Below are 56599 nucleotides of genomic sequence, written 5' to 3'. Positions count from 1 at the left end.
TGCCCGGAGGCGTGTGGCGGGTCAAAATGTTCAAAGCCTACGGCGGCAACCCCTCCCCCATGCCGCTGGCCGAGGTTTACTCGGCGCTGCAGTCCGGCGTGATGGACGGCCAGGAAAATCCTTTTCCGCAGATCGCATCGGCCAAGTTTCACGAAGTACAGAAATTCCTTTCCCTGTCGGGGCACGTTTATACGCCTGCCTATCTGGTGGTCGGCGAAGACGTGTGGAAAAGGCTGCCGCCGGACGTTCAGGGGACGCTGTCGAAGATCGCCTGGGAAATGGGAGATTTCGCCCGTTCCGAGGGCGAGCGCCTCGACAAAGAACTGATGGGAAAGGTTGCGCCGCCGATGAAGGCCAACGAAGTCGATAAAGACGCCTTCATCAAGGCATCGGCGTCGGTGTATGAGGAGTTCGGCAAAGAAGTCTCGGGCGGAGCGGAGTTGGTGAAGCTCATACAATCGCTACGCTAATCGTGGAAAGATTTTTTCGTCGTTTCATCGCCTGGGTGGAGTGGTGGACCGTTCTGCTGCTGGCTCTCATGGTGGCGCTGGTTTGCTTCGGAGTCTTTTTCCGCTACGCGCTTAAATCATCCCTGGTCTGGTACGACGAGTTCGCTTCATACCTTCTAGTATGGCTCACCTTTTATGGCGCCGTAGTGGCGTCGTATCGCAGGCGCCACATAGGCTTCGAGGTCGTGATCGAGAAATTACGGCCGGAGACCCGAAGGATCGTCGACTTCATCGGCGAATTATTCGTCCTGGGCTTCCAGGTCGTGCTCTTTTATTACGGCTGGCAGCTCGTCGAAAAGATGGGGAACGACAGCGCCATCTCTCTTCCCTGGATCAAGATGGCCTGGATCTACAGCGTGCTGCCGATCACCGGCGGCCTCATGCTTGTTATCAGCGCGATTCGTCTCGTGGAGATCGCCTTCGTTAAAGAGCGCGAGAGAGGAGATGAAGCGGCGTGGAGTGGCTCATCCTCGGAATAGTGATCGCCCTCACGGTCATCAACGTTCCGATCGGCTTCGCCCTTTCTCTCTCCGCGATCGTTCTCGTCCTGCTGAAAGGGACGGCGCCTCTCGGCATCGTCCCGCTCAACCTTTTTTCCGGCGCCTCCAGTTTTCCCCTGCTCGCGATTCCTCTCTTCATACTGGCGGGCGGCCTGATGGAAACTTCGGGAATTTCTCTCCGCCTGGTCAACATGGCTAACAGCTTCGTCGGCTTCATCCGCGGCGGCCTGGCGATGGTCACGATCGTCGCGACCATGATTCAAAGCGAGATCTCCGGCTCCTCGGTGGCCGACGCGGCGGCGATCGGCAACGTCGTCATTCCCGCGATGGAGAAGCGCGGCTATCCGCGCGCGCTCAGCGCCGCGATCGTGTCCAACGCGGCCTCGGCGGCGATTTTGATTCCGCCGTCTATCCCGATGATCATTTACGCCTGGATGGCGGAAACTTCGGTGGCGAAGCTTTTCTTTGCCGGATTCCTGCCGGGTTTTATCGCCTGTGCCGCCATGATGGCTGTGAGTTACTATTATGCCCGCAAGTACAACCTGCCCGTGGAGTCGAGGTTCTCTCTGCACAAGGTCGGCAAATCGACTTTGGAAGCTTTCTGGGCGCTCATGATCCCGATCGTCATCTGGGGCGGCATCTTCCTCGGTATCGCGACCGCGACGGAGGTCGCGGCCCTAGCGGTGCTGGCGGCGTTCATCATCGGCGTCTTCATTTACCGAGAGCTCCCGACGAAAGAAACCGTTCGCGTCCTCAAGGACTCCGCCGGACAGACCGCCGTCGTCATGCTCATCGTGGCGTCGTCGGCGGTTCTCGGCTGGTATTTGACGAGCGAGCAGATTCCCCAAAAGTTCGCCCGCATGATTCTCGAGACCACCTCGAACAAGTATTTGATCCTCTTTTTCCTCAATATCTTCTTCTTCGTCGCCGGCATGTTCCTCCACTCCGCCGCCGCGATCATTCTCGTCGTCCCGATCGTGATGCCGCTCATCCGTCAAATCGGCGTCGATCCGATTCATTTCGGCATCATCGTCACGATCAACCTGGGCGTCGGCCAGCAAACTCCTCCCGTCGCGACCGTGCTTTTCACCACCGCCGCCATCGCGCGCATCCCCTTCTGGGAAGTCTTCAAAGCCGGCTGGCCCTTCACGCTGGTGCTCGCATTGGTCACGCTGTTAGTGACTTACGTGCCGTGGATCAGTCTGGGTTTAGTGAATATGATCCAGTGGTAGCGGACATTGACAACCCAGCCACGCCTAAGTAGCATCCTTCCAACAAAGGAGAATCTCCGATGAGTCTGCAAAAATTCGCAATCGTTTCTATTTGTCTCGCCGTTCTTGTTGCGGTTGCCGTTCCGGTTTCCGCACAACTGTCCCGAGTCCACGTCGGCTACAGCGCGATCAGCGGCGACCAACTGCCGCTTTGGGTCGGGAAGGAAAGCGGAATTTTCGAGAGGAACGGCCTCGACGTACAGACCATTTTCTTCACCGGCGGAAGCACGGCGATCCTGGCGCTGGTCTCGGGCGATGTTCCGATCACACAGGTTTCCGGTCCCGGCCTCGTCAGCAGCGGACTGGCCGGTTCGGACGCGGTCTTCGTCGCCGGAGGCATGACTTCGTTGAATTACGTGCTGATGGGAAAGCCGGGCGTCACTTCGGCGGAGCAGCTCAAAGGCGGGACTGTCGCAATCAGTCGTTTCGGCTCGGCGACGGACACGATCGCCAGATTCGCGCTTAAAAAAATTGGCTTGACGCCGGGAAAAGATGTGACGATCGTGCAAGTGGGCAGCGGACCGGACCGCCTGGGCGCAGCTTTGACCGGCCGGGTGACCGCTTCCGTGATCAATCCGCCTTCCAGCTTTCAGGCCGAAAAAAAGGGCATGGCCGTCATTGCCGACGTGGCGAAGCTGGGTCTCTCGTTCCAGCATACCGCGCCCGCAACGACGAGAAAGTATATCAAAGAACATCAAGATATCGTTCGCAGATACGTCAAAGGGCATGTGGAAGCGGTGCATCGGATGTGGACGGACAAGGAAACCACCATCAAAGTCCTGGGAAAGTACATGGGGGGCGGAATGGAGCGTGAGATATTGGAAAAAACCCGGGAGAACGTCCTGACCGAAGCCTTATTTCCCAAAAAACAATTCCCGACGATCGAAGGACTCAAATTCGTCCTGGAAGACATAGGCGAAAGAGACCCGAGAGCAAAGAGCGCCAAGCCAGAACAGTTCCTGGACATGACGTTTATCAAGGAGATCGATCAGAGCGGCTATATCGACGGATTGTACAAGAAAAAGTAACCGCCCTGCCGGAACGGCATGAGCTTCCGGGCTCTCACAAAGGAGAAATTCTGGACCAGGGAACCGCGCTCATTCTAGTCGAAACCATCCTTCGTGTCGCCCTCGGTCTTCGTTTTCTCTATAGCGGCATCAGCAATATACACAGATGGCCTAACGCGATGCGAAACGCCGAGATCGTTTTCCCCTGCGGCTTTAAAGTATTCGGCTTTATCGCAGTATTTCTGATGGTCGGCGGCGGATTGGGTCTGGCACTGGGAGTGGCAACGCGCCTGGCCGCGCTGATGATCGCTCTCTTCTTAATCCCGACTTTCGCAATTCAACGCCACTGGCTCAGCGTGCTGCCGTCGATGATCGAAGACGTGAATCGCGCGCTGGCCGACGCTTCACGGAAGAACACGTTCCAACGTTTGGCCCGGCAGGCGTTTCACTCCCATGAGACTGGTTGGCAAAACAATCTGCTGATGCTGCTCCTGGCGTTATATTTTGCCGTTCGCGGCTCGCCCGCGTTCGGAATCGACAATCTTCTCGGATAAGGCAAGCGAATCCGCCATTCACTGCGCTTACTTTTTAGCCCAGACGCGAATCTGAATCGCGACGGTGAGCTCCTGCTTCGCGGCGGCTGATTTTTCTTCACGGCTCATAGTTCTCTGCGCAGCGGTCACTGGGCTTCTCGCTCCCTGCTCTTCCTTCACCTTGGTGGATTGTCGCTTCGCGCCAGCCGTCCCCGATAATCCCGCTCCGGGTTCTTTCTTCAATGCGCTGCGGAACTCCTCCTCCCGCGACTGGGGCACTTCCACCGCCAGCAACAAACCATCTTCGGAGGCCTGCTCGCTAACCACTCTTCCAGTGACATTCGCAAGCATATCTCTGATCCGGCGCTGAAAAAGCCCGACGTCCTCCGACTTCACCTCCACAATCTGCTCCGGCGCCTTGGCGATCCGATCTTTGCTCGCGGGCGCGGCGAAAAGCGGAGCCGGCGGCGGCGCTTCTCTCTCGGCGCCTGCGCCACGGAAGGCGGCGCCGGGGTTTCTTTCTCCGACAACGCCTCTGATAATGATTGCCGCGTTGCCTCGCGGTTTAGCTCTTTATATGCAAGAACCGAGCGGGGATTTTGATTCGGACGGCTCGGATCCAACTCGGCCATGCGCCGCTTTTCTTCTTCGGACGTCTTGGGACTTTTTTTAAAGAGGATCGCGCTCTCTTGAGATAGTTCAGACGAACGATAAACATAAAATGCCAAAGTTGTGACGATCAACAGCGCCGCAGCCTCTACTGGAAGCTTGATCTTGGCGGGCACAAAGGCCCACCGCCAGAGATGACCCAGCTTCCAACCGCTGTCGATCTTTCTGTTTACCTGAATTAGAAAATCCGGCGCCGTCTTTATCTCACCCAGGGAACAGATCAACGTGACCGTGCTGCGGAGAGCCTCCAATTCCTGGCGGCATGCCGAGCAGAAGCCAAGGTGTTCCTTCAGCAGGGAGGCGTGCGACGGCGCCAATCGGGCGTCCAAATAATCCGAAAATAATTCCTGGACCTCCGGGCAATTCATGAGGCCATGCTCCTTTTCTCATCCGGCAATGAATAGGCTTTGATCTTGGATTGAACGTATAAACGAGCCCGGTGCAGCCTGGACCGGACGGTCCCGAGCTCCAGGGCCAAACATTCGGCGATCTCCTCATAGGAAAGACCTTCCATATCGCGCAATATGAGAATCATCCTTTGCTCTTCAGGCAAAGCGCCGATGGCCTTTTCCAACAAAGCCTTGAGCTGCTTGCGTTCGAGAAGACTGTGCGGATTCGAGGAGGGATCGCAACGAAGCGGCTCCAGGTCATCGACAACTTCCGTGAGCCGGCGCTCGCGCGCTTGTTTCTTTTTATGGTTCAGGCAACTGTTGGCCGTAATGCGATAAAGCCAGGTGGAAAAAAGCGCCTCACCGTGGAAATTCCCGAGCGCGTGTTAAACCTTGACGAAAACGTCTTGGGCCAGATCTTCGGCTTCGGCCCGATCGCCGAGCATCCGGGCGGCGATCCCCAGCACCCGGCACCGGTACTTCAGAACCAATTGATTGAATGAGGATCTATGTCCATCCTGACCTTTCGGACCAACTCCCCGTCCGGGTCCTCGACCGACGCCATCGCCACGCCTTTACCTCCCAAACGTTTAGACAGCGCAGGAACAAAAAAGTTCCCGTGTCGGATCAAAAATTGTCGCGTCTGCATTGTAAATTAAGAGACTCGATGAAGAAAGAGGAGGTTTCGGGATTGGATTAATAAGTTCGATCATTCCAGCCGAGGCACGCTCAGATGTCCGCTTTGTGCTCGGGCGGATATATCGGCATAAAAAAAGAGCGCGCCCCAAATGGGACGCTCCCTTTTGAAACGCTTCGAGATGCGAAGCTTGCCCGCCGCTACAGAACCGAAAGAGTCGAGGGCGGTGAAGGCGGAGGTACGCTGAACGTCGCCGTGACCGATTTCGCTGAGTCCATCGCGACGACGCAACTACCCGTGCCCGTGCATGCGCCGCTCCAGCCCGCGAAAGTAGAGCCGGATGCCGCAGTTGCCGTAAGCGTCACCGACGTCCCTCTGTTGTAGTTCGCCGAGCATGTAGAGCCGCAGTTGATCCCCGAAGGAGAGCTGGTGACCGTACCGCTGCCTGCGCCTGACTTGGTCGCCGTGAGGGCGAATGTCTGTATATTGAAGGTGGCCGTGACCGACTTTGCCGAGCTCATACTAACAACGCAGCTGCCGGTCCCGGTACAGGCGCCGCTCCAGCCCGCGAAAGTAGAGCCGGATGCCGCCGTGGCCGTCAGGGTCACGGAGGTCCCGCTGTTGTAATTCGCCGAGCATATAGAACCGCAGTTGATCCCTGAAGGAGAGCTGGTGACGGTGCCGCTGCCTGCGCCCGCCTTCACCAGTGTCAGCGCGAAACTCTGCGCTGTAAACGTCGCCGTAACCGATTTCGCTGAGTCCATCGCAACGACGCAACTGCCCGTCCCCGTGCAAGCCCCGCTCCAGCCGGTAAAAGAATAATTCGCGCCCGCCGTGGCCGTCAGCGTGACGGAAGTTCCGCTGGCGTAGCTGCCCGAGCAAGTCGAGCCGCAGTTGATCCCGGCGGGAGAACTTGTCACCGTGCCGGTGCCGGTCTTGCTGACCGTGAGTGTAGCCGAGCTGGTGCCGCATGCTACGTTGGTATACGAGGAATCGCCGCCCGAATTGTAGGCCCGGACGCGATAACAAAAATTAGTAGCGTCCGCCAGGCCCGCGTCCGTGTACGAACTGATATTCATACCTGTCATGCCGATCTGTGCAAACGGTCCCGACGTGGAAGTTCCCCGCTCGATTTTAAATCCATCCTCGTCTGTGGAGTTATCCGTCCAACTCAAAGTGAGTTGACCGGCGTGCAATTCTGTATGCGCAAGGATCGCCGCCATGAACAAAAAACAGAGGGCGAAAGTTCGTTTGCGCAGCGTGTTTAACCAAATCATCTTTGTCTCCTCCGACGGCACCCAACTTGACCAGGATTGAAGCGGTGTCCTATAAGGAAAGAAAGAACACCCTTTTCGTTGGCCGCTTCTTTCCAAGACCCGGGATGCCGTCAATTCAGGGCCTCAATGAGTAGGAACGCTTGATTGATTGATAACTGGTCTTTGAGCAACCGCTATGCCATTTTGTACAAACGAGATTGCGCGCCAATTTCGAGTAAAAACTTGTCCCTGCCTTGCTTTCGACTGACAAAAATTGGTTGACGGGAGTATTAAACATCCCTTTTGCCTTTTCTCGGAAGTATTTGAGTCATTGGAGGAACGACTTTTTGAGGTTATCGTGTCGGTGTTTTACCGACGGGTGATTGGAATAGGAATATAACTGAATTCTTTGAGTTGCATGACATGATATGATCACGGACAAGCAAGCCGAAGCGGCTGTAGAAGATCTCGAAAAATGGGCCAATCGGGTGGTCCGTTCGACAGATCCAGGGGCCGGGGCATCCATATATTATGATGGCGATTCCAGCACGTACGTGATCCGCTTGGCCAGAGGCAGCCGTGTGCTGCTGTTCCGCCTATCCGGGGCACAGGTGCAAACGCCGGGACGGGAAAAGGAATGCGAAGACACGTTGAAAAGAAAAGTGGGCGATTTGTGAAGTCAGCGTCGTTCTCGGGCTAGGCGGGCGCGTTTTGGCCGCGGCATGACCTCCGCCGAACTTTCATGGTAAATGACGAGTGGAAACGGCTCGCCGTCGCGGCTGCCGTTTGCGCGTGGTTCAGCTTCTGGAGCATCGGCTCGGTCAGCTTCATCGATCCCGACGAGGGCATGTATGGAAGCATCGCGCGCGAGATGGCCGAAAGCGGCGACTGGGTTACCGCCCGATTCAACGGCGTCCGCTACCTGAATAAGCCCCCGCTTCTGTTCTGGCTGTCGGCGCTGACTTTCAAGATTTTCGGCCCCGCGGAATGGGGGGTCCGTCTGTGGAGCGCCCTTCCCGCTTTCGCCACTGCTCTGCTCGTCTGGGTCCTGGGGAGATGGCTCTACGGCCGAGCCGGCGGATTATTTTCCGCGCTGGTCTTTACCTCGAGTTTAGGCATTTTTCTCTACGCTCACGTGACCCTGACCGACCCCCTCCTTATATTCTCGACCTGTCTCGCCATAACAGCAGCGGTATGCGCGGAACGAGGCGGAGCTTCGGAATCGGGTTCTGCTAAGCTCGCTGGCTCGTGTGAAATCAGGGGACCACTCCTATTCTATCTGGCTCTATCTCTTGGCGTCTTGACCAAAGGCTTGATCGCTCTTCTGCTGCCGGTCATGGTTCTCGGAGCTTTTTCCATCTTGAAGCGCAAAACCGGCAAAGCTATCTTCGACCGCTTGCTCGCCACTCGGTACGCGCTCGCCGGCGCTCTGCTCTTTTTCCTCTTGGTAACGCCGTGGCATTTCCTCGCGGCACGGAATAATCCCGGCTTCGTTCAATACTATCTTCTGGACAACCAGCTCCTGCGTTATCTCAAAGGCGGGACGCTGATTGAAGACGACGTATCCGTGACGACGCCAATGTTTCTCGTTCTGGTCCTCGTCTGGTTTCTGCCCTGGAGCGCGCTTCTCCCGGCTGTTCTTCGACAGACCATAGTTAAAACAAGGCATTCGCTCTCTTCGAACGGCGACCTAAAGGTCCTGCCGGTTATCTGGGCCACTGTCATCCTGCTATTCTTCTCGCTTTCTTCATCGAAGCTCGAGCACTACTCTCTTCCCGCGCTCCCCGCGTTGAGCCTTATGACCGGCGGCTGGTGGGGTGAGCGGCTGCGATCGCCTGGACCTATGAGTCCCGTGGCGCGATACTTGGCGCTTGCAATTCTGCCTGGCGCTCTTTTCGGAATGACGTTGCTCTATTGGCAAGGTTTGCCAATCATGCCCGGATTCTCTCACGCGCTGTTGGAGTTCATGGGCTACTATCGTGCAATTCAGACCCAGGGTCTCGACTTTCCCATCGCCATCCAACCTTTCGCCACGCTGATCATAGCCGTAGGGTTGATGCTCCTTTTCGGAATATCGGCCGCCGTGCTGCTCCTCGCCTGCAATAAAGTTTGGGTGGGGTTGTTTTCCTTTCTACTGACCTCCGCGGGAATTTTTCTCCTGCTGTTTCGCGTCGTGTTGCTTTTGGAGCCTTACCATTCCACCAAGCCGATCGCCGACGCGATCCTAGCCCAAGCCCGACCGCAGGACCTGATCCTTCACGAGGATCCGCTCGAATACAGCGGCGGCCTGGTTTTTTATACAGGCAAACGAATCTATATCGTCAACGGAAAGCGGGGCAGCCTGGAGTTCGGCTCGCGCTATCCCGAGGCGCGGGAGATTTTTCTGGATAGCGAAGCGTTTGTGAGACTATGGCGAGGCGAGCAAAAGTTATTTCTAGTGACCCGCTTTCCGCAGGAGCGCAGCGTCGTCCATTCATTGCCGCAAGAAAATATCCGACTCTTGGGCCGTTTCGGCGCGCGCTGGCTCTACACCAATCGTGATTAAAAGCGTATGCGGTCGATCATTTCCCGTGAAACTCCCGGGCAACATCCTTGGCAAAATAGGTAAGAATCATGTCGGCGCCGGCGCGCTTGATCGAGAGCAGGAGCTCCAGCACGATCCTACGCTCGTCGATCCAGCCGTTTTTCGCCGCGGCTTTGATCATGGAATATTCGCCGCTGACATTGTAGGCGGCCACGGGATAACCGAACTTCTGCTTCACCCGATAGACGATGTCGAGATAAGTCATGGCCGGCTTGACCATGACGATGTCGGCGCCTTCGCGAATGTCCAGCTCGACTTCCCGCAGCGCTTCGTCGGCGTTTCCCGGGTCCATCTGATAAGAGCGGCGATCGCCGAACTGAGGCGTGGATTCGGCGGCGTCGCGAAACGGCGCGTAGAATCCGGACGCGTATTTCGCCGCGTAGGCCATGATGGCGATCTGCTCGAAGCCACCCTGGTCCAAGGCCTTGCGGATCGCCCCCACTCGTCCGTCCATCATGTCGGACGGGGCCACGATATCCGCGCCGGCCTTGGCGTGAGAGAGCGCTTCCTTGACGAGCAACTCGAGTGTGGCGTCGTTATCCACGTCGCCGTCCTTGATCACGCCGCAGTGGCCGTGGTCGGTATACTCGCACAGGCAAACATCGGTGATTACCAGTAGTTCCGGGATTCTGTCTTTGATGGCGCGAACGGCCTTCTGCACCACACCGCCGTCGAAGTAGGCCTCGGATCCCACGCTGTCCTTGCGCTCGGGAATTCCGAAGAGAATCACGGCCGGAATCCCGAGAGAATTCACCTCTTCGCACTCTTTCACCGCGTGAGCGACCGAGAGCTGAGCCACCCCCGGCATGGAAGGCACCGGCTGCGCGCCGTCCTTGCCGGGTCCGATGAATAAAGGATAAATGAGATGATCGGCGCTGAGCGCGGTTTCACGGACGAGCGCGCGCAGGCGCTCGTTCTTTCTCAGCCGCCTCGGGCGATAGCTTGGAAACTCCATGGAACCTCCTGGAATTATTAGACTTTATCCCTCCCGCCCTTGCCCTTTGCATTGGCGAAGTATTCTACAATCGCCCGCGTAAGTCCGGGAATCGTGTACTCCGCCGCAATAGCATCCACTCGAACTCCTAGCTCTTCGGCCGTAGCTTGCGTGATCGGGCCAATGCACGCAATTGCGGTAGCGCTTAAAAGCCCCTTGACGTCGTCCGCACCCAAGAGCGCAACGAAATTTTTCACCGTGCTGGAACTCGTGAACGTAACCATGTCGGCTTTCCCGCCGAGCAGCAGCGCGCGCATCCAGTTTGAAGCATTTTTCGGAACGATGGTGCGGTAGGCCTCCACCACATCGACTTGGGCGCCCCATTGTCGTAACGTTTGGATCAGCACATCGCGCGCCTCCGCCGCCCGCGGGATCAGCACCTTTCGTCCCCGCATCTCCTCAGGCCGGAGCATTTCAAGGATCGCCTCCGCGCGAAACTCCTCCGGCACAACGCGCGGCCTGACACCCAACGATTCTAGAGCTTTTGCAGTCTCCGGCCCGATGGCCGCGGCGCGAATTTTTCCGAGACCGCTCGCATGTATCTTGAGATGGGCAAGACGATCCGAAAAGCAGCTCACCCCGTTGACGCTGGTAAAAATAATCCAGTCGTACTGTTGGAGGTTTTGAATCGCCCGATCGAGAGCTTCATAACTTGCCGGCGGAACGATCTCGATCGTGGGGAACTCGATTGCTTCCGCGCCGAGGCGTTTCAGCGCTTCGACAAAGGAGCTCGCCTGCGAGCGGGCGCGGGTGACAACGATGCGCCGTCCGGAGAGCGGTCTACTCTCGTCAGGCAGACTCGTGCCCGCGTTAACCTGCGCCATGAACCGAATCTCTGCTCTCAACCGTCAGTATCTTGTCCGCGCCCATCGTCAATAACCGCTCGGCGAGAGTTCTTCCTAAATGCTCCGCCTGCTCCGCGGGACCTTCTGTCTCGTCTTTAAATAGCTTCCGGCCGTCGGGATCGGCTATGACTCCTTTCAGTCTCATCTTGTCATACTTGGCCCAAGCTCGCGCGCCGACCGGAAGCTGGCAGCCACCGCCTAATCGCATAAGAAACGCCCTTTCCGCAGCGACTTCCAACATCGTCGGCGCGTGGCGCAAAAACTCCAGGAAAGAGGTTGCACGACGGTCACCGCCACGTATCTCCAACCCCAGCGCGCCTTGAGCGACGGCGCCAAGGCAAATTCCTTCATCCAGATACTCCGTGACGCGCTTCTCCAAACCTAATCGTTTCAGCCCAGCAGCCGCCATCACCAGCCCATCGACCTCGCCCGCGTCCATCTTTCTCAGCCGCGTGTCCACGTTGCCGCGGATCGGCTCAACCGACAGGTCCGGCCGGCAGTGGAGAATTTGCGCGCGGCGTCTCAAGCTGCCCGTGCCCAGCTTCGCCCCGGCGGGCAGATCTTTCAGCGGCCGGCGCGCCGAACTGACCAAAACGTCACGCGCATCTTCCCGCTCCGGAATCGCCGCGATGGCGAGACCGGGCGTCATCTCCGTCGGCAGGTCCTTCATCGAGTGCACTGCCAGATCGATTGCCTTTTTTAGCAGCGCCTCCTCGATCTCCTTGACGAAAATTCCTTTGCCGGGAATCGCCACGATCGGCGCGGTTAGAAAACGATCGCCGCTAGTCTTGATCGTGACGACTTCAATTCCAAGCTCCGGATAACGTTCCTCAAGCTTCCGCTTCACCCACTCCGTCTGGGCCAACGCCAAAGCGCTGCCGCGAGTACCGATGCGAATAACGTTCATGAAAAAAGCCTTCAGCGGTTGTACGATGGCTACTTATCTTCAAGGCCGAACAATTTCTTCAACGCCTCGATGTAAAGAGCTTCATCTCCCTCGTCGGGATTCTTCAGCCGCGAGATCGGCGCGTGTAGGATCTTGCCGATCATCGCCGAAGTCATATCCTCTATCGCCCGCCGCTCCTTTTCCGAAAGACCCTTCAGGCTCGTGCGCAGAGATTTCTCCAATTCATTCTGCCGGATCTCCTCCAGCCGCTGGCGCAACGCGACGATCGTCGGCACCTGATCCAGGGAATCGAGCCAGCGCAAAAAACCCTCCACCTCTTCGTCCACGATCTCGTCCGCCTTCAGCACCTCTCCGGTCCGCCCGTTCAGATTCTCGCTCGCGACGCTTTGCAGGTCGTCGATGTCGTAGAGATAAACGTTGGCGACCTGGTTGATAAGCGGGTCGAAGTTGCGGCGATCGCCGAGATCGAGAAAGAACATCGCCTTTTGTTTTCTCTCTTTCAGCGTCGCTTCCACGGTCTGCGGTTGAAGCAAGTAGTCCGGCGCGCCGGCGCAGCCGATCACGAGATCGGCGAGCTTCAAATAGCGGGAGAACTCCTCGAAGCGGATCGGGTTGCCGCGAAACTCGGCGGCGACCTCGACGGCGCGCTCGAAGGTCCGGTTGGTCACCATCAAGCTACTGACGCCGTTTCGCTGGAGATGCCGGCAGACCGAATGGCCCATCTTGCCCGCCCCGACGAGCATGACTGTTTTATCTTCCAGGCGATCAAAAATCCTCTTCGCCAGCTCCACCGCCACCGAGCTGACCGAGACCACGCGGCTGGCGATGCCGGTCTCCGTGCGCACCCGCTTCGCCACCGAAAACGAGCGGTGAAAGAGCCGGTGCAACACCGGACCGACGCTCCCCGCCGCTCTGGCGGCAAGATAATAATCTTTGAGCTGGCCGAGAATCTGCGGCTCGCCCACGACCATGGAATCGAGGCTTGCGGCGACGCGAAACAGATGGCGCACGGCCTCGCCTCCGGCATAGGCGTAAAGACGAGCTTCCAGGTTGCTTTCGCCCGCCGCGGCTTCCCGCTCCAATAAAAATCTCTTCACCTCGGCAAATGCCTTGTCTCTGTCCGATGTGGCGGCAACCACTTCCACTCGGTTGCAGGTGGAGAGCACCGCGCCTTCGCCGACGGAGCCGAGCGCGCGAAGGCATTGGAGTGTCTCGCCCAGGAGCGCGCCGTCGAAAGCGACGCGCTCGCGCAGCTCCACCGGAGCGGTGCGGTGATTGAGTCCGACGATGACGATGTCTCTATTCACGCTTACTCGAAGCGGCCGGCGTGTCTGCTGGGGAAGAGCGCATCGCCCCAGAGAAAGTAGCCGAACCAGACGACAAATCCCAAAATGGTCAGGAACGCGGCCCTCCGTCCGCGCCAGCCCGCCGCGACCCGTCCTTGCAGCAGAGAGCCGTAGACGAGCCAGGTGATCGCGGAGGAAATCTGGCGCGGCTCCCACGACCAATAATCCCCCCAGTGCACGCCGGCCCAGAGACTTCCGGTGAGAATTCCCAGCGTCATGAGCGGGAATCCCCAAACCAGGAAGATGTAATTCAGCCGGTCGAGACGCTCCAGCGGCGGCAGCGGCTGGTTCAACGCCTTCGTCCTCTTGCTCTTCAGCCGCGACTCCTGGACGAGATACATCACGCTCACTGCAAAGGCCAAAGCGAACACGGCATTGCCCAGGAACGCGAGCGTCACGTGAACCGGGAGCCAATAGGTCTTGAGACCGGGCGGAAGCTCCCCGGCGCCAGCCCCGAACGCAATGCCGGCAAGCGACATGAGAAAGGCCAAAGGCGCCACAAAACAGCCGAGGATAGTGAGGCGATACTTGAGCTGAACTAAAAGATAAACGCCGACGATGACCCAACTATACACGGACAACGCTTCGTGCAGTTCCGTGACCGCGGGAAAACCGTTTTGGGAGATTTGCAGAGCCAGCGCCACGGTATGCAATAAGAAGCCCGCCAGCAGAATCAGCGGCGCGGCCCGAGATAAAAAATCCTTCAGCAGCAAGACATAAATGATGAACATCCCCGTTGCGATGAGATACAGCGAAGCCGTCCCTTTGAGCAGCGCGACGTCCATAAGAGTAAAACCGATCGGCCTCCTAGGGGAAAGGTATATACCCTAACGCCTAGTCGGCTCAAACGGTACCGATGATACTGGGAAAAAACCCAAAACACCCGGCAGCGGAATTGTTCTAGGATAGCTTTCACGGTCTTGAACATCTGTAATTGTTTGTAAACCTTGCGCTTCTCCGAAAAAGGCCTATTGCCGAGAGATAAAAATTTTAAAAGCCAATGAGGAAACCGCAGGAACGGACGAGGTGGCCGTATCGTTGTTCAGGTCTTCTTCGGAATCTTCGGTTGCCGTCCGATGGCGAGGCGGTGGGCGGTGCTCATGCCTTCGGCGTACCGCGATCGCGCTGACCCGTTATTGTTTCTTTGGCGATGACCGAAATCCGATGACATGATGCCACGTACCCAACGCCTCTTTTCCCGTGACATCTTCCGGCTTCTTCAGGCAGTGAGGGCAGATTTGTTCCTTGGCAAACTCGATGATTCTCTGGCCGCCTGTCAGTTCGACGTTGAAAGTCACGCCGCAGTTCTGACATTTCAGCGTCCACACCCCAGAATCCAAACCTCGTACTTCTCCATTCTAACAGTGTTAGGTGTCGCTACAGCGATCGCCCCTAGGCGAATCTATCGTGCGGTCGTAGCCAAGCGGCACGTCGAGCTTACGACCTCCGGGCGTCTATTTCTCGAAGAGGCGCGCTCGATCCTGGCGCACGTCGCGCTGTCCCGATGTTCAACTGCAGATGCACAATATGATCGTGAATGAGCAAGTAGCGGCCCTCGCGTCGGGCCGGATCGACGTTGGCTTTCTTGTCCGGCCTTGCGATGACAGCCTGACGGCGCCGCTTCCCGGAGTGACGACCGAGGCCATCGCTCGTCATCCCCTCATCGTCGCACTCCCTCGGCGTCATCGACTTGCTTCGAGGCAACGGCTCACTCTCGCCGAGCTGGCACGCGAGCCTTATATCCTATTCAAGCGCGCGACCGCTCCGCTGTTCTATGACTACGTCATCAGCCTCTACCAGAGGGAAGCACTCCCGCTCAACGTGCGCCATGAGGCGGACCATCCGTCAACCATACTGGGGCTTGTCGCTGCGGGCATCGGCCTCACGCTTCTGCCGCTCAGCGTCGATCACCGCTACTCCGGTGTCGTCTTCCGCACGCTTGCGGAAGCGGCGCGACTGGAGATCGCCCTCGCCTGGCGTGCACACAACGACTCGGCGCTGATTCAAAAATTCCGCCAGACAATCCGCGAGGCCATCAAGACCGGCCCGAGAAAAAACGGCAGATCCTGAGGCTATCCGCCGCGCCGGCGGCGATGGCGCGGTAGCCGCCGGAAACTTGGGCGGGATAGCTTGTTTAGAAGCTAGGCTTTTTTGGGAATCTTGAGCTGCTGGCCGATGGCCAGGCGGTGGGCGTTGCTCATACCGTTGGCTTCTTGGATCGCGCTGACCGTGACTTTGTAGTTACGGGCGATCTTGGAGAGCGTCTCGCCGGGCGCGACGTGGTGGAGAATCCAGTCGAGCGAAGTTTTCGAAGCCGCAACGATCTTGGCCGCGCCTTCTTTCGATGCTCCGGCGATCTTTCTATAGGCGGCGACGAGCGCTTCCAGCTTGTCGGGCGGCGCTTTGACGCGATATCCGCCGGGAATATCCCTGGTCTTGGAAGTCAACGCAGGATTCCACGCCAGAAATTGAGCGTGAGAGATATCCGTCGGCTTCAGTAAAGCCACAATCGAAACGTTGCGCTCGACCGGCAACTCTTCCAGCGGCATGGGCGGATGATATTCGAGATCGGGAAAAAATTCCGCGCTTCTCCGCGCCACGTCCACCGCGGCCAGAAACTCGGCGTAAAAGCTCTTGGAGGCGAAGCCGAAGGACGGCGCCTGGTAACGCTGGATGATCTCGACGAGATCGGTGGAGCCCACTTCGGCGACGGCGCGCGCCATGCCCTCCCTGCCGTGGTTATAGGCGGTAAGCGCCAGCGGCCAGTTGCCGAGAGCGTCATAATTTTGACTCAGGAAGCGCGCCGCGGCCCGCGTCGATTCGATCGGGTCGCGTCTCTCGTCCAGTACCGGACCGACGCGCATGAATTTCTTTCCCGTAGAAGGCATGAATTGCCACATGCCGAGCGCGCCGGCGCTGGAGCGGGCATTGAGGTTGAAAGAAGATTCCACGAGAGGAAGATAGGCAATTTCTTCCGGCAGGCCTTCCTCGCGCATGATTTTTTGCATCTGGTCGAGATAGCGCCGCGACAGCGCCAGTCCGGCAATAAATCGGTCCTTCACGCCCCTCTGCGCCCTCACTCTCTGTTCGGGCGCCTCAAAGCCTTCCGCCTGGCCGATCGCCGCGATCTCTTCTCTGATCAGCTTGCGCGCGTTGCTATTGTCATCGATGTTGACGACTTTGTAGATTTTCAGCGGGTCCTGCCGGTCGTGAAAAATCACCTCGGTGCCGCCGTATTGGGTAAAAACCAGACGCCAAAACTCGACCGCGTTCTCCAAACCGGGGAGAACCGGAAAGGGATTTTCCTCAGCCGGCAGCGAGGAAGGCCGGGCCAAGCAGACGGCGATCAGAAGCGCGGAAAACAGTCCTACGGGAAATCGCTGTGCGTTCATAATAAAATTGACGCATTGTACCAAAAGAGCTACTTTGTTGTCAAAAACTTGCCGGTGATTGTTAAAACCCTTCTCTTGGTTGCCCTCCTTTCCGCTTCAGCACTGCTATTCTCGTGCCAAAAAACGGGCCGGCGCCCAGATACTCCGCCAGACACTCTGGTCGTAGCGCTCGAAAGCAGCCCCACTTATCTGGATCCGCGCTACGCTACGGACGCCTATTCGGAGCGTATCAGCCGATTGATCTTCAATGGCCTTCTGCGTCCCGACGAAAACTCCCGCCTGGAGCCCGATCTAGCCGTAAAATGGCAACCTATCGATGACAGGACTTACGTTTTCCGTCTTCGACAAGGCGTCTTCTTTCATGACGGCAAGCCGCTGACCGCCACGGATGTGAAATTCACTTACGACTCCGTCCTCGACGCGAAAAACCGCTCGCCGAAGCGGGGAAAACTCGGTTTTCTCCAGGCAGTGGACCAACTAGGCTCGCACGAGGTGCGCTTCCGGCTTAAAGCGCCTTTCGCGCCGTTTCTAGAAGAGCTTACTTTAGGAATCGTCCCCGCCGGGACACCTGGCTACGGACAATCCGGCAGACAGAGACTCATCGGCTCGGGTCCATTCTCTCTGGCCGAGCTCAGTCCCGGAGAGCGGGTCGTTCTTACGGCGAATCCATCGTACTGGGACGGCCCGCCCGGCATTTCGACGGTTGTCTTCAAAGTCATCCCGGACGCGATCGTGCGCGTTCTCGAGTTTCGAAAAGGCACCGTCGATTTTATTCAGAACTACTTCGAGCCCGACATGCTTCCCTGGCTCGCGAAAAACACCGGCGCCGCGATCCAGAGCGAGCAGGGAACGATCTTTCAATACATCGGCATGAATCTTGAGCATCCTATTCTGGCGCGCCGCGAGGTGCGGCAGGCGCTCGGCCGCGCGATCGATCGCGAGGCGATCATCCGGCACATCCTCAAGGATCTCGCGACTCCCGCGACCGGACTTCTCTCGCCGCGGCATTGGGCGTACGAGCCGGCGGTGGCGCAGCTAAGCTATGATCCGGAAGCGGCCAAGCGGCTGCTGGACGCAGCGGGCTTTCCCGATCCGGACGGCGACGGCCCGCTGCCGCGCTTCAAGCTCTCCTACAAGACGACGAACCTGGATCTGAGAAAGAGAGTCGCCGAAACTTTGAAGGAACAACTCGCCCGCGTCGGCATCGAGCTGGAAGTGCGCGCCTACGAATGGGGAACTTTTTACGGCGACGTGAAAAGCGGCAACTTCCACCTCTACTCGCTCGAATGGGTCGGCGTGGTGGACCCCGATATTTATTATAATTTGTTCCATTCCGAGAGCGTGCCGCCGAACGGAAACAATCGTGGTCGATACCGCAATCCCGCGCTCGACCGCTTGCTGGAGCAAGGCAGAAGCGCCGCGTCGATCGAAGAGCGCCGGCGCGTATACAGCAGCGTGCAAAAAATTCTTGCCGACGATCTTCCCTACGTTCCGCTGTGGTGGTGGAAGAACGTCGTCGTCATGAAGCCGAACGTCCGGGGCTTCGTCCCCTATCCCGACGGCGATCTGATCTCGCTCAGGAAGGTTTCGCTGTCGGCGGCTACCGGCAATTAAAAGATCATGTTTTCAAACCTCTTCGGTCGATTGCACTTGCGCAACTCCCGTCCGGCGGTTTCTCGAAGGGGCCGACATGTCCTCGCTTTGCTTGGAATTTCAAATCGAAGATTTCAGATCTCAGATTTGAGATTTGCTATTGAGATCCCGAAGGGCATGCATCGGCCCGGAGAGAGACTCACGGGCGGGCGACGGATAATCATTTTTCAAGCGCCTGTTGAAACGTGAAACGTTTTTTGCTCCATCGCCTTCTGCTCCTTCTCCCCACGCTGTTCGGCGCAGTGACGGTCGTGTTTCTGCTCATTCGCGTCGTTCCCGGCGATCCGGTGGAAGCGATGCTGGGAGAGACCGCGAGCAGCATCGACAAAGCGTCGCTGCGCCGCGAGTTAGGGCTGGACCAGCCGCTGTGGAATCAATATCTACGCTTTCTCGCCGGCCTATCGGTGGGGGATCTCGGCCGCTCGCTCTACGAGCAGGCCACGGTCGCGGAGCTGATTCTGAAGCGTCTGCCCGCCACTCTGGAGCTAACGTTGGCGGCGATGGCTGTGGCATTTCTTCTCGCCTTTCCGCTGGGGATCGCGGCGGCCGCAAAGCGCGATACCTGGATCGATCGTCTCGCCCTTCTCTTCTCTCTATTCGGCCTGGCGATGCCCAATTTTTGGCTCGGCCCGCTGCTGATGATTTTTTTCTCGATCGAGCTCGGCTGGCTGCCGGTCTCGGGCCGCGGCGGCATCGACCATCTCATCCTCCCCTCTCTCACGCTCGGCATGGCGATGGCGGCGATCCTGACGCGCATGGTCCGCTCGGGTCTGCTCCAGACGATCCATGAAGATTATATCCGCACGGCGCGTGCCAAAGGCCTCAGCGAGCGGCGCGTCTGGCTCAAGCACGCGCTCCGCAACTCGCTCATCTCCGTCATCACCATCGTCGGCCTCCAGTTCGGCGCGCTGCTCGCGGGCTCGATCATCACCGAATCTATTTTTAGCTGGCCGGGCGTCGGCCGGCTCACGCTCCAGGCGATCCAGACGCGCGACTACCCTCTGGTCCAGGGCTGCGTCTTGACCATTGCGGTCTCTTACCTGGCCGTCAATCTGCTCACGGACATCTGCTACCGTTGGGCGGACCCGAAAATCGCCTATGATAAGTAGATCGATCGTTTTCATCGGTGCAGCGATTCTGATCGCACTCGTCTCTACGGCCGCGCTGGGGCCGGTGATTGCGCCGTACAGCCCGACGGCGCAGAACCTGGAGAACGATCTCGCCGCCTCGTCGCGAGAACACCCACTGGGCACCGACAAGCTCGGTCGCGACGTGCTGAGCCGTATCGTGTACGGCAGCCGCGTCTCGCTCATGGTCGGAACCACGACCGTGACGATTTCCGTCCTGATCGGTTTCTTGGTCGGCGCTCTTGCCGGCTACTTCCGCGGCTGGGTGGATCAGCTTCTCATGCGGCTCGTGGACGTGCTGATGGCATTTCCCGGAATCCTGCTCGCCATCGCCTTCACCGCCGTGCTCGGCCCCGGCCTGGACCACGTCGTATTGGCGCTGAGCCTGATCGGCTGGACCGCCTACGCCCGTCTCGTGCGCGGCGAAATCCTCGCGCTGAGAGAGAAAGAGTTCGTCCACGCGGCCGAGGCTCTGGGGGCCCCGCCGGCGCGCGTCATCCGGCTTCACATGCTGCCGAACCTTCTTCCTTCGCTCGCGATTCAAGCGATGTTCGGCATGGCGGCGGCGATCATCGCCGAGGGCAGTCTCAGCTTTTTGGGCTTGGGCGCCGAGCCGCCGACGCCGTCGTGGGGCTCGATGCTGAACGAAGGCAGACAGTTCATTCTGGTCGCGCCGCATCTCACCGCCTATCCCGGCCTCGCTATCATGGCGACGGTTCTGGCTTTGAATCTCGTCGGCGACGGTCTGCGCGATAAGCTGGAGAAACGGGGCAAATAATGATAGACGACTCTCATGAGAAAACTCTTTTCGTGCCACACCTGACCGTACGCCCATAGGACAAGGATTGTCCTGGCGGAGAAACGGATTTCTTACGACCTCGCTGAAGTGGATCTCAAGAACAAGCCCAAAGAGCTGCTCGAGCTCAATCCGTACGGCAAAGTGCCCGTGCTCGTCGACGATCAAGCCGTGATTTACGAATCCAACATCATCGACGAGTATCTCGAAGAAAAATATCCCGACGTGCGCCTCATGCCCGAAAATCCGGCCGCGAGGGCACAGGTTAGAATCTGGATGGATTATTGCAACACCCGGCTGCATGGAGCCGCCCATGAAATTTTGCACAGCGATAATCAAGAAAAAGCGCAAGAGAAACTCAAAGACTACTTGACCGCGCTCGAGCTGGAGATGGCCGGACGGGAATATTTCGCCGGCGACTACTCCCTGGCGGATATCACGCTCATTCCCTTTTTCATCCGCCGGCAGCGCTACCGCTTTGAAGTCGATCACCGGTTCCCTAATTTGAAGCGCTGGATGGACCGCGTGCTCGCGCGACCGGCGGTTGAGTCCACGCTTTGACGATTCTGGAAGAGGGATATGGCCGAATTGTCACGCACGGAGCGGCGCAAGACCGAGCGCCAGGCCAGGAAAGATGCCCAGCAAAAACAAAACCAAAAGAAAAAAATCGCCTCCAGGTTACAGACGGCGGTCCTTTGTCTGATCGGCGCGCTGCTCCTCGCGGGAGCCGGGTATTGGGCCTACGCCAAGTGGAACGCGGGTTCGCCGGCGCAGTTCGTCAAAAGTTTGGGGAACCGACACATCTCCGAATCGGAAGTCGGCCTTATAAACTACAACAGCGACCCGCCCACGTCCGGACCGCACCTGCCTATGATCGCGAACTGGGGCATTCATCAGCAGCCCGTCACCAAGGAGCTGCAAGTGCACAACCTCGAAGACGGCGGCGTGATCGTGCAATACAACTGTCCGCTAACCAATCCTGAATGTGTGCCGTTGATCGAAAAACTGGCCGGGATCGTCCGGCGCTACAGCCGCAACGTGATTCTCGCGCCGTACCCCGACATGAAAGAAAAAATCGCGCTCACCGCCTGGTCGCGCATCGACAAGTTCGACGACTTCGACGAAAACAGAATCGTGCGCTTCATCGAGGCATACATCCACATCGACCATCACCCGCCTGGTGGCGGATAATCAGGCCAGTCCTCGCTCCGCTCGGAATCTCCAAATCTCAAATTACAAATCTCATATTGCAATCTGAACTATGAGATCTGACGTCCCGAAAGGATCGCTTGAGCCCGAAAGTGCGAACTCGGAGAGCGAGGTCACAGGGACGTACGGCGACACGGCAGGCCCTGTCGGATGGAGTAAGCACCATTGGGGCGGCAGGCGAGGGTGGCCCTCGAGACACAGAAACTATTGACCTCGCCCGGAGTGGTTCGCGCTTGAGGGCTGAATTATCTTCTCTAAGTCTTCCGTCGCTCCGGCGGCTCCTGCGCCGCGGAGAAGAAGACCGCGATCAAGGCGAAACCGGCGAAAACCAACCACGAGCTCTGAAAAGCCGACAGGTACGCCTCGGGCGCGCGGGACCATTCCGTATAGGCCGTCGCGCTCGCCGATAAGACGCCATACCGATCGAGCCCGCGCACGAAGAGCATGCTCGCCAAAGCGATGCCGACGGCATTGGCGGAGTTCGCCGTGGTCACCGTGACGCCGCTGACGGCGCCGAGTCGGTCGTGAGACACCGAGCCGAACAGAGCGCTCAAATTCGGCGAGGCGAAGAGCGACCAGCCAAGCCCCATCCCCATGAGCGGGATGATAACCGCGAGCCGGGTCGAGTCGAGCCCCACGCGCGCCATCATCAACACGCTGACGAACGTGCAAGCGCATCCGGCTGTGCAGAGCAGGCGCGAGCCGAACCTGTCGGAGAGCGAGCCGCCGATCGGCGCCATGAATACGATGACCACCGAATAAAAGATCAAGGTGATTCCGACTGCGGTGGGAGTGAGCCCAAGCATGCCCTGAAGATAAAACGGCAGGAGAAAAAACGTGGCGGTCTGGGTCAACGAGATCAGCCAAAGGCTTACGATTCCCGCGGTGAAAAGCCGCCTCTGGAAAAGGCGCAAATCGAGGATCGGATCGGGCGAGCGGCGCTCGAAAAAAATAAACAGCGCGAGAAACAGGGCGAAGAGAAAAAACAGCCCGGCGCTCCACGGGTCGAAGCCGGAGCGCGCCGCCCGGTTAAGGCCCAGGATCAAAGAGACGACGAAACAAAGCAGGGTCGTCGTGCCGAAAAGGTCAACGCCGCCGTACGAGCCTTTGGCCGCGGTGCTTTCCCGGATGACTTTCCAGGCCATGACGGCGCCGGCCAGCGCGACGGGAAGATTGACGAAAAAAATCCAGCGCCAGCCCGCGTTGTCGATCAAAAAGCCGCCCAGCGACGGGCCGACGATGTAACCCAGATGGAACGCCATCGAAGTTATTCCCAGCGCCTTTCCCCTGCTGCCGCCGGCGAAAACCGCCGAGACGATGGCGCGGCCGTTCGCCAGGATCATCGCGCCGCCGATCGCTTCGACGACGCGAAACAGGACGAGCGAAACCATGCCGGTGGCGAAACCGCAGAGCGCCGAGCCGCTCATGAAAATCACAAAGCCGAGATTGTAGATCTTTTTTCGCCCGACCATGTCGCCGAGCCTGCCCAGGCTCAGGACCAGTCCGATCACCGTGAGCTGGTATGAGAGCGGCACCCACTGGACGACTTCCATCGTGGTGGCGAACTCGGTCGAGAGCGTCGGCAGCGCGACGTTGACCGAGCGGGCGTCCACCGCCGCGATGAACTGACCCAGGCAGGCGTTGATGAGAATCAGCCGGCGCGCGCGGGCCGAGATTTCATTTTCAGTTGTCGGCACGGATTGCTTAGTCGGACCGAACGAGACTGCGACGAAGCTAGTCTTTGGTGTAGCGCACCTCGAACGTCGTGCAGCCGTTGGGCGACTTCCACGGCCCGTGGGGCATGCCCGGCGGGCGGCAGGCGTACTGCCCCGCCGTGAACTCCCGGTTCAAGCTGAGATCGATGATGCTGCCCTCGACGATATAAACTTCCTCCCAGAAATTGTGCGTCAGCACGCCGTTGGGCGTCGTGTCGCAGCCGGGGTCGAACCTGAGGACCCGCGAATAGTTTCCCGTGTTTGGATCGCCGCTCAAGATGCGCTCGTGGAGACCCGCGCATCTGCTTCCCGGCACGTCGCGCCACGGCTTCTCAGTCACGTCGAAAAATTCCAGCTCTTCTTTCATCATCTTGCGACTCCTCGACGAGAAATTCATCAAGCTTCGAGCGAACGCGTGCGATAAGCGCACCGCAGCGAACGGCCTGCGACCGGATCGAAAAGCGCGGCTTCGAAATACGGCTTGGGAACAAAAGCGCCGCCGATCAATGGGATCGTGCCGGTGTAAACGGTCGCGCCGTCCACGAGCTTTCCCAGGCGACGGCGCAATAAGACGAGCACATCTTCCGGCCTCAGCAGCGCAGCCATCCTTCCCTCCTGGTAAAGCTGTTCCCTGCCGCTCTCTCCCACCCAGCTTCTCAAAATCAAATTGTCCCAGCGCTCGCGCACGTCGGCATAATTCCAAACTTCGCCGGAGACCGGCTTGGGACAGACCTGTTTCGATGCGGCAATATCGATTTTCTCCAGCTCGCGGTCCGTGTGGTCGCTGCCGACGGCGACCCAAACAACCTCACCCTTCACCAAAAGAACGACTTCAGCCTCTCCCGCGGTCCGACCGCCCACTACCTCGATTTCGTCTGCGACGGTGAGTCTATCGAGCGTCGTTCGAAAGATAGCCGGAATTTCCGCCGGCGCCGGAATCCCCTGCGCCGCCAGCTCGCGCACGTGCGCGCGCACCTCGTCTTGGTTGCGTCCCGTATAGCCCGCGATGATGACTCTCGCGGGCGCGAAATCGATTTCCTTACCGGTTGACTGTAACGTGAATCTCATCATTCCTGCGGGTGCTCGTGCTTGATCATTTTCGCGATCTCCCGGCCTATGCTTTCGGCGCCGGCAGGCGCCGCGTGTGCTTCGAAAAGCGGGAACAGCTCGCGCTCCTCGCGCCGGATATGACGCTCGAGCAGGTCCGCCGCTTCGAACAAAGTCTTGGCCAGATGCTTCTCGTCATCGAGGAGGCCGACCCAGCCGCGTAGCTGCTCGTGCTCGCCCAACAACTCCGAGATCAACGGCTCCGACTCCGGGATGGACGAGCGCATGAATGGAAAAAGCGCGACTTCCTCGGCAGCGAAGTGAGGCGTCAGGCTGGCGCGAAAAAATTCTTTCAGTTCTTGCGCCCGCTCCTTCAATCCCTGAATTCCCAGCGGCTTCAATCGCCCGAGGGCCTGTTTGCGGCAGCGCAGCGCCAACGCGAGACCGTGATGGTGGTCGTGAGAGAGCGGTATCAAACTCGGGTGCCGCGGCATCGTCCGTATATGTTTACATCGAACCGCACGCGTGCTACAAGCACTCTGGCCGAAAGGAGAACGTCATTAAGCATCCGGCGCTTATCTTTACATTGCTCGCTCTCGCGCTCGGACCGGTGCATGCTTCGGCCGCCGATCAGCCGGCGAAGCTCGCGTTCGCCCACGGCGCGATCAGCAGCAACGTCACGCCGCTGTGGATCGCCAAGGAGCACGGCTTCTTCCGCAAATACGGCTTCGACGTCGATCTCGTCTTCATTATCGCCGGGCGCGCGACCCAAGCGATGCTCGCCGGGCAGGTCGCGCTGGGTTTGATCGGCGCCACGCACGTGGCCAACGCCGTGACCGGCGGCGGCGATCTGACGATGATCCTCGGCCTGCAAAATAAACTGGATTATTTGTTTATCGCGCGATCGTCGATCAAGAGCGCCGAAGACCTCAAGGGCAAGAAGGTCGCGATCGGCACGCCGTCGGGCTCCGCGTCGCTCGCCACTTATGTCGCGCTCGATTATTTCGGCCTGGTGCCGCGCCGCGACAACATCACCTTGCTCGGCGCGGGCGGCGTTCCCGAGCGGCTCGCGGCGCTCCGCGCTGGATCGGTCGACGCCACGAGCCTCTCGCCCGAATTCGGCCAGGTCATTCAAGGCGAGGGCTATCGCGTGCTGCTGGATACCGGCAAAGAGAACGTTCCCTTCCAGTCTTCGGGACTGGTCATCTCGCGAAGCTTCATGAAAACCAATCCGCAGCTCGTCGAGAACATCGCCAAATCGATCGTCGAGGGCGTCGCCTACATTCACAATCCGGCGAACGCCAAGGCTGTGCAGCAGACCATCGGCAGGAACTTGCGCTTGAGCAAGCCCGAGCAGGTCGAGAAGGCCTATGTCGATCTGCGTAAGGAATTGCCGCGCAAGCCCTGCCCGACCCTGGAAGGAGTCGCGTCGGTGCTCAAGCTGATGGCGCAGCACGGTCTCAACGCCAAGGCGGCGCAACTCAAGCCCGAAGACGTGGCGGACATGGGCTTGTGCAGGAAACTCGATGAAACCGGGTTCTTCGATCAGGTCTACAAGCAGTTCTGAATTTTGAATGATGAATGTTGAATTGCGAATTCAAAATTCAAAACTCAAAATGCAACATTTTGCGGTTTCGTTAAATTACCCCCAGCTCGCGTAGTTTTGAAATAGCGTCCGCATTGTAACCGAGCTTTTCAAGAATCTCCTCTGTGTGCTCGCCGAGCGTCGGCGGCGGCAAGGTCACGGCCGGCGGCGTGCGGCTGAGATCGACCCCGCTGCCGACGAGCCGCATCTTCCCCATCTTCGGGTGCTCCACTTCGATGGGAAAGCCGTACGCGCGCACCTGCGGGTCCTTGAAGACTTCGTCCATGGTGTTGAGCGGCGCGGCCGGGACGTCGCGCTCTTGAAGCTTCCGGAGCCAGTCTTCGCGTTGTCCGCCGCGAAAAATCTCCTGGAGCATTTGCCCGAGCAGGTCGTGATTCTCCTGCCGGCCTTTGCGATTGCGGAAACGCGGATCGTCCGCCCACTCCGGCTTGCCGGCGACCTCCAACAGGCCGCGCCAGAATTTCTCCGGCGACGAGAGGTGAATAACGAACGGAAGCCCGTCGCGATCGAGGAACGCAAAGACGCCGGCGGTGCGCACGCGCGTGGCGCGCCGCGGCACATTGCCGGTCTCGAAGAAGCGGACGGCGTTTTCGCTGGTGAAAGAAACCGTGGCGCGGAGAAGAGAAGTCTCCACTCTCTGCCCTTCTCCGGTCAACAGCCGGTTCACGAGAGCGCCGAGAATCCCATAGCAGGCGTAGATTCCGGTCAGATGATCGGAGAACGAGATGCCCATGCCTTGCGGATTTTCCGGATCGGTCAGCAGGCTCAACAGGCCGCTCATCGCCTGGCCCACCGTGTCGTAGCCGGGACGATCGCGGTACGGACCGGTCTGGCCGAAGCCGGAGATCGAGCAGTAGACGATCTTTGGATTCAGCGCCCGCACCGTCTCGTATCCCATCCCTCTCTTGTCCAACGTTCCCGGACGGAAATTTTCGATGACGACGTCGGACGCGGCGGCGAGCTTTAAAAAAATCTCGCGCGCTTCGTCGCGCCGGATATCGAGCGTGAGGCTTTTTTTATTGCGGTTCAAGCTGCGGAAGTTGGAAGAGTAGAGATTTTCCCCCCAGCCACGGAACGGATCGCCCTGCCCCGGCTGCTCGATCTTGACCACCTCGGCGCCGAGGTCGGCCAGCAGCAGGCTCGCGAACGGACCGGTCACGTAGCTGGCGATTTCAAGAACCCGGATTCCCGCGAGCGCTCCTGCCACGACATTCGACCTCTCAAGACGGTGACTCCTTATTTCCCGTATGCGGCGGGAAAGTCAAGCGGATAGTATAGTGAGCAGTGAGGAGTGAGCAGTTAAGAGTGCGCAGAAATTCCGAGCGTTGAACCGCCGGCTTCCTCGCGCCTCACTGACTCACTTTCGTAGGGCAGGGTGAACGTGAACGTCGTGCCGCCGCCGGGCTCGCTTTCGACGCGGATGTCCCCGCGCAACAGCTCGAGATATTTTTTGACGATGCTGAGGCCGAGGCCGACGCCCGAATAGGTTCCCGTGTGCGCCTCGTCGAGCTGGTGGAATTCTTCGAAGATTCTTTCCAAATCCCCCGGTTTGATGCCGATCCCGGTATCGGCAACGGCAAACTCGATGCGGTCCCTTCCGTTGAGATCGCTCACTCGAATGTCGATGGCGCCGTGGGGCGTGAACTTGTAAGCGTTGCCGATCAGGTTCTGCAAAATCTCCTCGAGTTTCAGCGCGTCGGTGGTTATCGGACGCAAATCGGACGGCACTTCCCATGAGATTTTGATCCGGTTGTCGGGGTTCAACTGCTCCACGTAGTTTTGCACCTGCGTAACGACTTCGCCCACTTCGAACGTGGAGAGGTCCACCGACATCTTTCTCGCCTCGACCTTCGTGAGCGCCAGCACGTCGTTGATGAGCTTGAGCAGGATTCTGGAATAGCGAAGGATCTTCTCGAGCGATCCCCTTTGCCGCTCGCTCACTGCGCCGAAGAAGCCGTCCTTGCAGAGATCGGCGTTGCCGATGATGACGTTCAGCGGCGTGCGCAGCTCGTGCGACATCGCGGCGAGGAAGTCCGCCTTGGCGCGGCTGGCCTCCTGCATCTCCAGATTGGCCTTTTCCAGCTCGAGAGACTTCTGCTTGGTCTCGGAGAAAAGCCTCGCGTTCTCGACGGCAACGCCGATTTGGCCCGCCATCGAGGTGATCAGCTGAACCTCGCTCGCGGTAAGGCGCCGCGGGGTCCGGCCGTTACACAGAATCGCTCCCACGGAGCTGAGCTTGGCCGCGATGGGAAACACCGCCAGAAAGCAAAACCCGCCGCTCTGCGTGTTGCCGGTGCTGCTCAGCTCTTTGTATCGCCGATCGCCGCGGAGATCTTCGAAGATGATCGGCTGCCCGGCCTCCATCACCTTGCCGACGATCCCTTCGCCGGGGTGAAACACGCGAACGCGCGTCAAATCCTGCCGGTCGAGCGAGTAGGACGCCCGCACCCGGATCTCCTCCGTCTGCGGATCCGAGAGATAGATCCTCGTCGTATCGAAGTGGAACGTATCGGTGATCTTCTTGATGACTTCTTGCAGAACCGATTCCAGGTCCAGGGATTGGTTGACGGTCGTGGTCACGTCGTAGAGAGCCGAGATCTCTTTCGCCTTTTCCACGGTCTGCTCGAACAGATTGGCGTTTTCAAGCGCCACCCCGATCTGGTTCGCCATCGACACGAGCAGGACCTTATCCTTAGGTAACAGGCTACGGACGTTTCGGCTGAGAAAGTTGATGACGCCGACCGTCTTGGTCTTGCTCTTCAGCGGAAAGCTCATGTAGCTCCGGAAGCCTTCCTGCCGGGCGAAGCCGGCGGCGGCCCGCTCGCCATATAGAGAATCGGATCGGATATCCTGGAAAATAACCGGCTTTCCCGTTAACACGACGTTGCCGTTGACTCCCACTCCCACCGTGTCCGTTGCGGTCTTGGCCGCGAACTCTGCGCTGATGCCGTGGTGCATCCGCAACCGGATCTCCTTGGCCTCCGCGTCCACGAGATAGACTCGGGCCGCGTCGAAATGGGTGAGCGCCAAAACCTTGTGAACCACATCTTGCAAAACGACATCCGGATCGCGGGATTGGTTCACCGTCGCCGTGACGTCGTACAACGCCGACAGCTCGTTGGCCCTGGCGACCGTCTCGTCGAAAAGATTCACCTTTTCAACCGCCACGCCGATTTGGTCCGTCATCGAGGTCAACAACCGAACCTCCTCGACCTTCAGCCGCCGGGGCGCCCGGCCCACAAAGACGACCGCGCCGATGCATTCGAGTTTGCTCTGCACGGGGAAAACCGCCAAAAAGCAATGCCGCGTTTTTTCCGCCGCGTTAGTTTGGGTCAGCTTCGAATAGCGCGGGTCCTTTTGAATATGCTCGAATATGATCGCTTCCCTGCTCTCGACCGCCCTGCCGACGATTCCCTCGCCGCGCCGGAAAAATTTTGTTGGCGGGGCGAGTTCCGGGTCCACTTCATAGGAAGCCTTCAACTCCAACAAGTGCTCCGATTGACGGCTGGAGAGAAAAATCCGGGTCGCGTCGAAATGAAAAATCTCGCGGATTTTTTGCATGACCCCTTCCAACACCGATTCCAGCTCCAGCGAGCGATTGACCGTAGCCGTGACCTCCGAAAGAACCGCGATCTCCCGGGTCCGTTCTTCGACCCTCTGCTCCAACGTGGAATAGGAGCTTTTGAGCTCGGCGGCCATTTCATTGAATTCCCTCGCGAGCTGCTCCATTTCATCGCCGCTGTTGATCTCCACTCGGTGGTCGAGGTTGCCCCGGCGGATGATTTCCGCCCCGCGATGAAGCTCCCGGATCGGCTCGGTGATCTTTTTGCTGGCCCATACGATGACGATCGAGCCGATCATCAGCCCTAGGCCGAGCAGCAGGATCGCGTAGCGCTGCATCGTGACCAGATCTTTGAGCGCGATATCCACCGGCTCGGTCAGGATCACGGCCCAGTTCACTCCGCGCACCGGGGCGTACGTGCTGAGCACGGATTTGCCCGTGATGCCGGTCCCTTCCTCGGCGGGATCCGGGTCCTTTAGATCCTCGGGGCGGTCTAGAAACTTCCGGACTTTGTAGTGTTCTTTTAGATTCGTTCTCTTTAACACCAGCGACGGATCCTGGTGCGCGATCAGATTTCCATGGCTGTCCACCAGATAGGCCTTGCCGGCCTCGGAGAAACTGACATCGCCGACGATCTGCCAGAGAAAAGCCAGGTTGAGCTCGACGGCGACGACGCCTGTCGTTTGGCCCGGACGCGCCTGGATCGGGACCGCCATCGTCACATAAGGCTCGGCCTTGTCGGTGGTATAAACCGGGCTTACGTACGGTTCTCCGCCGAGCGCTCTTCTGAAGTAATCTTCTCGACTCTGGTCGGAAAGGTCGCTCGCAAGATAAACCCGCCGCTCCGAAACTTTCACGACTTCCATGCCCCGGTCGTTCAGAATCGCGATGGAAGTGGCGGGCCGGTCGTTCTTGAGCAGCAGCAAGGCGAGGAGTCTCTGCTCTTCGCTGCCGAAGTCATAGAGGCTCAACGAGACCGCCAGGTCGGACAGCCGTTCTATTTTACGCTCGACGATGTCCGTGATCTCGTTGGCGATTTTGGAAGCGACCTCCATTTGCAGTTGGGCCGTGGCTTTTTTGATTTGCGATCGCGTGTACAGAGTTCCGGCGATGGTGTTCGCCAGGAGCGCGACCCCCAAAAAGAGCAATCCCGTCCACAGAAGCCGATGGCGAATGCCTCCGCCGCGCCAGGTGAGAAAATCGACGGCACGTTTCCACGTCATATCCGACCCACGCTATTCGACCAATTCGTCGGCCTGCAGGAGAATCTCCTTGGGAAGTTTGATGCCGATGGCCTTGGCGCTCTTCAGGTTGATGACGAGCTGCAATTTGTGGGGCTGCTCGATCGGAAGATCCGCGGGTTTCGCGCCGCGAAGGATCTTATCGACCAGGAGCGCGCCCTGCTGCCCCAAGGAATAATAGTCCGAGCTGTAAGCTGCGAGCAAACCTCTTCTCACGGTCTGGACATTCGGGCCTATCGCAGGGAGTTTTTCCTTGACGGCCCACTGCGCGATCGACTCCGTTGCACCGACGAACGCGATGTCCGGCGGGACAAACAGCGCTTCGCCCGACTTGCGCGTTACGAGAGCGCTTTGCTTACTGACCTCATCGACGTTCGTCGCCTGGATCTCGACCTCGACGAGCGTAAAGCCCATCCTTTGCGCCGCCCCCCGCGTGGCGACCAGATACTCCTCGTAATTCGTCGCCTTTCGGTTGGTAAGAAAAATAACGCGCCTGATCGTAGACGACAGCCCCTTGAAAAGCTCAAGGCGTTTTTCGGTAAGCTCCAGAACGGAGCTCGATATGCCCGTCAGGTTATTGCCCGAGCTGCTGTAGCTTTTGACCAGCTTCAGCGGATTCCCGGCGCTGAGAAATACCACCGGGATATGCGTCCCCTCCGTCAGCTTCGCCACCGGCACCGTTGCCGTCGTCGAAGAGGTTACGATCAGGTCGGGAACATCGCGCACGATCTTTTCGGCCAGCTTCTTGAGCGCATCGACGTCCCCTTTGGCGTTGTGAAAGTCATACTTGATATTTTTTTTCTCGACATATCCGACGTCGGACATTTTCTTCTTGAAGCCTTCGACGGCGGTTAGAAATTGATCCTCCGCCACCAAGGCGCTGATGCGATAGACCTTCTGGGCCTCGGATGCGCGAGGAAAACAAAGCGTAAAAACGATCTGCAGGACAAAAATCCATCCACGTAACTTCATCGATCGGCCCTTTCGCCCTTCTATTCGATCACCTCGTCCGCCCGGAGCAGGATCTCCCGAGGAATTTTTAACCCGATGGCTTTTGCGGTCTTCATGTTGAGCACGAGCCTGAGCCTCAAGGGCTGCTCGATTGGCAGGTTTTCCGGCTTGGCGCCCTTGAGGATCTTATCGACGAGGACGGCGCCTTGCTGTCCCAGGGCGGAGAAATCCGGCCCATAGGCCGCCAGCGCTCCCTCCCGCGCTCTCGAAACGTTGAACGAAACCGATGGGAGTTTTTCCTTGATGATGTAAAGGGAGACCTCCTTGACCGCCTCGAGAATCACCCCGTCCGGCGGATAGAAGACCGCGTCGCCCAAATGGCGGCTGAGCTGGTTTTTCGCCCACAGGATCAGCTCCTCCTGGCTCGCGATATCGAACTCGACGAGCTTCAAGCCGAATTTATCGGCGGCCGCTCGAGTGGCGCTCAAGTTTTCCCGATAGTTCGTGGCTTGAGGATTATTGAGAGAGATGAGTTTTTTGATGCCCGGAACCAACTCCTTTAGGACTTCCATCCGCTTCGGGGCGAGATCGATCGCCGCGGTGCTGATCCCGGTCAGGTTGCTGCCGGAGCTGGCGTAACTCTTCACGAACGCGAGCGGATTTCCCGCGCTCAAAAAAACTACCGGCAGGCGGGTCCCGGAACTCGCCTTGGCCACCGGCTCGGTGGCGCTGGTCGAAGCGGTAACGATCAGATCCGGTTTTGCTTGAACCAGCCGGTGGGCGTTTCTCTTGATCTCCCTGGCGTCGGCGCGGGCGTTGTAGATCTCGTATTGGACGTTCTTCCCTTCGATATATCCCAGCTCCGCCATCTTTTGTTTGAAGCCTTCGATGGCGGGCATGGATTGATCGTTGGAGACGGACGCTCCGATGCGGTAAATCTTCTCGGCGCGCGCGACCTGCGGCGCGATAAAAAACGCGAGAGCCAGCGCCGTGACAAGCGCTGGGCGGTTCATTTCATGTCGCCGTTCGGCGCCGACAGCTCGCTCTCCAAAGACCCCAGACGGCCGTTGGAAATCATCTTCAGAATTTCTTCCTTGCTGAAGCGCCAGCCGCCGCCGAATTTTCTCCCGGGTATCAAGCCCCGGCGCGCCAGCTTATAGACGGTCCTGAGATGCACCTGCAGAAGCTCTGCGACCTGTGAAGCGGTTAATATTTGTTCCACTGTGATTGCCTCCTAATTGCTTGGATTTTCCCGATTGCACCAAAAGTGCAGGATATATGCCAAGCCTTTGACCGGGGAGGCAATCGAAAAAGCTAGTATTTACAGAGGGTTTTAGCGGAGAGCAATTCAGGCGTGTGGTTATTTGTGCCGAGTTTTTGACACCCATGCGGGAAGATACAAATTTTGTAAGGGCAAGGATCCGATTACTGGCTGTTTCGGGGTTCGCTGAACAGCGCACGGCCGGCCTCATGGAGCATTGCCACGCCACGCACCTCCTGGTCAAAGAGCGGGACGATGGCGCGAACGGAGCCGGCAAATTTTTCCCACACGGTCTTCATGTGCTCTTCCTGCATCTGAACTCGGTTGAGGACGAACTCAGGCGCGTCATCGCCAAGCGCCTGGCGGTCCAAAAGCATGTTGACGATGACGCCGCCCACCGGAATCCCGAAGTCGTGGAACCAGCCGATGAACCGGCTGATCACGGCGATCGGCAGCGCCTCGGGAAGCGTCACGAAGAAAAAGGCGGTCTTTTCCGCATCCGTCAACCGCTCGCGCGCCCGGCCCATGCGCTCGCGAAATTGCAGCAGATACGTGAGCAGCGGATCTTCTTCTTTTTTCTTGGTGAAGGAGAGCATCTCGCGCAAGGTCCGCGCCTCCTGGCGCGACTTGAGCATCTTGTCCACCCACAAGGAGTAAACCTTGGACATGCCGAGCAGACGCCGGGCGTTCGCGGTCGGCGCCGTGTCGAAGACATAGACGTCGTACTCGTCCTTCAGCATCAAGTCCACCATGTTCTCGAACATGGCCGACTCCTCAAACGCGGGGTTCATCGTGGCGGATTCCACGAAGTCGTCGGCCTTGGCGCCGATGTCGGCAAACTTCAAAAACCACTGAATCTTCTCGCGGATCTCTTTCTTGGACTTCTCGATCGTCTCCTTGGTGTCGATCTCGCACGCCCAGAGGCTGGGCGCGCCGCTGACCGGCGTCGCGGCGCCGAAGACCGATTGCGCCAGCAGGCCGGAGAGACTGTGGACCGGGTTGGTGGAGGCGAGCAGCGTCCGCTTTCCCTCAGCCGCCAGCCAGAGAGCCGTCGCTCCCGCCAGCGCCGTTTTTCCCACGCCGCCCTTGCCGCCGAAAAAAATATATTTGAGCTCAGGATGCCCGCTTAAATAGCCCCCCATCGAGGTTGCGATCTGCTCCATAGATAACTAAAAAAGTTTTTCCGCCAGGCGCTCGATCATTTTGAGCCCGGCGACGTCGCGCTCCATTTCCGGCACATAGGCGAGGACGTCCTTGCCGAGGCTGGCGCGGATCTGGGCCATATATTTCTGCTGCAGGTCGATGCGGTTTTTGAGATACGCGGGGATGTTGCCGCGGCCTAAATCCTCCGGCAGCACCCGGTTCACGACGTAACCCGAGATCGGCACGTCGAAGCGCGCGAACAGCTCGGCGGCTTTGCGCGTGTCGAGGATGATCATCTCCTCGGGAACCAGGACGAAGAAAAAGGCCGTCCGGCGCTTGTCGGTCAATATCTGCGAAGAGGCGTTGATCCGGCTCTTGATGTACTGAAGCTCCTTCAAGATATTGTCCTCTTCGTGCGTTTCCTGGCGCCGCATGGTGGCCGCCACCTGATCGTAACGGCCCATCTCTTCGCGGAGCTTCGTGATCTTGTTGATCCATTCGTCGTACACCTTCGCCATCGACAAGTAGTAGAGCGCGTGTCCCAAAGGGACAAGATCGTAGATATAGTAGTCGTAGTCGCCCTGGACGATGATATCGACGACCGCGTCGAAGATGGCGCTCTCCTCCATCGCCGGCTCGGCCGAGGCCGCGGAGATGTAATTGTCGATTTCCTCGGGCACGCGCTCGAAGCCGTACATGTCGAGAATTTTTTTTCGGATCTCGTCCTGGTACTCGCGAATCCTGCGGTCGGCGTCGACCTCCTGGGCCCAGAGGTTTTGCATGATCGACACCGGCCCTTGGCCGAAAATGTCGCGCTGGAAAATATCCGAAAGGCTCGCCTGCGGATCGACGGAAAACAGCAAAACCTTTTTTCCCTGGCTCGCAAGCCAAAAAGCGCAGGTCGCGGAGAGCGTCGTCTTGCCCAGGCCGCCCTTGCCGCCAAACATGATGTACCGGCGCTCCGGCTGGCTTTCGAACACTTCGCGTAGCGGCATACGGCGGGGGATCAACCCAGGGTGTCGGTGATGTCTTTTTCGCGCAGCATGCGCCGCTTCCACGAGCTGATTTGCGGCGTCACGTAGGGAAGGAGCCGAAGCGAATAATAAGGAGGAAGGATCGGCACGCCGAGCAGGTCTCCCATCGTGATGAGGATAAAGAGATGCTCCATGCTGGCGCGCGTGCGCACCGCGTGGCGGGTCATCTCGTGCGAGGACATGCCGTAAACGATGTCCTTGAAGACCTGAAAAATCCCGCCCTTCTTCGGTTTGTTTTTGTCAGTCATCTTGTTCTCCAAACGCACGGGCGCGATGAATCGCGCCCCCACCCATTTGCTCTAAACTCCGTGCAGATCGAACTCCTCGCGCTCCCAAAATTCTTTTCGTCGTGCCGTTTTGCGCTTCCATTTCTCGATTTCCGGCGCCACGTAGGGAAGTAGCCGCAGCGCATAAACCGGCGGCATCACCGGAAGGCCGATCAAATCGCCCAGAGTGACGATCATGAAAACGGATTCGAGCTCGCGCCGCGCCTCCAAAGCATGGCGGGCGAATTCGTGCCCCGTCATGCCGTAGACAAACTGTCTGATCGCCTGCATCATCATACTCGCTCGACGGAAATCCTCGCTAACCGCGAACCGCGGCGGTGTCGGGCGTGCGCGCCGTCCGCCGCGAATATTTGACCAAAGCGCGGCAGCCGTCTACGCCGATGAGAAGCGCCGCCGCGACCAGTAGCAGCGCGACCACGATCATCAGTCCCGAGCCGATGACCGGAACCATTCTTCCCGCGGCGAGATTGGAAACGTAGACGTTGAAGTAGAGATTGTACGCCGTGACTAAAATGGATGCGACGGTGGTGACGTACATGAAAACCGTCGGTAAGCCTGCATAGAGCCAGCTCTTGCCCTGCGCGACGAGCCAGATCGTCACCAGCAGCAGCGAGAGCGCGGCCATGAGTTGATTGGCGCCGCCGAAAAGCTGCCACAGATAGATCCACGTCCCGGTCATCACCAGCAAGATCGCCAGCAAGACCGAGAGGAACGACGCCACGTGCTGGTTCCGGAGCGGCGGCAGGACCTCGCCCAGCCACTCGGTGAGCGTGATGCGCATGACGCGAAAGATGAGCTGCGTCACGACGAGCACGATGACGATGAACGCGGCGAATGCGAGCGACACCGCGTATTCGATCGGCAATCCCCAGACGCTGATGAAACCGCCCAATCCATTGGCGAACGTCGCGACCGGAGATCCTTTGGCGCCGACGGTGACGGCAAGCAGCGCCAGCAACCCCAATAAAAATTCCGCGAACATCGCGCCCGCGCCCACCGGCAGCATGTCGGCTTCGCTTTCGATTTGCCGCGCCGTTCCCACCGAGCCGAACAGAGAATGCCAGCCCGAGATCGCGCCGCAAGCGATCGTCACGAACAGCATCGGCCAGAGCGGCATGATTCCGGCGGGCCCTAACTGTGCGTTCCATCCTTTGAACGCCGGAATCTGGAATTGCGCTACTTCGGGCTTGATGAATGTCCCCAGTGCCGCGCCGGCGAGGCCGAGGATCATCGATACGGCCGTGATCCAAAATCCCACGTAGACGACCGGCTGCGCCATGCGCCAGATCGGCAGCACCGAGCCGGCGTAGCAGAACGCACAGATGGCGATCGCCCAGAAAAGCAGGCTGGGCATGATCTTCGCCTCGGCACCCTTATATCCGCCGAGTTCCGGGTTAAAGTAGGTCACGATCGGCGCGCCGCCGGTGAGAGAGTTGAAGAATTCGTTGAGGCCTCTGAAGGTGGCTTCCGTGAAAGGACCGGCAAGGATGGCCGCAAAAACGATTCCCACCGTCAGCGCCGTCGCCGGCAACAATCCCACGCCCCAGCGGTAGAGCATCTGTCCCAACAACAGGCCCATGACGACGAGAAGGATCAATCCCAGGTGCGTCCTGGGCTGCGAGTCCATCACCTGCGCCATGATGCCGACGAACGCGCCGGCGATCAGCAGCAAATAAAAAAAGATGAACAGAAAAAGGATCGCCCGGGTGCGCGGCGAGATGAGACGATGCGCCACGGCGGAGAGGCTGTTGCCCTCGTTGCGCACCGACATGACGATGGCGCTGTAGTCGCTCACCCATCCCATGAAGGAAACGCCCAGCACGAGCCAGACGAAAGCCGGCAGCCAACCCCAGAGGCTCGCGGCGACGATCGCGCCGACGATCGGTCCGGCGGCGGCGATCGACTTGAAATGGTAGCCGAACAAAATATTCCGGTTGGTCGGCATGAAATCGACGCCGTCCATGTAGAGAACGGCGGGAGTGGCGCGTTTGGGATCGGACTGAATAACGTTACGGTCGATGCGGCGGGCGTAGCGCGTATAGGCCAAGTAGATCGTTGCCGCCCCGATGATCACGGCAATCAAGGCATTCATGGCTTATCTTCCTCCGACCCAAACGACCATTGACCGAATTCGGGCAGATCATATACTTTCGCTTTAGCTGCGGCAACCTTGCCGCGCCTCGAGAGAAACCAGCCGTGCAGGATGCGAAATGGTCGAAGTTGGACGATGATGCGCTGGAAAAACTGCTGCTCGAGCGCTGGCTGTTCCGCGGAGTCCTGATCGTCGTCATGCTGGCCGGAGCAGTCATGACAACCTACCTCGGCGGCGCGGGACTCCCTACGCTCGTCGATCGGCTGGCCGTCAGCGCCCTGGTCTGTATTACGCTCTCGGCCGGCGGCATCGCGCTGGCGATGCGCGGCACGGATCTCCGCATCCATCGGGAGTTGCGCCGCCGGCGCTCGGCCGCTTCGCGCGTGGAATGAATTCGAAGATCGGCGGAGCTATTTCTTCGCTTCCACGCGCCAGAGATAAAGCGTGTGATCCCAGCCCGAGGAGTCCTTGATGTGCTCCGTCTTGACCGGCTTCCAGTCACCCATGTCGAAGTCGTGGGAAACAACGCGCGACCCGGGCTTCATCTGATTCCATATGTTCGGCCTTAGCATCATATTCACTTCGGGGAGGAGATACATCGTCAGCACGGAAGCGCCGGATAGATCGACGGTCCGGATGTCCTGCTGTTTTATCTCCACCAGCTTTTCCACGCCGGCTTTCTTGATGTTCTCGTGCGACTCTCTGATGCGCTCCGGGTCGATCTCATAGCCGATCGCCTTGACGCCGTATTTCTTCGCCGCAGTCACCACGATTCTGCCGTCGCCGGAGCCCAGATCGTAGACCACGTCGCCTTTTTTGACCTGCGCGAGCTCGAGCATCCGGTCGACCACATCCTGCGGCGTCGGAACATACGGCACTATTTTCTTGGACTCGATGTCTTGAGCCTGCGACGTGTAAACGACGACGCCGCCGGCTGCCACAAAGACGAATAACGCAAGCCACAAAAGCTGTCGCTTCGTTCTCATGCTGTCATCCTCCTTGAATTTTTCCTCGTAAACGTTGGAAAAATTATCGGATCGACCTCGGGGTGTCAAGAGATGTACAATGAACAAGCGGGTAGCCGGCGGCGTAACCCGTTCACTCCGAGCCCTAGCGGCATTTAATCCCCCAAATCGAAGCGCGGCCGCCGCGCCATTTCCTCGATGAGGCCTTTGTAACGTTCCTTGATAACCTGCCGGCGCAACTTCAGCGTCGGCGTCAATTCCGCCCGCTCCATGGAGAAGTGGTGCGGTACAATACGAAAGTTGCGGACCGCCTCGAAGGCGGAGAGCTGCTTGTTTTTCTCCCTGATTCTTTCCTTGACGAGCGCCGTGACGCGCGGATGCGAGGCGATCTCTTCCGCGCTTTGAAACTCCACTCCTTCCCGCTTGGCCCAATCCAGAACCCGGTCGCGATCGAGCGTAACCAACGCGACGAGATGCGCTTCCCCATCGCCCAGCACGATCGCCTGAGCGATCAGCGGCTCCGTCTGAAGAAGATTTTCAATCATCTGGGGCGCGATGTTTTTTCCCCCGGAAGTCACGATGATATCCTTTTTCCGATCGGTGATGCGGAGAAAACCATCGCCGTCGATTTCTCCGATGTCTCCGGTGCCGAGCCAACCTTCCTCATCGAGCGCCGCGCGCGTGCCCTCCGGGTCGCGATAGTAACCTTTCAAAATATTCTGTCCGCGAAGCAAGATTTCGCCGTCTCTGCCGATGCGGCACTCCACGCCCGGAAGCGGCAAGCCCACCGTGCCGAACTTCGGCCGCTCGGGTCGATTCGCGTGCGACACGGTCGAGGATTCGGTCAGTCCGTAGCCTTCCAGGATCAGTATGCCGACCGAATGGAAGAACTTCGCGATCTCCGGCGCCAGAGGAGCGCCTCCCGAGACCGCCAGCCTGAGGTTGCCGCCGAATGCCGCGTGAATTTGAAAATATACCAGGCGGTGCGCGAGACCATGAGCCGCGCGCAAGAGCAGGCTGATCCTCTTCCCCTCGATGCTGTGGACACTCCAACGCGCGCCTACGGTCACCGCCCAGTGGAAAATGCTCCTGCGTAGCCGGCTCCCCGCTTCCGCCCTGGAGCGCACCCGCGCGTAGGCGTTTTCATAGATCCGCGGGACTGAAACCAGAATCGTGGGTCGAACCTCGAGAAGGTCCTTGCCGATCGTTTCCAGGGAGCGGACCAGGCCGCAGGTAAATCCCTCGGCAACCGCCAGGAAATGCTCCAAGCGGCCGAGCGAATGTGCCAGGGGCAAAAACAAGAGGTCGACGTCCCGGTCGCTCCATGGAATCGCCTTCGACACCGCCTCGAGCATGAAGAGATAATGGCGATGGGTCGTGAGCACGCCTTTGGGCTCTCCCGTGGTGCCGGAAGTATAAATGATGGTGAGATCGTCCTCCGGGCGGAGCGACGATGCGGTCCTCTCGAAGAGGTCCCCATGATTTTGACCGTATTCCCTGCCGATTCGCCGAAGCTCGGCCAGAGAAATACAAGAAATGGACGCAACGGCGGGCTCAGAGACGCCGGCGTCCTCGATGGAAACGATTTGCCGCACCGAGCCGAGCGAATCCGGTTTCTTCAGCCGGTCGGCGGAGTCGACGACCAGAACCGTAGCGCCGGAATGTTCGAGTATGTGAGCGAGCTGCGCCATCGTGCTGGAGGCGTAGACCGGCACGGTCAACGCGCCGATGCATATATTCGCCCAATCGATCAAACACCATTCGACCCGATTGCCCGAAAACATCGCGACCCGATCGCCTTTGCCGATGCCGAGAGAGATTAGGCCGAGGGCGATCTCGCCGACGCGCGACCGAGCGTCGCGCCACGTCATTTTCTCCCAGGCTCCCTCGCGCGCGAAACGATAAAGCGCCCGATCATCGTAACGGCGGGACTGAGAGAGAAACATTTCGGCCAAACTCTGATATTTCACGGCAATAAATTAACGTAGCTAGTCCAATGAATAAAGCCGTTTCTTGAAACCCCGGTTTGTTTCTGCCATTACTGAACCGTGAAACTCGTCGGTTTGACGGGCGGCATCGCCTCCGGAAAAAGCACCGTGGCCGGCATGCTGCGCGAGCTCGGCGCTAAAATCATCAACGCGGATGATCTCGCTCGCTCGATCGTCCAGCCGGGCAAGGAAGCCTGGAAGGAGATCGTGGCGGCTTTCGGCACGGAGATCCTGCGCCCCGATCGCTCGATCGACCGCGAAAAACTGAGGAGCGCCATCTTCGCGGACCCGCAGAAAAGGAAGCGGCTCGATGCGATCACGCATCCGCGTATTCGCGCTCTGGCCCAAGCGCGCGCGCAGGAGCTGGCGGCCAAAGGAGCGGCGATCGTCGTGTACGAAGCGCCGCTCCTGTTCGAAAACGAAGCGCACCTCTGGCTTCGTCCGGTGATCCTGGTCGGTTGCGAGGACGCTCTTCAAAGACGCCGGCTCAAGGCGAGAGATCACCTGGGCGAAGCGGAGATTGCCCAGCATATCCAAGCGCAGATGCCCTTGAACGAAAAAAGAACGCTCGCCGATTTTGTGATCGAAAACGACGGCGACCTGGACGATCTCAAAAAACAAGTTAAAGACGTCTGGGAAAAGATTCGACAGCAGTAAGCCCGCCCGCCCAAGTTACTCGACTATTTGGTTACTTGATGCGCTCCAGATAGGTTCCTTCCGACGGATCGACCCGCACTTTGTCCCCCACCTGAATGAACGGCGGGACCTGAACGGTCACTCCGGTCTCAAGCTTTGCCCGCTTATACGACGCGCTGGCGGTGGCGCCCTTGAAACTGGGCTCGGTCTCCACCACTGCGAGTTCCACGGTGGACGGCATATTGATTCCCACCGGCCTGCCGTCGTGGAATTGCATCTCGATGACCTGCTCGGGAAGCAGATACTGGAGCAGGTCGCCGATTTCCGCAGCCGGCAGCGAGATCTGCTCGTAGTTTTGGGTGTCCATGAAAGTATAAAGATTGCCTTCTGCGTAGAGATACTGCATCGCGCGGCTGTCCAGCATGGCTTGTTCCAGCCGGTCTTCGGAGCGGAATTTCTTCTCCGTACCGATGCCGGTCTTCAGATTCTTCATTTTAGTCTGCATGAAGCCGCGCTTGTTGCCCGGCGTCAAATGATGAATCGCCGTCACGCGGTATAAGTCGCCCTCATAAATGATGATCATGCCGGGTCTCAGTTGTGTCGATTGAATCATGGATGCGGGTTTCCTTTCGCTTTCTTTTTATCCACTTTTTTCACACCGACTGCAAGGCGTTTACCGGCGTCCGCTCGGCTGTTTCTTGGAGGGCCGATGCGTGAGACGTGGAGAATTAAGCGTAGGCAGGAAGGACTCGCAGCACTCTCGTCAAGCGCAACACCGTCGTATCGCATCGGACCGGAGAGAAATTGCCGGGCGGACGCCGAAGTTTAGGCATATAAGCCGCGCCAGAGCATAGCCTGCGCAACGCGGCTCACTCCGATCATCAGCGCCGCCAGGCGCATGCCGACGCTCTCCTTGCGGCTCATGTCGAGCACCTCGTAGAAGGCGCGCGTCATGATCTCTCTGAGCCTCTTGTTGATTTCCTCCTCGGTCCAGAAAAAGTTTTGCAGGTCCTGCACCCACTCGAAGTAGGAAACGATCACGCCGCCGGCGTTGGCGAGGATGTCGGGAATGACGAAGATGTCCCTACCTTTAAGGATTTCGTCGGCGTCCAGTGTCGTCGGCCCGTTCGCGCCCTCGGCAAGAATTTTACACTTCAACCTGGCCGCGTTATTGCCGGTGATCTGCATGCCCAACGCCGCCGGCACGAGGATATCGCACGGCAACTCCAACAGCTCGGCATTGCCGACCCGCGCGCCTCCCGTGAAATCCTCCAGCGTGGAATTTCTGGCCACGTGATCGATCGCGCGCTCGACCGGCAATCCCTTGGGATCGTAAACGCCGCCGGTCCGGTCGGAGACCGCGACGACCTTGACGCCGATGCCCGCCAGCTCTTTCGCCACGACCGAGCCGACGTTGCCGAAGCCCTGCACGGCGGCGGTGCAGCCGAGAAGATCCAGGTTCAGGTGTTTCGCCGCCTCGACGATCGTGTAGACGACGCCGCGTCCGGTCGCCTCTCTTCTTCCCTGCGTTCCGCCGATCGCGACCGGCTTGCCGGTGACCACGCCCGGCACCGCGTGGCCTTTGTGCTGGCTGTATGTATCCATGACCCAGGCCATCACCTGCTCGTCGGTGCCCATATCCGGCGCGGGGATATCCACCTCGGGGCCGATGAAATTGAGAATCTCCGCCGTGTAACGCCGCGTCATTCCCTGGAGTTCTTTGCGGGAAAGCCGGGGCGGGTCGCAAGAGATGCCCCCTTTCGCGCCGCCCAACGGCAGTCCGGCGAGCGCGCACTTCCACGTCATCCACATCGCCAGCGCCGAGACTTCGCCGAGATTGACTTCCGGATGGTAGCGGATGCCGCCTTTGAACGGGCCGAGCGTGTCGTTGTGCTGAACGCGATAGCCGGTGAACACGTGCACGCCGCCGTCGTCCATCCTGACCGGCACGCTGACGATCAATGCTCGGTCCGGCCGTTGCAATCTGGCCGCCACGTTCTTGTCGAGATTCAATCTTCCGGCGGCGATATCGAACTGCCTGACCGCCATCTCGTTCGCCGGGCTGCGCCACTCAACGGTTGCCATATACCTCCCTCCTTTTAACCCCGCCCCATTTTCGATTTTAGATTTTGGATTTTCGATTCAATCGAAAATCGGCTCAGCCAAAAAGAGAGGCTGATCAGCCTCGGGCGGAAATTAAAATCTAAAATTGTGTCATCCCGGCGGCCACGAGAAATTCCGCCCGCCGAGGAGATGAAAGTGAATATGAAAGACGGTCTGCCCCGCGGCGGCGCCGCAGTTGGCGACCACGCGAAAGCCGTCCTTGGAGATTCCCTGTTCCTTTGCCAGGCGGTTCGCCACGGAGTAGACCTCGCCGATCAGTTTTTGATCTTCCTCCCCGAGATCGAGCAGGGTCGATATGTGCTTGACGGAAACGATCAAGATATGGACCGGCGCCTTGGGGTTGATGTCCTTGAAGGCGAGGACGGATTTGTCGCGATAAACGATCTCTCCTTTGATTTTCCCCTCGACGATGCCGCAGAAAAGACATTCGCTCATGTTGCCCACTCCTTCCCGACGATCTTTTCGTCGCCGTCAATCTTCCAGACCCGATGGACAGAAAGCAAAGATTTTTCCCTGAGCGACCTCAAGCGGAACGCTCTGAAGAAAAGCTCCGAGACACGGTCCCCAGATGCACTCACCGCTCGTGGGATCGTAAGTCGCGCCGTGGTTGGCGCAGATGAGATAGCGGTTGTCCTCGGTAAAAAAGCGATTGTCCACCCAGTCGAGCGACAATGAAATATGTTTGCAGCGATTCAAATACGCGTAGTGAGCGCCTTCGTAGCTGACCAGAAACGCCTCCACGGTATTGCCCCTGCATTTCAGGAGGAATTTCTTTGTCCGGCCATGCTCAAGCTCTCCCACCCGCGCCACCAGTTTGCGCCTGCCGCGGCTCTTCTTTTCGGTCGACTCCATGCGCGCTCAGTCCGCCAGCTCGGAGAGATCGCCCGACGGGCAGCCGACGAGAATTTCGCCGCCCTCGACGAGCACCGGCAGCGGGTAAAGAGAGAGGCCCTTGCATGGGCCCTCGACGCACACGCCCGACATGGGATCGTAAAGCGCGCCGTGCGTCATGCAGATCAGGTGCCGGCCGTCCTCGGTCAAAAACTGATAGCGCACAAAATCGAGCGGCGTCGTCATGTGGCGGCAGCGATTCACGTAGGCGCGGAAATCTCCCCGGTAATTCACCAGAAAACCGTCGATCCGATACTTCCGGCAAATCAGCCAAAACTTTTTGACCGAGCCCGGCTGCATCTCCTCCACCCGCGCGATCACCCGGCCGTGGGCTTTGCTCTCTTCCAGCATCCGCGACTGGTCGCGAAGAAAAATATATCTGCGGACGCCGAGACCCACAAGATAGACGGCAAGAAACAGAATGGAGAGGTAAATCGTCAGTTCCATAAAAAACAGCACTCAGCGATCAGCAACACACAAAGATTCCAGCCTGCATTATTCTCCGTTGAACGTCACCTTTAGCGTGCTTTGCGCCTCTGCGCGAGATACCCTCACCCCTACCCTCTCCCGCTTGCGGGAGAGGGTAGGGGTGAGGGTCGCGTCAAGACACCAAAACCGCAAAGATGGTTCCATGATCGTTCCTTCAGCCTTCCTCTCCGTAGCTTACAGTCTGTGACGACTTTTCCTCGGACCATGATTAATCCCGACTGGCTGACGGCTGATACGCTGATAGCTGACTGCTGAAAGCTTTTTAAGCTACTTCGTCTCCTTTTCGAGCGACTTGCGGATCTGCTTGACGTTTTCCGCGCTCTGGCTTCCCTTCAGCCCCATGACCTTCATCAGCTCGCTGCTCATCTCCGCCGTGACCTGATCCTGGACGCTGCCCTTCCCGTCGGGGTCGGCTTTCAGAAAGACGAATATCTTTTCCTTCGACACGCCGGTCTTTTCCAACTCGTCCAAAAATTCACCGTAGCCGACCCGGCCTTTCAGCTCATCGACCCGCGCCAGGAGCTTGCGACAATCCTCGCAGAGCTTCGACCAAAAACGGCTCCGGTCGCCGCAGTAAACGCAACGGCTCATGACGGTCAGAAATTCTCGGCGAGCGACTTGGCCAGCATCCCGTGCAGCGACTTGGCCAAGGTCGGATTCGACGCGACCATGCCGCGGCACAGGCTGTCACGCCGGTTGAATACGATGTTGTTGCCTTGCCCGTCGATGACGACTCCGCCCGCGCCCTCGACGACGGCCACGCCACCGCAGACGTCCCACTCGTGGAGCGCGCGGAACGTGAGCATGCCGTCGCCTTGGCCTTCCGCTATGAGCGCGAGGCGAAACGCGATGCTGCCGACCGGCTGGACGCGGCAAAGCTCGGCGAAAGGTTGAAACCGTTTGCGCGGTTCGGAGCGGCTGACGATCAGCGAAGCGCCTTCGACTTTTTCCCGCGGCGTGACACGAATGGGACTATCGTTGAGCATCGCTCCCGCGCCCCTGGCCGCCTTGTAGAGTTTCGCTTGCGCCGGATTATAAACGACGCCGACCGCCGGCCGGCCGCCCACGGCCAGGCCGATGGACACCGTGAACTGGGGGATTTTTTCGATAAACTCCCTCGTTCCGTCGATCGGATCGATCACCCAGACGCGCGGCGCCGCCAGCCTCTTCAGGTCGTCCTTGCTCTCCTCCGAGAGCCAGCCGTCGTCGGGATAACGCCCCAGAAGAATTTCCTGAATCTTGCGGTTCGCCTCCAGGTCCGCCGTGGTCACGGGATTGTTCTTGCTTTTTTCCTCGATGACGTAATCCTTGCCGTAATAGCCCATGATGATCGCGCCGGCTTCCCGCGCCGCCCTCTCGGCCGTTTCCAATTCTTCGGAAAAATCTTTCTCGGTAGACACGTTAAATTCTTCTCCTCTTTTCCCCACTCACAGCGTTTGTTTCGAGAAATTGAATATTCGAGTCTAGCTTGCCCGCGCTTCGGCCGCGCGCGCATGCGGAACGACGCGGATGATCGAAGGAACCCAAGGAAGAGCCGCGCGCGTCGAACCGGCTACGATGCGCAAAGTCTTCTCGCGCCTGCCGTTCCAGGCGAGCCCGTATTCGCGGCGCAGCTTCGGCGGCAACAGCCCGGCGGTGACGAGGACAAAGAGCGGCGCCAATGGTTTCAGTAACCAAGGCCGGGGATGAAGAATCGCCTCGCTCAGCGCCCGCGCCGTCGCGCCGACGACGATCTCTTCCGATTCGATCATCGCGTCCATGTAAGCGCCGAACTTCGCCAACGTGCCGGGCAGCTTCGTTTCGGGCACTCCCAACAGGATTCCCAATCTTTTCGTCTCCTCGTAATAGCGGCGCTCCACGTCCTCGGAAAGCGGCTTGACGAATTGACGGTAAGTCACCAGAGCGGAATCGACCAACGTGGCGTGCACCCACAGGAGCAGATCCGCGTCCTGCGCGCGGTAGCGCGTTCTCGGCGGCAGCACGTCCGGTTGCCGGACGGTTCCCTTGACTTGACGGTGGACGCTTTCGAGCCGATCGAGGGAGGCTTGGGCGCGCGGACGCTCGTCGAAGACGATCGACCACATCGTTTCCATCGTCCGCACGAGGCGGCCCAGCGGGTCGCTGAGGAAGCCGCTGTGATCGGCGACTCCGGCGGCGACCTTGGGATGGGCGATCTGCATCAGCAGCGCCCTTCCGCCGCCGAGCAAAAGCGCCATCTCCCGGTCGACGCTCCAGATCGCGCTGTCGGGCGCGAAGAAGCGCTCGGCCACTTCAGGTTTTGGGAAGTTCTTCGACACCGCCGATTTTTTCCGCGCCGGCCCGCTCCATCTCGCCGAGCGCGCCCTCGCCGTCACCCGGCTGAAGATTCACGGCGCGCGCCGCGTCGGCGAGCACAACGACGCGGAAGCCTTGCTTCAGACCGTCGAGCACCGTGTGCTTCACGCAATAATCGGTCGCGAGGCCGCCGACAAAAATCCGCTTGACGCCGCGCTCGCGCAACAGCTCGCCGAGCACGGCGCCATGCTCGTCTTTGCCGTCGAACCCGGAATAGCTTTCTTCATCCGCGGCCATCCCCTTGGAGACGATCACGGCGCCCGGCCGAAGCCGCAAGTCCGCGCGAAATTCCGCGCCCTGAGTTCCCTGAACGCAGTGAGCCGGCCAGACACCGCCATAGGCCTTGAAGTGTTTGGTCTTCTCCGGATGCCAATCGCGCGTGGCGAAAACCGGTAGCCCCGCTCTTTCGAATCTCTCGATGTAGCGATTGAGCGCGGGGACGACCCGGTCGCCGTCCGCGACCGCGAGCGCGCCGCCGGGACAGAAATCATTCTGCACATCCACAATCAGCAGCGCATCGTTGCTTTGCATCGAATGTCATTATAATGGAAGATGACGGAGTTGCAACAAAGCTATTTGAGCATGCAGAATACAGAATTCAGGAGCCAGAATGCAGAAGCGAAGATTCTTCTGGACATTCTGGATTCTGGATTCTGACTTCTGGATCCTCTCTGTTCTATGATCAAGACCATCTTCTTCGACGCCGCCGGCACGCTCATGAGGCCCGTCAGGCCGATCGGACAGAGCTACGGCCTGCTCGCAGCGAGCTACGGCATGAACGTTCCGCCGGCTGAAATCTCGGCTCGCTTTCGCGCCGGATTTTCCTCGGCGCCGCCGCTCGCATTTCCCGGCGCGGCATCCGGAGAAATTAAAACCTTAGAATATGCCTGGTGGAAAAAACTGGTGCGGAAGGTCTTCGAGCCTTACGAGCCGTTTTCCCGCTTCGACGAATATTTCGCCGAGCTGTTCGCCTATTTCGGCAAGGCGGACTCCTGGGCTCTTTTTCCCGAGACGTTGGATACGTTGGCCGCTCTGAAAAAAAAGGGGTTGACGCTGGCGGTGATTTCGAACTTCGATTCGCGGCTGTTCGCCATTTTGCAGGGCCTCGGCGTTTCGTCGAGCTTCGATTCGATTGTGATATCGAGCCACGCCGGGCACGCCAAGCCCGATGCGCGTATATTTCATCACGCCCTCGCGCTGCACCGGGCCGACGCAAAGGAGGCCCTCCATATCGGCGACAGCCCGGACAGAGACGCCGCGGCCGCGAAGAACGCCGGATTGACCGGCGTGCTGTTGGACCGCAAGGCGCGGACCCGGTCCAACTCCTATCTCAGAGTGCAGGATCTCGCCGGGCTATTGCCCTTGATCGACGCCGGAAGGTAAAAATCTGTAGGGGCGACCCCCTGTGGTCGCCCAAAACCAGGGCAGGCACGGGGGCCTGCCCCTACAATAACGCGTTGTTCAAATCAAATTGAATGCCCCCACTACCCGAGCGTCTTTCTCAGCCACTTGCGCGTTTTTGCCACCGATTCGTCGGCGGCGATCCGGTTGGCTTCACTTTTTCCCTGCGGGTTGTTGAGAAAGGCGTGCCCCGCGCCCTCGTACATGTGGATCTCGTATTTCTTGCCGTAGCGGTCCAGAGCTTCGCGAAACATCTCGATCTCTCTCTGGGTCGTGTTGGCGTCCTCGGTGCCGCTGTGACAGATGAGGGGAGCCCGGATGCCGCGCAAATCCTCCGGATCGGGAAACAGGCTCTGGTAATAAATGACGCCGGCGGCAAAGGCCCGCGACTTCGCCAGGGCGTAGAGCGCCAGTCCTCCGCCCATGCAAAAGCCCATCACGGCGACTTTCTTCTTGCCGACCCAAGGCAGCCGTCTGAGGTAGGCGACGCTGTCGACTATTTTGTCCACGGCTGAGTGAACATCCAAAGACGTTTTCGCAAGCGCGCAGGATTCCGGAGTCGAGTAAATTTCTCCGTCGAACAAGTCCGGCGCGAGGGAGACGAATCCTCCCTTGGCGAAGCGCCGCGTGACGGCCCGCTGGCCGTCGTCCACGCCGCGGTAGCCGTGGATCAACACGATGGCGGGTCTCGGTTCACGGACGTTGGGCCGGGACAAAAACCCGTCTACGATCTCCTTCCCGCTTTTATAGGCGGCGTGCATGGAAACGATTCTCTCCGCCATTTCATTTCTCCTAGTTTTTCATGGACAAAAGCGATGCCTCACGGCGCGAGTCTTCGGCCGCGGGCGATAGGGCATTGCCATAATCCGCAACACTCTAGTCGGACGTCCGCGGCCTCTTCCTCGCGCCCCTCGGCATCTCAGTGAAAATTCGGCAGGACCTCGGCACCTGTGTGCACGATCTCACCAGACTCCCCTGAATAATCGCCACGGCGTCCGCTCCATGTATTTCCGGTAGTCGTCGCCGCGCGCGCGGATGAGCTGCGCCTCCTCGACCGGGATGAAGGCGACGAACGTCACCGACAGCAAAATCGCCCAGAACAATTGCCCCATGTACGGATGGATGAGCAACGACGCGGCCGCGGCTGAGATAAACGCGCGATACTGCGGATGGCGAACTTGCGCGTATCCGCCCTCGGTGAACAGCGGCGTCTCCGGGCCGTGCGAATAGGCGCTGACCGATCCGGGCACGCCGAGCAGACCGTCGAGCATGCTCGAGGTCGCCCCCTCGAAAAACATGAAGAACGCCCAGAGAAAGAGAACGCACCCCAGAAAGCGCATCCAGTGAGTCGGCTCGAACGCCACACCCGGAACGGGCTCGTGCAGCGTAAGAACCGCAAGCCACAGGATGACCGTGGTCGTGATATAGACGCGCCGCTCCGACGGAGTTCCGGCCGGATTGCCCCACAACGCCTGCTTGAACCACGCGCGGGTCATCACCAGATGCGGCGCTATGAAGACGCCGTACAGCAGCAGGTTATAACCGAAGTTGCCCGCCGGCGCGGCGTCATCGTAAGAAAATCCGTAGAGCAGCGAGCCGAAGATCGAGAACAAGCCGAAATAGGCGAAGACGCGATACGCTGAACTCATGGCGGAACTCCCGGTTACGATCGTCGTTTTTGCAGCAGCTTGACGTGATAGCGCCAGTCGGACTCGAAGCGCGCCGACGATCCGAACTTGATGACGCCGCGCTCGGCCCGCTGTTTGTATTCGAAGATGTCGGCCTCCGAAATCGGCCTGGGTTGACCGATCGCGTAGGCCATGCCGTGGATGCGCGCCAGCTCGTAGAGGTTGAGGCTCGTCACCGTCGCCTCCTCCACGCTCCCGCCGGCGACCGTCATGCCGTGCCCGACGAGAAGACAGGCTTTCTTCTCGCCCATCGTCCGCATGAAATCTTCTGCCAGCTCGCGGTTGATGATCGTCACGCTGCGTGGATAGACCGGTATCCCGTCGAGCACCAGCTTCATCCCCGGCGGGCTGTACGCCGCGTACATCGGTATCAGCGGCTTGTCGCACGCGGTCAGCGCGACGATCCAATCGGGATGCGTGTGGATGACGCTCATCACCTCCGGACGCTTGCGATAGATGATGAGATGCATCGCCGTCTCGTTGGGCGCGTCCAGACCTTTTTTTCGCGCCTCCAGGACGCGGCCTTCGAGGTCAATCGTGATAATGTCCTTTTCCGTCGCCAGCTCGACCGCCTCCTCGGCGGGCCCCTTGGCTTTGATCAAGACGCGGTCGGTTCCCGGAATCCGCGCGCTCACGTGCCCGAGCATGCCGCGCGTGAGTCCCTGCGTGCCGACGATGCGGCAGGAAAGCGCGACTTTTTTTCTGAGTTCGGAGACGATACGAGATCGAGCCATGAAACGCTCCCAGTGCCAGCAACTCCTATCAGAGTTGGCCCGATTCGATCAAGTTCCTTCGCGGCGGGTAATGGAGGAGGCTCTTATGCGGGACCCTTCGCGCCCTTCACGGGGCTGAATTCGTGTCGTTCGACATCCCGATCTGCTTACGGCTTTTTTCCAAAGCCGCTCGCATCTTCTTCGCCAGAACCTGAACATACGGCTCTTCGCTGAAATTCAGGTGATTGCCCTCGACGCCGTGCACCTCGACGCCGCCTTCGGCGAAGCGCCCCCAGCCATTGTCCGGATAGGCTCGAAGCAACGGCTGCGCTTTGGCGCGGAAGAGCATGATCCGACCGGGATAGCCGCGAGGTTTGTATCGGAGCAAGGCCTGGTAATGGGCCGTGATGACGCGGCGATATCGCTCCGGCAATTCCGCCGGCATGTCGACGTTTTCCGTTATGTCTGCTCTCAACGGGGCGACGCCGAGCGGGCGCAGCACCCCATTGATGCAGAGCTTGGAGACCTTCTTCAATTTATTGCCAACATCGCGGATGACTTCTTTCGGCTTCCGGCGCACGACGAAGTCGCCGATCCAGTGGGGCAGGTTGCGGAGGAAGCTGACGGCGCTGAAGCGGTGCGAGCCGGGCGCCACGGTGTCCAGGATAGCCAACATTCCCACGCGCTTTCCGGCGGCGTAAAGTTGGCGCGCGATCTCAAAAGCCACGATGCCGCCGAAGGAATATCCCGCGATGAAAAACGGGTCGTCCCCCTGGACGCACTGGATCGCGTCGATATAGTAACTCGCCATCTCCTCGATCGACGTGAAGGCGCTTTCGGAATCTCTGACGCCGCGGGCTTGCAGCCCGTAGAGCGGCTGGTCCAATCCGAGCCGCCGCGCGAGGTACGAGGCGCCGAGCACCAGCCCGCCGATTCCCGGCACGAGATAAAGAGGAGGGAGGCTCCCCTTCGGCTGAACCTTGACGACCGTACCGTCCCGCGGCTCGGCGTCCAATCGATGAATCGCCCGAGCGAGCTTTTCGATCGTGTTTTCCTCGATCACGAGCGACGGCGGAATGTGGCTGCCGCGGATCTCTTCGACCTTGGTCGCCATCAGCACCGCCTGCAAGGAATCGCCGCCCAGATCGAAGAAGTTGTCCGTTATTCCGATAGGCCGGACTCCCAGGATCTCTTCCCAAACCTCGGCGAGCTGCATTTCCAAAGAATCGGTCGCTGCTTTGAACGGGTTGTCCAGGCTTCGACTCCGCTGCTCGGGCGAAGGCAGCGCGTCGCGATCGACCTTGCCGTTGACGGTGAGCGGAAGCGCGGCGAGCACGACGAACGCCGACGGCACCATGTATCCGGGCAGCCGATCTTGTAAAAAGCTCCGCAGTCGATCGACCGACGGCGAGGTTTCATTCTTTCCGACGACGTAAGCCACCAGCCGTTTGCCTGTGCTGAGCGAAGTCGAAGCGCCTGCCGATCCATCCTCGCGCGCGACCACCGCGCAATCGCGGACATCGGGATGCCGCCCTAGGGCGACTTCGATTTCGCCCAGCTCGATGCGATAGCCTCTGATCTTTACCTGATGGTCCGTGCGGCCGAGGTATTCGAGGTTTCCGTCCGGCAGGCGGCGCGCCAAGTCGCCGGTCTTATAAAGGCGCGCACCCGCGTCACCATTCGAAGAACGACAAATAAATTTCTCCCGCGTGATTTCCGGCTGATTCAAATAGCCCCGCGCCAACGCGACTCCGCCGATATACAACTCGCCGATTTCTCCCGGCGGAACCGGCTGCAGATCGGAACCTAAAAGATGCATATCCATGTTGTCGATCGCGCGGCCGATCGGCACCGATCCCGATTGGACGTCGCCCGTCACTTCATAGATACAGCAGCCGACGACCGTTTCGGTCGGACCGTACTCGTTGACGATCCGGGTCGCGGGAGCGTAAGTACGCCAGGCGGCGATGTGCTCCCATTTGAGCATCTCGCCGCCGACGACGAGCACTCGCACGCGCCCGGCCAGTTCATCACCGGGAAGCATGTGGGCCAGCGCCTCTAAATGCGTCGGCGTGATCTTGACCAGAGTGTAATCCTTCCCGGCGCCGAGCGCGCGCGCCAGCTCTTCGATTCCCGGACCTTCGGGAAGAAGCACGACGCGCTGGCCTACCAGCAAAGGAGCTAACAGCGTGGTGATGGTAAGATCGAATCCGATGGGCGAATGGACCAGCGTCCCCGCTCCTTCCGACATGCGGTAGTAGCGGGCGGCCCATGACAAATAATTCGCCAGACCGCGGTGGTGGATCATCACGCCTTTGGGTTTTCCCGTGGAGCCTGAAGTATAGATGACGTAGGCGAGATGATCCGGCTCGGGACCGTTCTCCAGATTCTCGCCGCTCTCGCGCTCGATCTCCGGCCAATCCTCGTCGACGCAAATGACTTTTGCGGTGTGGCCGGAGACTTTGTCGGAAATCCGTCTCTGCGCGAGGACCACCGGCGTCCTGGCGTCTTCGAGCATGTACGCCAAGCGTTCGGCAGGATACGACGGATCGAGAGGCAAATATCCGGCGCCGGCTTTGAGGATGCCGATAAGTCCGACCATCATTTCCGGCGCGCGCTCCATGCAGATTCCGACGAGCATTTCCGGTCCTATGCCGACAATCCGCAAACGACGCGCCAGCTGATTGGCCCGCCGGTTCAACTCGCGGTAAGTAAGGCGCTCGTCCTTGTAAGCCACCGCGACAGCGTCGGGAGTACGCTCGACCTGGGCTTCGAAGAGACGATGGAAGCAATCGTTCATAATTTTAGCATAGAATAATTTGCCGGCGGGCGGACGACAATCGGTTTAAAAACCGCTTCGATGCAAGGAAAATCCAGTAATGCAGCTTGGGGAATTACCTGAGACGAGCACTCGAGGTGGGAAATCCGCGCGGCGCTGTGGGCGGAACGCTTACTTTGTCCGATCCTTTAACGCTCTCCACACGCGCTCGGGTGTGAGCGGGAGATCGTTGATGCGAAGGCCGTAGCCGCGGGCGAGCGCGTTGGCGATCGCGGGCGCGACCGAGACCAGGCCGCCTTCGCCCATGCCGCGGGCGCCGTGCGGGCCGGGGCCGTCTTCGTTCTCGACGAGCACGGTCTCGAACTCCCGAGGCACGTCGGAAAATCTCGGCACGCGATAGTCGATCAAGTTCGAGTTGACGAGCTGGCCGCCTTCGTAGATCATCTGCTCGAACAGCGTGTGCCCGATGCCCATCATCGCCGCGCCTTCCTCCTGGCCGACGCAGCCTTCCGGATGGATCGCCTTGCCCACGTCGGCGACGGAAACGTACCGCTTGATCGCGATCTGTCCGGTCTCCTGGTCTACGGCCAGTTCCGCGGTTCCCATGCCGATCTCCCAGAATACGGGAAGCGAGCCGGTGATCTCGGGGCCGACGTCGCCGTGGCCGATCAGCTCGCCGCCCGAGCCGCCGAAGCGGCGCTCCAGCGCCTCGCGAAACGTAATTCTCATCTCGCCGCAGATCATCGTGCCGTCGACCATTTGCACCTGTGCCGGTTTGACGCGCAGCGCCTCCGCGCCGATTTTGAGGAGCTGATTTTTTAGCTCCCGCGCCGCGCGCTGTATCGCAGTGCCCATGAGCGTGGTGGAGCGGCTCGATCCGGTGGAAGCATCGTAAGGCGTGACTTTGGTATCGGCGCCGCCGATGCGGATCGCATCGAGCGGCAAATTCAATTCCTCGGCGATGATTTGCGACAGCACCGTGCGCACGCCCTGCCCCATCTCGGTGCTGCCGGCGAAGGCCAGGAGCGAGCCGTCCGGCTGTAGCCGCACCATCGCGACCGAAATCGGCGTCGCGCCCGCATTGGTCGCGCCGCACGCGAGCCCCATCGCCGCGCGGCCTTTTGATTTCGCGCGCTTTTTCCATCCGCTCGCGCGCACGAGCGTCTTCAGGTTCGCCGCGAGGTTCGCGTCCATGCCGCGGAGCTTGGGGCGAAGCTCCTCGCCTTTTTTGAGAAAATTCTTGAGCCTCAGCTCGCCCGGATCGATGCCGAGTCTCGCGGCGATCATGTCCATCTGCGACTCCGACGCGAAGATCGTCTGGGGCGCTCCGATGGCGCGGAAAGAGCCGGCCGAGCCGGAGTTGGTGTAGACCGCGTAGGCGTCCGTGCGGATGTGTGGAATTCTATACGGGCCGAGAACGCGCGTCGCGGCGCGGATCGCGACCGCCGGACCGTTGTCCGCGTAGCCGCCGGTGTCGAGATAAATTTCGGCCGCGCGCGCGACCAGAGTGCCGTCGCGTCTGACGCCGGTTTTCAATTTCACGCGCGCGCCGTGGCGGCGCACGGTGAGCATCGATTCGGTCACCGAGTTGCAGATGCGAACGGGCGCTCTTGCCTTCCGCGCCAGCGCGACGACCAATGGCTCGAATTTCGTGTAGGATTTGCTGCCGAAACCGCCGCCGAGAAAAGGGATGACCATTCTGACTTTGGTGGGATGAAGGCCGTAAATCTTTGCGATGTCGCCCCGGACCTGAAACGGATGCTGCGCCGACGACCAGACCGTGATCCCCTCGTCGTTGAAGTCGGCAATGACCGAGTGCGGCTCGAGGGCGTAGTGATAGACCATGGGAAAAGTGAACGTGTTTTCGAAGACCTCGTCGGACTCGGCGAAGCCCCGATCAACGTTCCCCTTCTCGACGCGCTCGTGACCGCAGATATTGCCGGCCGCATCGTCGTGAACGAGCGGCGCGCCTTCAGCGAGCGCCGCGTCGAGACCGACGGCGGGCGGAAGCTCTTCGTACTCGACCTGAATCAGCGCGAGCGCTTCTTCTGCTGCGCGGAGAGTGTCTGCCGCCACGGCGGCAACCGGCTCGCCGACGTAGCGTACTTTGTCGATCGCGATGACGGGCCGGCCACTGTAGAAAGGCTTCGTATCCGAAATATCTCTTGCCGTGAGCACCGCGGCGACGCCGGGCAGCGCCTCGGCTTGCGAAGCGTCGATGCTTCTAATGCGCGCGTGTGGAAACGGACTGCGAAGAATTTTGCCGTGCAGCATTCCGGGGATCACGAGATCCCCGGTGAATTTCGCCCTCCCCGTTACCTTTTCGACGCCATCGACTCTGGCGACGCTCTGCCCGACGTATTTGAGTTGCTTCTCCGGCATGCGAGCAAACTAACAAACCGACGAGAGAGGCGCAAATGAATCTGGGAGGGTTTCATCATTCGCCTTGCTTCCTACGATTATGACAATTAAAATCCCGCTTCACATGAGCAAGTCACCGGTCAAATCTCCCGTCTGTGTGATCATCGCCGGGCCAAACGGTGCCGGTAAGACGACCTTCGCGCGCGAATACCTGCCCAAGGACGCTGATGTAATTCATTTCGTGAACGCAGATTTGATCGCCGGCGGGATTTCCCCGTTGCGGCCCGAGCTGGCCGCGCTCGCAGCCGGCCGTCTGGTTTTAAAGCAGCTCGATCACCTCGCGAAGGCGCGCCTGGACTTTGCTTTCGAGAGCACGTTAAGCGGTCTTGGATACCTCGCCCGCTTGAAGCGCTGGAAAGCCGCCGGGTACCACATCGAAATCGTCTATCTCCGCTTGTCGTCCTCAAACCTTGCGCTTCGCAGGATCGCAATGCGCGTCAAGCACGGCGGACACAACGTGCCGCGCGCCGACGTTCTCCGGCGATACACCCGAAGCTGGAGTAACTTCCAAAATATCTATCGACTTTTAGCCGATCGATGGACGGTGTATGATAATTCAGAAGCCGTTCCGCGATTGCTGGAGGAAGGACCATGAAGCGGGCCAAGA

The 56599-nt window shown here is 59.3% G+C and carries 57 protein-coding genes and 2 pseudogenes (1 of these 59 cut by a window edge); 20 read left to right on the top strand and 39 right to left on the bottom strand.

What is annotated here, in order from left to right; translation table 11 throughout:
* The 5 genes in view from VGL70_01150 to VGL70_01130 are tightly spaced (at most 59 nt apart) and all read left to right on the top strand, a layout consistent with a single transcriptional unit that may run on beyond the window.
* On the top strand, positions 1–470 hold the 3' portion of the coding sequence (locus VGL70_01150; GenBank protein ID HEY3302120.1) for a TRAP transporter substrate-binding protein. The gene continues 505 nt to the left of window position 1, outside the view; the window shows 470 of its 975 coding nt (coding positions 506–975); its start codon lies off the left edge, out of view; the stop codon is at positions 468–470.
* 2 nt (positions 471–472) lie between these two features.
* Complete coding sequence (locus VGL70_01145; GenBank protein ID HEY3302119.1) at positions 473–988, top strand: TRAP transporter small permease; 516 nt, start codon at positions 473–475, stop codon at positions 986–988.
* Positions 964–2241 carry a TRAP transporter large permease gene (locus tag VGL70_01140; GenBank protein ID HEY3302118.1) on the top strand — a complete coding sequence of 426 codons (1278 nt, stop codon included), beginning with the start codon at positions 964–966 and terminating at the stop codon, positions 2239–2241. Before VGL70_01145 ends, VGL70_01140 begins: the two co-directional genes overlap by 25 nt.
* 59 nt (positions 2242–2300) lie before the next feature.
* Positions 2301–3308 (top strand): ABC transporter substrate-binding protein, encoded by a 1008-nt coding sequence (locus VGL70_01135; GenBank protein HEY3302117.1) that lies wholly within the window; start codon positions 2301–2303, stop codon positions 3306–3308.
* Positions 3290–3841, top strand: coding sequence for a DoxX family membrane protein (locus VGL70_01130; protein HEY3302116.1), 552 nt, complete (start codon positions 3290–3292; stop codon positions 3839–3841). Before VGL70_01135 ends, VGL70_01130 begins: the two co-directional genes overlap by 19 nt.
* A gap of 27 nt (positions 3842–3868) precedes the next feature.
* Here the strand turns inward: VGL70_01130 and VGL70_01125 are convergent, their stop codons facing one another.
* On the bottom strand, positions 3869–4222 hold the full coding sequence (locus VGL70_01125) for a hypothetical protein (protein HEY3302115.1): 354 nt from the start codon (positions 4220–4222) through the stop codon (positions 3869–3871).
* A complete protein-coding gene (locus VGL70_01120) occupies positions 4213–4857 on the bottom strand; it encodes a zf-HC2 domain-containing protein (GenBank protein HEY3302114.1) in 645 nt (214 codons plus the stop codon). Before VGL70_01120 ends, VGL70_01125 begins: the two co-directional genes overlap by 10 nt.
* A gap of 71 nt (positions 4858–4928) precedes the next feature.
* Between VGL70_01120 and VGL70_01115 the strand changes: the two genes are divergently transcribed.
* The gene (locus tag VGL70_01115) at positions 4929–5381 is read left to right on the top strand and encodes a hypothetical protein (GenBank protein HEY3302113.1); all 453 of its coding nucleotides are present in this window, start codon (positions 4929–4931) and stop codon (positions 5379–5381) included.
* A gap of 334 nt (positions 5382–5715) precedes the next feature.
* On the opposite strand, the gene VGL70_01110 is transcribed toward VGL70_01115, so the two are convergent.
* Positions 5716–6792, bottom strand: coding sequence for a fibronectin type III domain-containing protein (locus VGL70_01110; protein HEY3302112.1), 1077 nt, complete (start codon positions 6790–6792; stop codon positions 5716–5718).
* A gap of 407 nt (positions 6793–7199) precedes the next feature.
* Between VGL70_01110 and VGL70_01105 the strand changes: the two genes are divergently transcribed.
* Both VGL70_01105 and VGL70_01100 read left to right on the top strand, forming a co-directional pair.
* A complete protein-coding gene (locus tag VGL70_01105) occupies positions 7200–7448 on the top strand; it encodes a hypothetical protein (GenBank protein HEY3302111.1) in 249 nt (82 codons plus the stop codon).
* Positions 7449–7513: 65 nt separating this feature from the next.
* On the top strand, positions 7514–9316 hold the full coding sequence (locus VGL70_01100; GenBank protein HEY3302110.1) for a glycosyltransferase family 39 protein: 1803 nt from the start codon (positions 7514–7516) through the stop codon (positions 9314–9316).
* A 16-nt stretch (positions 9317–9332) separates the two neighbouring features.
* On the opposite strand, the gene hemB is transcribed toward VGL70_01100, so the two are convergent.
* The 5 genes from hemB to ccsA are packed head-to-tail and all read right to left on the bottom strand — an operon-like array spanning position 9333 to position 14232.
* Positions 9333–10310 carry a porphobilinogen synthase gene (gene hemB / locus VGL70_01095; protein ID HEY3302109.1) on the bottom strand — a complete coding sequence of 326 codons (978 nt, stop codon included), beginning with the start codon at positions 10308–10310 and terminating at the stop codon, positions 9333–9335.
* A gap of 17 nt (positions 10311–10327) precedes the next feature.
* Entirely contained in the window at positions 10328–11173 is an 846-nt protein-coding gene (locus VGL70_01090; protein ID HEY3302108.1) for a uroporphyrinogen-III synthase, read from the bottom strand.
* Complete coding sequence (hemC, locus tag VGL70_01085; protein ID HEY3302107.1) at positions 11160–12101, bottom strand: hydroxymethylbilane synthase; 942 nt, start codon at positions 12099–12101, stop codon at positions 11160–11162. The genes VGL70_01090 and hemC overlap by 14 nt, the downstream gene beginning before the upstream one ends.
* A gap of 29 nt (positions 12102–12130) precedes the next feature.
* Positions 12131–13408, bottom strand: a complete 1278-nt coding sequence (gene hemA, locus VGL70_01080; GenBank protein ID HEY3302106.1) for a glutamyl-tRNA reductase — start codon at positions 13406–13408, stop codon at positions 12131–12133.
* Positions 13409–13410: 2 nt separating this feature from the next.
* Positions 13411–14232: a cytochrome c biogenesis protein CcsA gene (ccsA, locus tag VGL70_01075; protein HEY3302105.1), complete on the bottom strand. Its 822-nt coding sequence runs from the start codon at positions 14230–14232 to the stop codon at positions 13411–13413.
* 718 nt (positions 14233–14950) lie between these two features.
* Here ccsA and VGL70_01070 point away from each other — a divergent pair.
* Positions 14951–15517: pseudogene (locus VGL70_01070) on the top strand (LysR family substrate-binding domain-containing protein).
* A 71-nt stretch (positions 15518–15588) separates the two neighbouring features.
* On the opposite strand, the gene VGL70_01065 reads toward VGL70_01070, so the two are convergent.
* Positions 15589–16839 carry a transglycosylase SLT domain-containing protein gene (locus VGL70_01065; GenBank protein HEY3302104.1) on the bottom strand — a complete coding sequence of 417 codons (1251 nt, stop codon included), beginning with the start codon at positions 16837–16839 and terminating at the stop codon, positions 15589–15591.
* Positions 16840–17076: 237 nt separating this feature from the next.
* Between VGL70_01065 and VGL70_01060 the strand changes: the two genes are divergently transcribed.
* From VGL70_01060 to VGL70_01035, 6 genes and pseudogenes are all read left to right on the top strand, one after another.
* Positions 17077–18453, top strand: coding sequence for an ABC transporter substrate-binding protein (locus VGL70_01060; GenBank protein HEY3302103.1), 1377 nt, complete (start codon positions 17077–17079; stop codon positions 18451–18453).
* 224 nt (positions 18454–18677) lie between these two features.
* Positions 18678–19601, top strand: coding sequence for a nickel ABC transporter permease (gene nikB / locus VGL70_01055; GenBank protein ID HEY3302102.1), 924 nt, complete (start codon positions 18678–18680; stop codon positions 19599–19601).
* Positions 19591–20397 (top strand): nickel transporter permease, encoded by an 807-nt coding sequence (nikC, locus tag VGL70_01050; protein ID HEY3302101.1) that lies wholly within the window; start codon positions 19591–19593, stop codon positions 20395–20397. Before nikB ends, nikC begins: the two co-directional genes overlap by 11 nt.
* A gap of 57 nt (positions 20398–20454) precedes the next feature.
* Positions 20455–20628, top strand: a pseudogene (locus VGL70_01045) (glutathione S-transferase N-terminal domain-containing protein).
* 21 nt (positions 20629–20649) lie between these two features.
* Entirely contained in the window at positions 20650–20976 is a 327-nt protein-coding gene (locus VGL70_01040; GenBank protein ID HEY3302100.1) for a glutathione S-transferase family protein, read from the top strand.
* 18 nt (positions 20977–20994) lie between these two features.
* Complete coding sequence (locus VGL70_01035; protein HEY3302099.1) at positions 20995–21606, top strand: DUF3105 domain-containing protein; 612 nt, start codon at positions 20995–20997, stop codon at positions 21604–21606.
* Between the two features lie 272 nt (positions 21607–21878).
* On the opposite strand, the gene VGL70_01030 is transcribed toward VGL70_01035, so the two are convergent.
* Genes VGL70_01030 through VGL70_01015 form a run of 4 tightly spaced genes read right to left on the bottom strand, consistent with a single transcriptional unit; the run spans position 21879 to position 24880 of the window.
* Positions 21879–23321, bottom strand: a complete 1443-nt coding sequence (locus tag VGL70_01030; GenBank protein ID HEY3302098.1) for an MFS transporter — start codon at positions 23319–23321, stop codon at positions 21879–21881.
* 37 nt (positions 23322–23358) lie between these two features.
* Positions 23359–23709 (bottom strand): cupin, encoded by a 351-nt coding sequence (locus tag VGL70_01025; protein ID HEY3302097.1) that lies wholly within the window; start codon positions 23707–23709, stop codon positions 23359–23361.
* Positions 23710–23735: 26 nt separating this feature from the next.
* Positions 23736–24410, bottom strand: a complete 675-nt coding sequence (locus VGL70_01020; GenBank protein ID HEY3302096.1) for a DUF2848 family protein — start codon at positions 24408–24410, stop codon at positions 23736–23738.
* Positions 24407–24880: a hemerythrin domain-containing protein gene (locus tag VGL70_01015; protein HEY3302095.1), complete on the bottom strand. Its 474-nt coding sequence runs from the start codon at positions 24878–24880 to the stop codon at positions 24407–24409. Before VGL70_01015 ends, VGL70_01020 begins: the two co-directional genes overlap by 4 nt.
* A 92-nt stretch (positions 24881–24972) precedes the next feature.
* Between VGL70_01015 and VGL70_01010 the strand changes: the two genes are divergently transcribed.
* Positions 24973–25953, top strand: coding sequence for an ABC transporter substrate-binding protein (locus VGL70_01010; GenBank protein HEY3302094.1), 981 nt, complete (start codon positions 24973–24975; stop codon positions 25951–25953).
* A gap of 70 nt (positions 25954–26023) precedes the next feature.
* Here VGL70_01010 and VGL70_01005 read toward each other — a convergent pair whose 3' ends face one another.
* The 10 genes from VGL70_01005 to VGL70_00960 all read right to left on the bottom strand — a co-directional run bounded on the left by VGL70_01005 (position 26024) and on the right by VGL70_00960 (position 37563).
* Positions 26024–27199, bottom strand: a complete 1176-nt coding sequence (locus tag VGL70_01005; GenBank protein ID HEY3302093.1) for a CoA transferase — start codon at positions 27197–27199, stop codon at positions 26024–26026.
* A gap of 92 nt (positions 27200–27291) precedes the next feature.
* On the bottom strand, positions 27292–30777 hold the full coding sequence (locus VGL70_01000; GenBank protein HEY3302092.1) for a GAF domain-containing protein: 3486 nt from the start codon (positions 30775–30777) through the stop codon (positions 27292–27294).
* Between the two features lie 12 nt (positions 30778–30789).
* A complete protein-coding gene (locus tag VGL70_00995; protein ID HEY3302091.1) occupies positions 30790–31767 on the bottom strand; it encodes an ABC transporter substrate-binding protein in 978 nt (325 codons plus the stop codon).
* Positions 31768–31787: 20 nt separating this feature from the next.
* The gene (locus VGL70_00990) at positions 31788–32759 is read right to left on the bottom strand and encodes an ABC transporter substrate-binding protein (protein HEY3302090.1); all 972 of its coding nucleotides are present in this window, start codon (positions 32757–32759) and stop codon (positions 31788–31790) included.
* Positions 32756–32968, bottom strand: a complete 213-nt coding sequence (locus tag VGL70_00985; GenBank protein ID HEY3302089.1) for a helix-turn-helix domain-containing protein — start codon at positions 32966–32968, stop codon at positions 32756–32758. The genes VGL70_00990 and VGL70_00985 overlap by 4 nt, the downstream gene beginning before the upstream one ends.
* A gap of 203 nt (positions 32969–33171) precedes the next feature.
* Positions 33172–34170, bottom strand: coding sequence for an ArsA family ATPase (locus tag VGL70_00980; protein HEY3302088.1), 999 nt, complete (start codon positions 34168–34170; stop codon positions 33172–33174).
* Positions 34171–34176: 6 nt separating this feature from the next.
* Entirely contained in the window at positions 34177–35145 is a 969-nt protein-coding gene (locus VGL70_00975; GenBank protein HEY3302087.1) for a TRC40/GET3/ArsA family transport-energizing ATPase, read from the bottom strand.
* A gap of 11 nt (positions 35146–35156) precedes the next feature.
* Positions 35157–35432, bottom strand: a complete 276-nt coding sequence (locus VGL70_00970) for a hypothetical protein (protein ID HEY3302086.1) — start codon at positions 35430–35432, stop codon at positions 35157–35159.
* A gap of 51 nt (positions 35433–35483) precedes the next feature.
* Complete coding sequence (locus VGL70_00965; protein HEY3302085.1) at positions 35484–35741, bottom strand: hypothetical protein; 258 nt, start codon at positions 35739–35741, stop codon at positions 35484–35486.
* Between the two features lie 28 nt (positions 35742–35769).
* Positions 35770–37563: a carbon starvation CstA family protein gene (locus VGL70_00960; protein ID HEY3302084.1), complete on the bottom strand. Its 1794-nt coding sequence runs from the start codon at positions 37561–37563 to the stop codon at positions 35770–35772.
* Between the two features lie 104 nt (positions 37564–37667).
* Between VGL70_00960 and VGL70_00955 the strand changes: the two genes are divergently transcribed.
* On the top strand, positions 37668–37955 hold the full coding sequence (locus VGL70_00955) for a hypothetical protein (GenBank protein ID HEY3302083.1): 288 nt from the start codon (positions 37668–37670) through the stop codon (positions 37953–37955).
* A gap of 18 nt (positions 37956–37973) precedes the next feature.
* On the opposite strand, the gene VGL70_00950 is transcribed toward VGL70_00955, so the two are convergent.
* Entirely contained in the window at positions 37974–38549 is a 576-nt protein-coding gene (locus tag VGL70_00950) for a class I SAM-dependent methyltransferase (GenBank protein ID HEY3302082.1), read from the bottom strand.
* A 134-nt stretch (positions 38550–38683) separates the two neighbouring features.
* Positions 38684–40474: a long-chain fatty acid--CoA ligase gene (locus tag VGL70_00945; GenBank protein HEY3302081.1), complete on the bottom strand. Its 1791-nt coding sequence runs from the start codon at positions 40472–40474 to the stop codon at positions 38684–38686.
* Positions 40475–40576: 102 nt separating this feature from the next.
* Here VGL70_00945 and coaE point away from each other — a divergent pair, with 102 nt between their 5' ends.
* Entirely contained in the window at positions 40577–41173 is a 597-nt protein-coding gene (gene coaE / locus VGL70_00940) for a dephospho-CoA kinase (protein ID HEY3302080.1), read from the top strand.
* Between the two features lie 31 nt (positions 41174–41204).
* On the opposite strand, the gene efp is transcribed toward coaE, so the two are convergent.
* The 9 genes from efp to VGL70_00895 all read right to left on the bottom strand — a co-directional run bounded on the left by efp (position 41205) and on the right by VGL70_00895 (position 47521).
* On the bottom strand, positions 41205–41765 hold the full coding sequence (gene efp / locus VGL70_00935; protein HEY3302079.1) for an elongation factor P: 561 nt from the start codon (positions 41763–41765) through the stop codon (positions 41205–41207).
* A gap of 212 nt (positions 41766–41977) precedes the next feature.
* On the bottom strand, positions 41978–43237 hold the full coding sequence (locus VGL70_00930; protein HEY3302078.1) for a Glu/Leu/Phe/Val dehydrogenase: 1260 nt from the start codon (positions 43235–43237) through the stop codon (positions 41978–41980).
* A gap of 129 nt (positions 43238–43366) precedes the next feature.
* Positions 43367–43711, bottom strand: coding sequence for a histidine triad nucleotide-binding protein (locus VGL70_00925; protein ID HEY3302077.1), 345 nt, complete (start codon positions 43709–43711; stop codon positions 43367–43369).
* 36 nt (positions 43712–43747) lie between these two features.
* Entirely contained in the window at positions 43748–44128 is a 381-nt protein-coding gene (locus VGL70_00920) for a Rieske 2Fe-2S domain-containing protein (protein ID HEY3302076.1), read from the bottom strand.
* A gap of 6 nt (positions 44129–44134) precedes the next feature.
* The gene (locus VGL70_00915) at positions 44135–44614 is read right to left on the bottom strand and encodes a Rieske 2Fe-2S domain-containing protein (GenBank protein ID HEY3302075.1); all 480 of its coding nucleotides are present in this window, start codon (positions 44612–44614) and stop codon (positions 44135–44137) included.
* Positions 44615–44923: 309 nt separating this feature from the next.
* On the bottom strand, positions 44924–45247 hold the full coding sequence (locus VGL70_00910) for a hypothetical protein (GenBank protein HEY3302074.1): 324 nt from the start codon (positions 45245–45247) through the stop codon (positions 44924–44926).
* Positions 45248–45252: 5 nt separating this feature from the next.
* The gene (locus VGL70_00905; protein HEY3302073.1) at positions 45253–46056 is read right to left on the bottom strand and encodes a 3'(2'),5'-bisphosphate nucleotidase CysQ; all 804 of its coding nucleotides are present in this window, start codon (positions 46054–46056) and stop codon (positions 45253–45255) included.
* A gap of 63 nt (positions 46057–46119) precedes the next feature.
* The gene (locus tag VGL70_00900; protein ID HEY3302072.1) at positions 46120–46953 is read right to left on the bottom strand and encodes an oxygenase MpaB family protein; all 834 of its coding nucleotides are present in this window, start codon (positions 46951–46953) and stop codon (positions 46120–46122) included.
* Positions 46928–47521, bottom strand: a complete 594-nt coding sequence (locus VGL70_00895) for a nicotinamidase (GenBank protein ID HEY3302071.1) — start codon at positions 47519–47521, stop codon at positions 46928–46930. The genes VGL70_00900 and VGL70_00895 overlap by 26 nt, the downstream gene beginning before the upstream one ends.
* Before the next feature lie 147 nt (positions 47522–47668).
* Here VGL70_00895 and VGL70_00890 point away from each other — a divergent pair, with 147 nt between their 5' ends.
* Positions 47669–48373, top strand: a complete 705-nt coding sequence (locus tag VGL70_00890; GenBank protein ID HEY3302070.1) for an HAD-IA family hydrolase — start codon at positions 47669–47671, stop codon at positions 48371–48373.
* A gap of 101 nt (positions 48374–48474) precedes the next feature.
* Here VGL70_00890 and VGL70_00885 read toward each other — a convergent pair whose 3' ends face one another.
* From VGL70_00885 to VGL70_00865, 5 genes are all read right to left on the bottom strand, one after another.
* The gene (locus tag VGL70_00885) at positions 48475–49173 is read right to left on the bottom strand and encodes an alpha/beta fold hydrolase (GenBank protein HEY3302069.1); all 699 of its coding nucleotides are present in this window, start codon (positions 49171–49173) and stop codon (positions 48475–48477) included.
* A 180-nt stretch (positions 49174–49353) separates the two neighbouring features.
* The gene (locus VGL70_00880) at positions 49354–50040 is read right to left on the bottom strand and encodes an isoprenylcysteine carboxylmethyltransferase family protein (protein ID HEY3302068.1); all 687 of its coding nucleotides are present in this window, start codon (positions 50038–50040) and stop codon (positions 49354–49356) included.
* A 14-nt stretch (positions 50041–50054) separates the two neighbouring features.
* On the bottom strand, positions 50055–50813 hold the full coding sequence (locus tag VGL70_00875; GenBank protein ID HEY3302067.1) for a class II aldolase/adducin family protein: 759 nt from the start codon (positions 50811–50813) through the stop codon (positions 50055–50057).
* A 106-nt stretch (positions 50814–50919) separates the two neighbouring features.
* Positions 50920–53592 (bottom strand): amino acid adenylation domain-containing protein, encoded by a 2673-nt coding sequence (locus VGL70_00870; GenBank protein HEY3302066.1) that lies wholly within the window; start codon positions 53590–53592, stop codon positions 50920–50922.
* A gap of 150 nt (positions 53593–53742) precedes the next feature.
* A complete protein-coding gene (locus VGL70_00865; GenBank protein HEY3302065.1) occupies positions 53743–55953 on the bottom strand; it encodes a xanthine dehydrogenase family protein molybdopterin-binding subunit in 2211 nt (736 codons plus the stop codon).
* Between the two features lie 103 nt (positions 55954–56056).
* Here VGL70_00865 and VGL70_00860 point away from each other — a divergent pair, with 103 nt between their 5' ends.
* Entirely contained in the window at positions 56057–56587 is a 531-nt protein-coding gene (locus VGL70_00860) for a zeta toxin family protein (protein ID HEY3302064.1), read from the top strand.
* The last annotated feature ends 12 nt before the right edge of the window (positions 56588–56599 follow it).

The sequence above is a fragment of the Candidatus Binatia bacterium genome (genome assembly GCA_036504975.1).
Classification (GTDB): Bacteria; Desulfobacterota; Binatia; order UBA9968; family UBA9968; genus JAJPJQ01.
Note: the sequence above shows the minus strand (reverse complement) of the source record. Positions and strands in the feature narration are given on the sequence as shown.

Coding starts and splice junctions, on each gene's coding strand:
- VGL70_00870 (HEY3302066.1), bottom strand. CDS start 53,592: ATGAACGATTGCTTCCATCGTCTCTTCGAAGCCCAGGTCGAGCGTACT.
- VGL70_01135 (HEY3302117.1), top strand. CDS start 2,301: ATGAGTCTGCAAAAATTCGCAATCGTTTCTATTTGTCTCGCCGTTCTT.
- VGL70_00865 (HEY3302065.1), bottom strand. CDS start 55,953: ATGCCGGAGAAGCAACTCAAATACGTCGGGCAGAGCGTCGCCAGAGTC.
- VGL70_01065 (HEY3302104.1), bottom strand. CDS start 16,839: ATGAACGCACAGCGATTTCCCGTAGGACTGTTTTCCGCGCTTCTGATC.
- hemB (HEY3302109.1), bottom strand. CDS start 10,310: ATGGAGTTTCCAAGCTATCGCCCGAGGCGGCTGAGAAAGAACGAGCGC.
- VGL70_00960 (HEY3302084.1), bottom strand. CDS start 37,563: ATGAATGCCTTGATTGCCGTGATCATCGGGGCGGCAACGATCTACTTG.
- nikC (HEY3302101.1), top strand. CDS start 19,591: ATGATAAGTAGATCGATCGTTTTCATCGGTGCAGCGATTCTGATCGCA.
- VGL70_01040 (HEY3302100.1), top strand. CDS start 20,650: ATGCCCGAAAATCCGGCCGCGAGGGCACAGGTTAGAATCTGGATGGAT.
- VGL70_00890 (HEY3302070.1), top strand. CDS start 47,669: ATGATCAAGACCATCTTCTTCGACGCCGCCGGCACGCTCATGAGGCCC.
- VGL70_00980 (HEY3302088.1), bottom strand. CDS start 34,170: ATGGAGCAGATCGCAACCTCGATGGGGGGCTATTTAAGCGGGCATCCT.
- hemC (HEY3302107.1), bottom strand. CDS start 12,101: ATGAACGTTATTCGCATCGGTACTCGCGGCAGCGCTTTGGCGTTGGCC.
- VGL70_01105 (HEY3302111.1), top strand. CDS start 7,200: ATGATCACGGACAAGCAAGCCGAAGCGGCTGTAGAAGATCTCGAAAAA.
- VGL70_00875 (HEY3302067.1), bottom strand. CDS start 50,813: ATGGCTCGATCTCGTATCGTCTCCGAACTCAGAAAAAAAGTCGCGCTT.
- VGL70_00995 (HEY3302091.1), bottom strand. CDS start 31,767: ATGAAGTTACGTGGATGGATTTTTGTCCTGCAGATCGTTTTTACGCTT.
- VGL70_01100 (HEY3302110.1), top strand. CDS start 7,514: ATGGTAAATGACGAGTGGAAACGGCTCGCCGTCGCGGCTGCCGTTTGC.
- efp (HEY3302079.1), bottom strand. CDS start 41,765: ATGATTCAATCGACACAACTGAGACCCGGCATGATCATCATTTATGAG.
- VGL70_00990 (HEY3302090.1), bottom strand. CDS start 32,759: ATGAACCGCCCAGCGCTTGTCACGGCGCTGGCTCTCGCGTTTTTTATC.
- VGL70_01035 (HEY3302099.1), top strand. CDS start 20,995: ATGGCCGAATTGTCACGCACGGAGCGGCGCAAGACCGAGCGCCAGGCC.
- VGL70_01025 (HEY3302097.1), bottom strand. CDS start 23,709: ATGATGAAAGAAGAGCTGGAATTTTTCGACGTGACTGAGAAGCCGTGG.
- VGL70_00970 (HEY3302086.1), bottom strand. CDS start 35,432: ATGACTGACAAAAACAAACCGAAGAAGGGCGGGATTTTTCAGGTCTTC.
- VGL70_00950 (HEY3302082.1), bottom strand. CDS start 38,549: ATGAGAACGAAGCGACAGCTTTTGTGGCTTGCGTTATTCGTCTTTGTG.
- VGL70_01120 (HEY3302114.1), bottom strand. CDS start 4,857: ATGAATTGCCCGGAGGTCCAGGAATTATTTTCGGATTATTTGGACGCC.
- VGL70_00915 (HEY3302075.1), bottom strand. CDS start 44,614: ATGGAACTGACGATTTACCTCTCCATTCTGTTTCTTGCCGTCTATCTT.
- VGL70_00920 (HEY3302076.1), bottom strand. CDS start 44,128: ATGGAGTCGACCGAAAAGAAGAGCCGCGGCAGGCGCAAACTGGTGGCG.
- VGL70_00930 (HEY3302078.1), bottom strand. CDS start 43,237: ATGGCAACCGTTGAGTGGCGCAGCCCGGCGAACGAGATGGCGGTCAGG.
- ccsA (HEY3302105.1), bottom strand. CDS start 14,232: ATGGACGTCGCGCTGCTCAAAGGGACGGCTTCGCTGTATCTCATCGCA.
- VGL70_00945 (HEY3302081.1), bottom strand. CDS start 40,474: ATGTTTCTCTCTCAGTCCCGCCGTTACGATGATCGGGCGCTTTATCGT.
- VGL70_01090 (HEY3302108.1), bottom strand. CDS start 11,173: ATGGCGCAGGTTAACGCGGGCACGAGTCTGCCTGACGAGAGTAGACCG.
- VGL70_00975 (HEY3302087.1), bottom strand. CDS start 35,145: ATGCCGCTACGCGAAGTGTTCGAAAGCCAGCCGGAGCGCCGGTACATC.
- VGL70_00925 (HEY3302077.1), bottom strand. CDS start 43,711: ATGAGCGAATGTCTTTTCTGCGGCATCGTCGAGGGGAAAATCAAAGGA.
- VGL70_00965 (HEY3302085.1), bottom strand. CDS start 35,741: ATGCAGGCGATCAGACAGTTTGTCTACGGCATGACGGGGCACGAATTC.
- VGL70_00895 (HEY3302071.1), bottom strand. CDS start 47,521: ATGCAAAGCAACGATGCGCTGCTGATTGTGGATGTGCAGAATGATTTC.
- VGL70_00885 (HEY3302069.1), bottom strand. CDS start 49,173: ATGGCGGAGAGAATCGTTTCCATGCACGCCGCCTATAAAAGCGGGAAG.
- VGL70_01015 (HEY3302095.1), bottom strand. CDS start 24,880: ATGCCGCGGCACCCGAGTTTGATACCGCTCTCTCACGACCACCATCAC.
- VGL70_01020 (HEY3302096.1), bottom strand. CDS start 24,410: ATGATGAGATTCACGTTACAGTCAACCGGTAAGGAAATCGATTTCGCG.
- VGL70_01000 (HEY3302092.1), bottom strand. CDS start 30,777: ATGACGTGGAAACGTGCCGTCGATTTTCTCACCTGGCGCGGCGGAGGC.
- VGL70_01110 (HEY3302112.1), bottom strand. CDS start 6,792: ATGATTTGGTTAAACACGCTGCGCAAACGAACTTTCGCCCTCTGTTTT.
- VGL70_00860 (HEY3302064.1), top strand. CDS start 56,057: ATGAGCAAGTCACCGGTCAAATCTCCCGTCTGTGTGATCATCGCCGGG.
- VGL70_00880 (HEY3302068.1), bottom strand. CDS start 50,040: ATGAGTTCAGCGTATCGCGTCTTCGCCTATTTCGGCTTGTTCTCGATC.
- VGL70_00910 (HEY3302074.1), bottom strand. CDS start 45,247: ATGAGCCGTTGCGTTTACTGCGGCGACCGGAGCCGTTTTTGGTCGAAG.